Origin of the sequence: uncultured Tessaracoccus sp., assembly GCF_947255005.1 — a bacterium.
Classification (GTDB): domain Bacteria; phylum Actinomycetota; class Actinomycetes; order Propionibacteriales; family Propionibacteriaceae; genus Arachnia.
In genome coordinates, this window is sequence record NZ_CAMYFI010000019.1 from 1 (window position 1) to 42,717 (window position 42,717).

Annotated in this window: 40 protein-coding genes, 1 other RNA gene and 2 riboswitches; of the genes, 13 read left to right on the forward strand and 28 right to left on the reverse strand. The window is 66.3% G+C overall.

What is annotated here, in order from left to right; all coding sequences use genetic code 11:
* From Q0X61_RS05910 to Q0X61_RS05930, 5 genes are all read right to left on the reverse strand, one after another.
* Nucleotides 1-1,181 (reverse strand): galactokinase family protein (locus Q0X61_RS05910; RefSeq protein WP_297741281.1); only part of this gene is annotated, 1,181 nt, incomplete at its 3' end.
* A complete protein-coding gene (locus Q0X61_RS05915; protein WP_297741283.1) occupies nt 1,178-1,969 on the reverse strand; it encodes a sugar phosphate nucleotidyltransferase in 792 nt (263 codons plus the stop codon). The genes Q0X61_RS05915 and Q0X61_RS05910, both read right to left, overlap by 4 nt.
* Complete coding sequence (locus tag Q0X61_RS05920) at nt 1,966-3,381, reverse strand: phosphoglucomutase/phosphomannomutase family protein (RefSeq protein ID WP_297741285.1); 1,416 nt, start codon at nt 3,379-3,381, stop codon at nt 1,966-1,968. The genes Q0X61_RS05915 and Q0X61_RS05920 overlap by 4 nt, the downstream gene beginning before the upstream one ends.
* Nucleotides 3,382-3,501: 120 nt before the next feature.
* Nucleotides 3,502-4,740, reverse strand: a complete 1,239-nt coding sequence (locus tag Q0X61_RS05925) for an ROK family transcriptional regulator (RefSeq protein WP_297741287.1) — start codon at nt 4,738-4,740, stop codon at nt 3,502-3,504.
* A 94-nt stretch (nt 4,741-4,834) separates the two neighbouring features.
* Nucleotides 4,835-6,337, reverse strand: coding sequence for an acetyl-CoA hydrolase/transferase family protein (locus tag Q0X61_RS05930; RefSeq protein WP_297741288.1), 1,503 nt, complete (start codon nt 6,335-6,337; stop codon nt 4,835-4,837).
* Between the two features lie 227 nt (nt 6,338-6,564).
* Here Q0X61_RS05930 and Q0X61_RS05935 point away from each other — a divergent pair, with 227 nt between their 5' ends.
* Together Q0X61_RS05935 and Q0X61_RS05940 are read left to right on the forward strand one after the other, a co-directional pair.
* Nucleotides 6,565-7,536 (forward strand): acryloyl-CoA reductase, encoded by a 972-nt coding sequence (locus Q0X61_RS05935; protein WP_297741289.1) that lies wholly within the window; start codon nt 6,565-6,567, stop codon nt 7,534-7,536.
* A gap of 84 nt (nt 7,537-7,620) precedes the next feature.
* Nucleotides 7,621-8,034, forward strand: coding sequence for a hypothetical protein (locus tag Q0X61_RS05940; protein WP_297741290.1), 414 nt, complete (start codon nt 7,621-7,623; stop codon nt 8,032-8,034).
* Here Q0X61_RS05940 and Q0X61_RS05945 read toward each other — a convergent pair.
* The 3 genes from Q0X61_RS05945 to Q0X61_RS05955 form a co-directional block, all read right to left on the reverse strand.
* Nucleotides 8,027-8,938, reverse strand: coding sequence for an ABC transporter substrate-binding protein (locus tag Q0X61_RS05945; RefSeq protein ID WP_297741292.1), 912 nt, complete (start codon nt 8,936-8,938; stop codon nt 8,027-8,029). The genes Q0X61_RS05940 and Q0X61_RS05945 overlap by 8 nt on opposite strands.
* Nucleotides 8,935-9,744, reverse strand: coding sequence for an ABC transporter permease (locus Q0X61_RS05950; protein ID WP_297741294.1), 810 nt, complete (start codon nt 9,742-9,744; stop codon nt 8,935-8,937). Before Q0X61_RS05950 ends, Q0X61_RS05945 begins: the two co-directional genes overlap by 4 nt.
* A gap of 62 nt (nt 9,745-9,806) precedes the next feature.
* Nucleotides 9,807-9,940: riboswitch (FMN riboswitch) on the reverse strand.
* A gap of 33 nt (nt 9,941-9,973) precedes the next feature.
* Complete coding sequence (locus Q0X61_RS05955) at nt 9,974-12,871, reverse strand: bifunctional [glutamine synthetase] adenylyltransferase/[glutamine synthetase]-adenylyl-L-tyrosine phosphorylase (RefSeq protein ID WP_297741296.1); 2,898 nt, start codon at nt 12,869-12,871, stop codon at nt 9,974-9,976.
* A gap of 59 nt (nt 12,872-12,930) precedes the next feature.
* Here Q0X61_RS05955 and Q0X61_RS05960 point away from each other — a divergent pair, with 59 nt between their 5' ends.
* Complete coding sequence (locus tag Q0X61_RS05960) at nt 12,931-13,350, forward strand: sterol carrier family protein (RefSeq protein ID WP_297741298.1); 420 nt, start codon at nt 12,931-12,933, stop codon at nt 13,348-13,350.
* On the opposite strand, the gene Q0X61_RS05965 is transcribed toward Q0X61_RS05960, so the two are convergent.
* On the reverse strand, nt 13,343-14,638 hold the full coding sequence (locus tag Q0X61_RS05965; RefSeq protein WP_297741348.1) for a glutamine synthetase family protein: 1,296 nt from the start codon (nt 14,636-14,638) through the stop codon (nt 13,343-13,345). The two genes, Q0X61_RS05960 and Q0X61_RS05965, sit on opposite strands and share 8 nt — an antisense overlap.
* A 107-nt stretch (nt 14,639-14,745) precedes the next feature.
* Here Q0X61_RS05965 and Q0X61_RS05970 point away from each other — a divergent pair, with 107 nt between their 5' ends.
* Nucleotides 14,746-15,573, forward strand: coding sequence for a DUF2510 domain-containing protein (locus tag Q0X61_RS05970; RefSeq protein ID WP_297741300.1), 828 nt, complete (start codon nt 14,746-14,748; stop codon nt 15,571-15,573).
* A 30-nt stretch (nt 15,574-15,603) separates the two neighbouring features.
* Entirely contained in the window at nt 15,604-16,449 is an 846-nt protein-coding gene (map, locus tag Q0X61_RS05975) for a type I methionyl aminopeptidase (protein ID WP_297741302.1), read from the forward strand.
* A 609-nt stretch (nt 16,450-17,058) separates the two neighbouring features.
* Here the strand turns inward: map and rnpB are convergent.
* Nucleotides 17,059-17,422: RNase P RNA component class A (gene rnpB / locus Q0X61_RS05980), an RNA gene on the reverse strand.
* 66 nt (nt 17,423-17,488) lie between these two features.
* Here rnpB and Q0X61_RS05985 point away from each other — a divergent pair.
* Entirely contained in the window at nt 17,489-18,820 is a 1,332-nt protein-coding gene (locus tag Q0X61_RS05985; RefSeq protein ID WP_297741304.1) for a TrkH family potassium uptake protein, read from the forward strand.
* Nucleotides 18,813-19,502: a TrkA family potassium uptake protein gene (locus tag Q0X61_RS05990; RefSeq protein WP_297741306.1), complete on the forward strand. Its 690-nt coding sequence runs from the start codon at nt 18,813-18,815 to the stop codon at nt 19,500-19,502. The genes Q0X61_RS05985 and Q0X61_RS05990 overlap by 8 nt, the downstream gene beginning before the upstream one ends.
* Here Q0X61_RS05990 and Q0X61_RS05995 read toward each other — a convergent pair whose 3' ends face one another.
* The 7 genes from Q0X61_RS05995 to cobC form a co-directional block, all read right to left on the reverse strand.
* Nucleotides 19,503-20,936, reverse strand: a complete 1,434-nt coding sequence (locus Q0X61_RS05995; RefSeq protein ID WP_297741308.1) for an RNB domain-containing ribonuclease — start codon at nt 20,934-20,936, stop codon at nt 19,503-19,505.
* A 7-nt stretch (nt 20,937-20,943) separates the two neighbouring features.
* Nucleotides 20,944-21,678, reverse strand: coding sequence for a zinc ribbon domain-containing protein (locus tag Q0X61_RS06000; protein WP_297741310.1), 735 nt, complete (start codon nt 21,676-21,678; stop codon nt 20,944-20,946).
* Nucleotides 21,679-21,731: 53 nt separating this feature from the next.
* Entirely contained in the window at nt 21,732-23,081 is a 1,350-nt protein-coding gene (gene glmM, locus Q0X61_RS06005) for a phosphoglucosamine mutase (RefSeq protein ID WP_297741350.1), read from the reverse strand.
* Between the two features lie 262 nt (nt 23,082-23,343).
* Entirely contained in the window at nt 23,344-23,868 is a 525-nt protein-coding gene (gene rpsI, locus Q0X61_RS06010) for a 30S ribosomal protein S9 (protein WP_297741312.1), read from the reverse strand.
* A 19-nt stretch (nt 23,869-23,887) separates the two neighbouring features.
* Nucleotides 23,888-24,331, reverse strand: coding sequence for a 50S ribosomal protein L13 (gene rplM / locus Q0X61_RS06015; RefSeq protein WP_297741314.1), 444 nt, complete (start codon nt 24,329-24,331; stop codon nt 23,888-23,890).
* A 188-nt stretch (nt 24,332-24,519) separates the two neighbouring features.
* Complete coding sequence (gene cbiB / locus Q0X61_RS06020) at nt 24,520-25,431, reverse strand: adenosylcobinamide-phosphate synthase CbiB (protein ID WP_297741352.1); 912 nt, start codon at nt 25,429-25,431, stop codon at nt 24,520-24,522.
* 23 nt (nt 25,432-25,454) lie between these two features.
* Nucleotides 25,455-26,609 (reverse strand): Rv2231c family pyridoxal phosphate-dependent protein CobC, encoded by a 1,155-nt coding sequence (gene cobC / locus Q0X61_RS06025; protein WP_297741316.1) that lies wholly within the window; start codon nt 26,607-26,609, stop codon nt 25,455-25,457.
* Between cobC and cbiT the strand changes: the two genes are divergently transcribed.
* Complete coding sequence (cbiT, locus tag Q0X61_RS06030) at nt 26,508-27,080, forward strand: precorrin-6Y C5,15-methyltransferase (decarboxylating) subunit CbiT (protein WP_297741318.1); 573 nt, start codon at nt 26,508-26,510, stop codon at nt 27,078-27,080. The genes cobC and cbiT overlap by 102 nt on opposite strands.
* A gap of 1 nt (nt 27,081) precedes the next feature.
* Here the strand turns inward: cbiT and Q0X61_RS06035 are convergent, their stop codons facing one another.
* The 4 genes from Q0X61_RS06035 to Q0X61_RS06050 are packed head-to-tail and all read right to left on the reverse strand — an operon-like array spanning nt 27,082 to nt 29,660.
* Nucleotides 27,082-27,876 carry an energy-coupling factor ABC transporter ATP-binding protein gene (locus tag Q0X61_RS06035; protein ID WP_297741354.1) on the reverse strand — a complete coding sequence of 265 codons (795 nt, stop codon included), beginning with the start codon at nt 27,874-27,876 and terminating at the stop codon, nt 27,082-27,084.
* The gene (gene cbiQ / locus Q0X61_RS06040; RefSeq protein ID WP_297741320.1) at nt 27,873-28,631 is read right to left on the reverse strand and encodes a cobalt ECF transporter T component CbiQ; all 759 of its coding nucleotides are present in this window, start codon (nt 28,629-28,631) and stop codon (nt 27,873-27,875) included. The genes Q0X61_RS06035 and cbiQ overlap by 4 nt, the downstream gene beginning before the upstream one ends.
* Before the next feature lie 2 nt (nt 28,632-28,633).
* Nucleotides 28,634-28,981, reverse strand: a complete 348-nt coding sequence (locus Q0X61_RS06045; RefSeq protein ID WP_297741322.1) for an energy-coupling factor ABC transporter substrate-binding protein — start codon at nt 28,979-28,981, stop codon at nt 28,634-28,636.
* The gene (locus Q0X61_RS06050) at nt 28,974-29,660 is read right to left on the reverse strand and encodes an energy-coupling factor ABC transporter permease (protein WP_297741324.1); all 687 of its coding nucleotides are present in this window, start codon (nt 29,658-29,660) and stop codon (nt 28,974-28,976) included. The genes Q0X61_RS06045 and Q0X61_RS06050 overlap by 8 nt, the downstream gene beginning before the upstream one ends.
* Before the next feature lie 221 nt (nt 29,661-29,881).
* Between Q0X61_RS06050 and Q0X61_RS06055 the strand changes: the two genes are divergently transcribed.
* Both Q0X61_RS06055 and Q0X61_RS06060 read left to right on the forward strand, forming a co-directional pair.
* A complete protein-coding gene (locus Q0X61_RS06055; RefSeq protein WP_297741326.1) occupies nt 29,882-30,532 on the forward strand; it encodes a precorrin-8X methylmutase in 651 nt (216 codons plus the stop codon).
* On the forward strand, nt 30,522-31,667 hold the full coding sequence (locus Q0X61_RS06060; protein WP_297741329.1) for a cobalt-precorrin-5B (C(1))-methyltransferase: 1,146 nt from the start codon (nt 30,522-30,524) through the stop codon (nt 31,665-31,667). Before Q0X61_RS06055 ends, Q0X61_RS06060 begins: the two co-directional genes overlap by 11 nt.
* Before the next feature lie 8 nt (nt 31,668-31,675).
* Here the strand turns inward: Q0X61_RS06060 and Q0X61_RS06065 are convergent, their stop codons facing one another.
* From Q0X61_RS06065 to Q0X61_RS06085, 5 genes are all read right to left on the reverse strand, one after another.
* The gene (locus Q0X61_RS06065; protein WP_297741331.1) at nt 31,676-32,908 is read right to left on the reverse strand and encodes a CbiX/SirB N-terminal domain-containing protein; all 1,233 of its coding nucleotides are present in this window, start codon (nt 32,906-32,908) and stop codon (nt 31,676-31,678) included.
* Nucleotides 32,908-35,340, reverse strand: coding sequence for a precorrin-3B C(17)-methyltransferase (gene cobJ, locus Q0X61_RS06070; protein WP_297741333.1), 2,433 nt, complete (start codon nt 35,338-35,340; stop codon nt 32,908-32,910). The genes Q0X61_RS06065 and cobJ overlap by 1 nt, the downstream gene beginning before the upstream one ends.
* A complete protein-coding gene (gene cobM / locus Q0X61_RS06075; protein ID WP_297741335.1) occupies nt 35,337-36,197 on the reverse strand; it encodes a precorrin-4 C(11)-methyltransferase in 861 nt (286 codons plus the stop codon). The genes cobJ and cobM overlap by 4 nt, the downstream gene beginning before the upstream one ends.
* Nucleotides 36,194-36,934 carry a precorrin-2 C(20)-methyltransferase gene (gene cobI / locus Q0X61_RS06080; protein ID WP_297741356.1) on the reverse strand — a complete coding sequence of 247 codons (741 nt, stop codon included), beginning with the start codon at nt 36,932-36,934 and terminating at the stop codon, nt 36,194-36,196. The genes cobM and cobI overlap by 4 nt, the downstream gene beginning before the upstream one ends.
* Before the next feature lie 38 nt (nt 36,935-36,972).
* Nucleotides 36,973-37,101: riboswitch (cobalamin riboswitch) on the reverse strand.
* Complete coding sequence (locus tag Q0X61_RS06085) at nt 37,081-38,532, reverse strand: cobyric acid synthase (RefSeq protein ID WP_297741337.1); 1,452 nt, start codon at nt 38,530-38,532, stop codon at nt 37,081-37,083. Its footprint overlaps the riboswitch before it by 21 nt.
* A gap of 43 nt (nt 38,533-38,575) precedes the next feature.
* Between Q0X61_RS06085 and cobO the strand changes: the two genes are divergently transcribed.
* From cobO to cobA, 3 genes are read left to right on the forward strand one after another with little or no spacing between them, the layout of a single operon-like run.
* Nucleotides 38,576-39,154, forward strand: coding sequence for a cob(I)yrinic acid a,c-diamide adenosyltransferase (cobO, locus tag Q0X61_RS06090; protein ID WP_297741339.1), 579 nt, complete (start codon nt 38,576-38,578; stop codon nt 39,152-39,154).
* Nucleotides 39,148-40,503: a cobyrinate a,c-diamide synthase gene (locus tag Q0X61_RS06095; protein ID WP_297741341.1), complete on the forward strand. Its 1,356-nt coding sequence runs from the start codon at nt 39,148-39,150 to the stop codon at nt 40,501-40,503. Before cobO ends, Q0X61_RS06095 begins: the two co-directional genes overlap by 7 nt.
* Nucleotides 40,503-41,252 (forward strand): uroporphyrinogen-III C-methyltransferase, encoded by a 750-nt coding sequence (gene cobA, locus Q0X61_RS06100; RefSeq protein ID WP_297741343.1) that lies wholly within the window; start codon nt 40,503-40,505, stop codon nt 41,250-41,252. Before Q0X61_RS06095 ends, cobA begins: the two co-directional genes overlap by 1 nt.
* Here the strand turns inward: cobA and Q0X61_RS06105 are convergent.
* A complete protein-coding gene (locus tag Q0X61_RS06105) occupies nt 41,233-41,973 on the reverse strand; it encodes a cobalt-precorrin-6A reductase (protein WP_297741344.1) in 741 nt (246 codons plus the stop codon). The two genes, cobA and Q0X61_RS06105, sit on opposite strands and share 20 nt — an antisense overlap.
* Nucleotides 41,974-42,064: 91 nt before the next feature.
* Nucleotides 42,065-42,717 (reverse strand): endonuclease domain-containing protein (locus Q0X61_RS06110; protein WP_297741346.1); only part of this gene is annotated, 653 nt, incomplete at its 5' end.

Genomic DNA, 42,717 nt, shown 5'->3' on the forward strand with positions numbered 1-42,717 from the left:
CCGATGCGGTGGCCGGGGGCGCCCGCGCCGGTGATCAGCGTCGAGCCTTGGCACGCGCCAATTGCAGCGTGATATTGCTCGAGCCACGCATCGGCGAACGCCTCGGCGTCGGCGGCGCGCACGAGCGCCCAGACGCTGCCACCGAAGCCCGCACCAAACGACGAGACCGCCGCTGCCCCGCCGCGCAGAGCCGTCTCGACGAGCGCCTTCGTCTCCGGCACCTCATTCTCCAGCCCGATCACGGCGAGCGCCTGCGATTCGGCGCACAGCGCGCCGAACTCGTCGACGTCGCCTCGCTCCAACGCGTCGAACGCTCGAGGCACGAACTCCCCTGACTCGCGCACGAACTGCGTGAGCCGACGTCGCTCGTAGCCAACCGCTGTATGCGCGAGGATTTCGTCGGGCCCCACTTGCTCCAACACCTGCTGAACACTCGAGGCCTTGGCGCCGGTACGCTCGTTCCACTTCGCGAGCCAGGAGCGCAGCGTGGCCGGGCCGCGGTTGTACAGCTCTCGTGCCGCACCAGTTTTCTCCGCCAGCACGCCGCTCACACCGACGACGAACACCCACCCCTCAGGCAGAGACACCTGCCCCAGCTTCGACGTCGGATCGAACTGCACGTACGACACCTTTCCAGCGGTGCTCGCCAGCATCCCGGTGTGATCGAGCGACCCGCCGCTCGTGCCCACACCTGCCGCGCCAGCAAGGCTGCCGTAGCGGCCACCGTTTTCAATAGCGGCGAGGTATCCGGCGAGGGCCATGCGATCGTCGCAATGGGTGCGCCATAGCTCACTCGTCGTGAAGCCAGCCATGTCGGCGAGCGTGAGCGCCACAGCACTGAGCAGCGCCGAGGAACTGCTCATGCCCGACGCCGGCGGCAGGTCCGCCGTGATCGTGAGCGACGCCGGCGCCACCGACCCGAAGTTCGAGGTCAAACGGTCGATGACCGTCTGTACGTAGTATCCCCAATGCCCCGACGGCAAGTCCGGATGCACACCAGCACGCAGCACCACCACATCGTCGGGGAACACCGACGTCCGGGCGCGCACCCCGTCGCCACCCGGGTCCGCTTCGACGCTCACACCGCGCTCCACCGCGCACACCAGCACTCGTCCGCCGCCGTAATCGGTGTGCTTGCCGAGCACCTCAATGCGGCCGGGAACCCACCACCCTACGCTCATAGGCGCACGTGGAACTCGGCCAACCGACGCTCCACCTCAGCGATGTCGTCGCGGCGCGACAAATCCAGCACGCCGCCCGCGAACGGAACGACGGCCACGTCGTCGAGCAACGCCACGGCATCCACGATCTCGTACTCCCCACGCGCCGACTTCTCAATGCGCCGGCAGGCGTCGAAGATCTCCGGGGTGAACGCGAAACAGTTCATACTCACCAGCGCATGCGGCCCTGCAGCCTCCACGACGGCGGCATCGGGCTTCTCGACGATAGAACGCAGCATGCCTCCCGACTCGTCGATGAGTGCAAACGCGGCGATCCGCTCCTCCGGAATGTTGCTCTGCTCCACCAGCGCGCTGCGGTCGAAGCCCAGCAGCGCGTTGCCGCCCCGCTCAGCCAGGGCACGCAGACCGTCGGCCGGGTACAGGTTGTCGCCGTTGACGACGATGCAGCCCTCGCCCCCTACGGCGTCGGCAGCGGCGGCGACGGCATCGGCGGTGCCCAGGGGCTCCTCCTGCACCGCGAACGCCACGTCGAGGCGCTGTGGCCGTACCTGCTCGATGTGGGCACGGAACTCGTCGTGATCGGGCGCAACGACGAGCACCACGCGGCGAATCCCGGCGTCGGCCAAGGCGGACAGTGAGTAGTCGATGAGACGGTGCTGACCGATCGGCATGAGCGCCTTGTAGCCAGCGGATGCGGCCGCGCGCTGCGCGTCGCTCAGCTCACCGCTGCCCTCGGCGCGCATGCGGGTGCCAAGGCCTCGGGCCAAAACAACTGCGTTGGTAATCATGCAAGCTCCAAGTGTTGGGCGACAGCGTTCGCGATGGCGTCTGCTTCGTCGCGGGTTGGCATTTCAGCAAACACTCGCAACACGGGTTCGGTGCCGGAGAACCTGATCGTAGTCCAGCCGCCGTTGGTGAAGTACACTTTGCAGCCATCCTCCCAGCTAATGTGGTCAACCTCGTGATCAAAGGCGGGGAGGTCGTGGTTGGTGAAGACGCATTCCCGCAGCGCTTCCTTCCGGCCCGGGGTGAACTCGTAGGCCGCCTCCACCATGACCAGCTCCCCGTAGCGCTCCACCAAGTCGGCGTACATCTGCGACAGCTTTTTGCCGGAGGCGGCCACCGCCTCGACGAGCAGGCTGCCCGCGTGGATGCCGTCCTTGCCGGGGATGTGCCCACGCACGGTCAGGCCGCCCGACGACTCGCCGCCGATCACTGCGTCGGTCTCCGCCATCTTCGCGCTGATCCACTTGAACCCGACGGGTACCTCGTAGCACCGCTGTCCGTGTGCCTCCGCCACCCTGTCGAGGAGGTGAGTGGTGGACATGTTGCGCACCGCAGGGCCTTCCCAGCCCTTCTGCGTCACCAGGTATTCATACAGCAGCACAAGCACTTGGTTGGGCGTGAGGTAGTTGCCCTCGTCGTCGATGATGCCCAGCCGGTCGGCGTCACCGTCGGTGGCGATACCCATGGCGGCTCCGGAATCGACGACGGCGCGCCGCAGCGAATCCAGACTCCCGGCGGCCGGCGACGGCATACGCCCGCCAAACAACGGATCGTGGCGGTCGTTGATGACGTCCACCTCGCAGCGGGCCGTGAGCAGCACGGTCTGTAGCGCGGTCTGTGCGACGCCGAACATCGGGTCCAGAACGATGTGGAGGTGCGCGTGGCGGATCACGTCGAGATCGAGGCTGTCCATGATGGCGTCGAGGTACCAGTTGATCGACGTCTGCACGGTCACCAGCTCGGAAGCCTTCGCCTCGTGCGCTTCGACGCTGCGCACGTCGTCTTCTGTGAGGGCATTGCATTCGCTGGCCAATTCGTCGGTGATGGCGAGCTCGGCGTCGCGCCCGCCTTCGGTGAAGAGCTTGAACCCGTTGTAGAGGGCCGGGTTGTGGGAAGCCGTAACCGCCAACCCGTACGCGCAGCCCTTGTTGCGCACCGTCCACATGCCCATGGGCGTGGGCACTGGCCGCCCGATCACCGTCACAGGAATACCGTTGGCAACAAACACCTCGATGGCCCACCACGCGGCGACATCAGAGAGGAAGCGACGGTCGTAGCTGATCACCAGACCTCGATCCACCACCCCCTCGCGGTGCATACGATTACTGAGCCCCTGTGCCAGGAGCCGAATGTTGGCCCGGTTGAACTCATCGCCAATGATGGCCCGCCAGCCACCAGTGCCAAACTTGATCATGCCCAGTCAATCCTTCCGGGCTCAGCCATCGAAGCCTCTACCCACCATTAGGTTTAGATCTTGAACCAAATGTAGCGCACCGCGGTTCATCATGTCTGGATTCGAGGCAAAATCTCGCGATTACGTTGCTCGCGCCACCGTCGGGTCCAAGAACACCCGTTCGAGCGCCATCATTGCACCACCCCTTGCGGCAGCTTGCAGGCCGTGCCCACACGTCGTGACGTCCACGTGGGTGCCTGGGTCGATGCTCGCCTGATCGAATCGTCGCTGCAACACAGGCACCAGCAACTCACCGAAGTAACCGAAGTATCCGCCCAGCACGAGCACCTTCGGGTTGAACAAATCGATGACGGGCTGCAGCCCACGCGCCAAATCCTCGGCCGTCTCCACCGCTGCCGACGCGATAGCTTCCTCACCCGTCTGCATTCGCGTCCGCAACGCGTCGAGCTGCTCCCGAAGCGGGCCATCGGGGCTCACATCGATGCCAGCTTCAGCCAACCTGCGGCAAAAGGCGGGCCAGCCGACGGCGAGCTCTAAACAGCCCCGGCGTCCGCACGGGCAACGCGGCCCGTCGGCATCCAGCGTGGTGTGTCCCAGCTCGCCGGAGTATCCAGCACCTCCGCGCAGGAGGCGGCCGCCTGCAATCACGCCGAGGCCGATACCCACGCCGCCGGTGACGTGCACCAGGTCACGCACCTTCGCTTCACGATGATCGACGAACGAGCTCAGCGCGGCGAGCTTCGCATCGTTCTCGATGTAGACGGGCAGCGCCCCATCGAGGTGGGATGCAAACGACGGGGCCACTGGCACGTCAGTCCATCCCAAGGCCGGCGCCAGTCGGACCGTGCCGCGCTGATAGTCGATCAGCCCAGGAGCCGCTAGCGTGCACGCCGCCACGGGGGCGTCGAGCTCGTCGAGGACGCGGCGCACCAACCATGCGGCCTCACGCACGACGGCGTCCGCGTCGCCCGCGTCGGCGGACAGCGCCACAGTGTGCTCTACGACGGGTTCCCCAACGAAATTCACCACTGACAGGGCCAGATGGTGCTGCGCCAGTTCGATGCCAAGGCCGCGAGCGCCGTCGGGGCGGAGCCGAATCTCGATGCCGGGGCGACCAACACGTCGGTGATACTCGACGTCCCCCTCCTCGATGAGACCCACTCCTGCGAGCCCGGCGATGACGTTGGTGATCGTAGCTTTCGAAAGCCCCGTCTCGGCGGCGAGCTCGGCCCTCGAGCGTGCACCGTGATCGCGAAGATACCTCAGCACCAAGCCGAGATTGGCGGCGCGCATCTGCGCGTGCCCGATCGCTCGCTGATGACCCGCGTGCGGGATGCCAAAACCGTGATGTTCGTCCATGAGTTGTTGCAACGTGCCTCGTGCCTGCAATGGCCGTGGGGCCGCACCCCAGAAACGTGAAGGGTGCAGCCCCACTAGGGCTCTCGCGGCTATCTTATTTCTGCATCGTGTCGGTCTCGAGGAACCGCGTGTGGAAGTCGAAGGCGTGCGCCAGATCATGCGGGGTTTGCATGGTTCCGGCCTTCTGGTTCGCCATATCAACGTATTCCTGCAGGAGCGGACGGAAGTTCGGGTGAGCGATAGCGATCATCTTCTCGACACGCTGCTTGGGCGCGAGGCCACGCAGGTCGGCGTACCCGTATTCCGTGATGACAACCATCACGTCGTGCTCGGTGTGGTCGATGTGCGACGCGAACGGCACGATCGCGGAGATGGCACCGTTCTTGGCCTCCGATGGCGAGATGAACGACGAGATGAAGGCGTTGCGGGTGAAGTCGCCCGAGCCGCCGATGCCGTTCATCATGCGAGATCCTGCCACGTTGGTGGAGTTCACGTTGCCGTAGATGTCGGCTTCGATGAGGCCGTTGGTGGCGATGAGGCCGAGGCGACGGATCACCTCGGGGTGGTTCGACACCTGCTGCGGGCGCATGACGATATGCTCGCGGTAGAAACCAGCGTTCTCGTTCATCCGCTCGGCGTACTCAGGCGAGAGCGAGAACGACGTCGCAGAAGCCACGGACATCTTGCCGGAGTCGATCAAATCGATCATGCCGTCCTGAATGACCTCGGTGTAGGCCTGAATGTTCTCGAACTTCGAGTCGAGGAGGCCTGCCATCACGGCGTTCGGCACGTTGCCCACGCCCGACTGCATGACGTACTGATCGTACTTGAGGCGACCCGCGGCGACTTCGCCTTCGAGGAAGTCGAGGAAGTGGCCCGCGATCTGCTTCGACGTCTCGTCGAGCGGCTTGAACGGCGCGTTGCGGTCGGGGGCGTTCGTTTCCACGACGGCGACCACCTTCGACGTGTCGATGTCGATGTAGGGGGTGCCGATGCGCTGCCCGGATTCGGTGATCGGAATGGGCTTACGGCCAGGGGTGTTGCCGATACGGTAAATGTCGGCCATGCCCTCGAGGTTCTCGGACTGCCAGGAGTTGACCTCGATGATGATCTTCTCGGCGGAGTCAAGGTATTCGACGTTGTTGCCCACGCCGGACGAGGGGATGATGTTGCCGTCCTGGTCAATGCGCGTGGCCTCGACGATGGCGACGTTCATCTTCCCGAAGAACCCGTAGCGCACCTGCCAGCCTGCGTGCGAGAGGTGCACGTCGTCGTAGAGGATCTTGCCTGCGTTGATGCCTCGGCGCATGGCGGGATCCGACTGGTAGGGGGAACGGAACCGTACCGCGTCTGCTTCGGCGAGCACGCCGTCGCAGTCGGGCGCGGTGGAAGCGCCGGTGAAGACATCGATCTGGAATTCGCGTCCTGCCTCGTGCTCGGCCTTGGCGCGGTTCGCAATGGCGGTGGGCAGGGCCTTAGGGTAGGCGGCGCCGGTGAATCCGGACAGGCCGACGCGATCACCATGATTGATGAATTGGGCGGCCTCGTCGGCCGACATGACCTTGCCGCGCAGGTCGGCGTTGTCGATACGGGACATGTGCTCAATCTCCTTGTTCTGTCCTAATTGAAGAGACTCGCTCCACTGCGAGGTCGGACGTTGGACCGGACAGGTTTCGTCTAGTTTGGCACGAAAACAGGTGCAAGAGAACCGTCGCGGGGCGATGCGTTCCATGCCGGTCGCGTTGCTCGAGCTCGCAACTATGAATATATCGGCTGCATTTCGGGCGACGACGGCGGCCCTCCCCCGTCGCGTACCATGATGCCATGCGCGCAATCGTCGTTCGTGAAGAATCCGTGTCGGTCGAGGAGCTCGAGGAAGCGATACTGCCCGACGCGCCCGTCACCGTCGACGTGCGCTGGTCCGACCTGAACTATAAGGACGCGCTCGCCGTGACTGGCCGAAAGGGCGTCGTACGCACCACCCCACTCATTGCGGGCATCGATCTGGTTGGTGTGGTGCGCACCTCACGCGACGAGCGCTTCGCACCTGGCGAATGGTTGATCCTGAACGGCGCCGGGCTGTCGGAGACACTGCACGGCGGCTACGCCACCGTCGCTAAAATCGATCCAACGCTCGCCGTACCGCTACCCGAAGCGTTCTCCCCCGAGCGTGCTGCCGCGCTCGGCACCGCCGGTTTCACGGCAGCGCTCAGCGTCCTGCGCCTGGTGATGGAGGGCGTGTCGCCCGAGCAGGGGCCAGTGCTAGTGACGGGGGCAACGGGCGGTGTCGGCTCGATTGCGACGATGCTCCTCGCCGCCGCGGGGTTCGAGGTGGCGGCGGTGACAGGACGCCCCGACGAGTTCGGCGACCTGCTCACCCGGCTCGGCGCCGACGACGTACTCCACCGCGACGCGTTCACGGGTCGCGGCAAACCACTCCAGCGTGCCACCTACGCCGGTGTGGTCGACTCTGTGGGAGGCGAAGTGCTCGCCAATGCCATCGCGCGGACTGTTCCCGACGGCACCGTCACCGCCTGCGGCAACGCAGCTGGGCACGAGTTACCGTCGAGCGTAATGCCCTTCATCTTGCGAGGCGTCACCCTCGCGGGCATCAACTCGGTGACAGCCGACGCTGCCGACCGCGCCGACGCATGGCGTGTGCTGGCCCAGGGCGTCGATCAGCAGTTGCTCGACGAGATGACCACCTGTATCGGGTTGGACGAAACAATCGCCGCGGGCGAGGAGCTGCTCGCCGGCAAGCGGCACGGTCGCACCCTCATTCAGGTAGGCGATTGATTGGCGCACGGGGTGGACCAGCGTGGTGTAATACCGCCAGTCGCGCGCCTCAGCCACACCGTCGTTGTGCAATAGGATGAGCGCGTGGCGAAAAACGAAACCTGGCGTGATCCGATAGCCGTCGCCATGTGGGTGATGGTAGCGGTGGTGTTGTGGCTCATCATCATGGCGAGTCCGCAGCTGGGCCGACTGGTGTGGGAACGAACGCACGGCGGCGCCTCCACCGTCGCGGATCCGCTCGCCGCTCCCCCGTGGCTGATGTACGGTCTCGCAGCCGCGGGTATCGCGCTCGTTGCGGTGATCGTGCTGTGCGTATGGCTGCGGCTGGGGCTGTGGTGGCTGCTGCTCACTGTGTTGGTGTCCAGCCTCACCTACGCGCTGCGCGGCGCGCTGCCCGAGCCGCTCGGCACGGTGACGTTCCTCGTCGTGCCTCCCATCGTGGCGGCGCTGGTATTTAAACCGAAGTCGCACGCGCCGCGCGACCAAACGGCTACTTGATGCCCGCGTTGTGCAGGAACTCCTCCATCCGCTGCATCGCCGCCGGGTCGACGTCGACGTGCGGAGCGTCCGCGTCGCCCTTCCAGAGTTCTGCAGTAGCTGCGAGCACCCGCTCGGCGCTCGCACGCTGTTCTGCGTCCTGCAGCGCGGGCACTTCCTTCGCGGTGGCGTCGATCGCCGCCTTGGGGTTGTCGACGATGCGCCGCTCGGCTTCGAGCATCCCGTCGACGATTGCCTGCACCCACGGCTCCTTCGCGCGCTTCTTGGTGGTGATGAGGCTCGGCCCCACGAGCACGGGCTTGGGCGCGATGGGCAACGAGGTCACGTCCATGCCCTGCTGCTCGAACTGCACGAGTTCGTTGTTCCTGAACCCGACGATGGCGTCCACCTTGCCCGTCGTGAGTGCCGCCACCGATGTGAACCCGATTTCCACCAGTTTCACGTCCTGCTCGGTAAGCCCTGCGGTACCCAGCGCGGCCAGTGCAGCGTAGTAGCTGGAACCGAATCGCCCGGGAATGCCCAGTGATTTTCCGCGCAGATCCTCCAGCGACGACGCCTCTCCAGCGATCATGATCTCGGCCGGGTAGCGCTGGTAGGCGGTAGCGACCACCTCGAGGTCGCCGGCGACGACGGCCTCATCGGCTGAGGCGAACACGATGTCCTCGCGCCCCAACTTCACCGCCTCGAACAGTCCTTCTTGTTCACCGTGGTGACGCAACGTCACATCCACGTTGCCGAACAGGCGTTCCTGCACGCCCAGGTAGAACGGGCAGAACTGCACATTCGGGATGAACGTCAGGCCGACGGTGATGGCCTCGCGCTCAGCTGGCTGCTGCGACGGGCTACACGCGGCGAGCGTTGCCAAGCTCGTGCAGGCGATGAAGGTGCGGCGGTTGATGGTCATGTGTCCTCTCCTTGGACGCGGTTGGTGGCGGCTCGCTCGCACAGCGCGACGAGCCCGTAGAGCACCATGGCCACCGCTGAAATCCACACGATCACGGTGAATACTCCGACGGTGTCGGAGGCCTGTCGCGACAGCGTGAGCAGGGTGCCGAGCCCGGTGCCGCCCATGACGAATTCGCCGACGACGGCGCCCGTCATGCCCAGCACAGATCCGGCTCGGATGCCCGCCAGCACGGCGGGCGCGGCCATGGGGATCTCGACGGCGACGAGGCGCTGCCAGGGCGAGGCGCCGTCGAGCACGGCCTGTTCGAGGACGCGCATGTCGAGATGTCGGAACCCGACGACGGTGGTGGTCACCATCGGGAAGAACGCGACGATCGCACACAAACATGCGATCGGCACGGTGCCGTATCCGAGCCAGAGGACGAGGAGCGGGGCGATTGCGACGAGGGGCACGGTCTGCGACAGCGCCACCCACGGCTCAAACACCGACGCCAACCGGCGCGAGTGCGTGACGAGGATGCCGATCGTCACGGATGCGACGACCGCGATACCCACCCCCAGGAGGGCCGGACCCACCGTCGGCCACAAATATTGGGAGGCGACGCCGTTCACGGCCTGCTGCCCGACGCGGGTGGCCACGTCGATGGGGCTCGGCAGGAGCAGCGTCGGGACGAAGAGGCTCACTACCCACCAGCAGGCGACGATGACCACGCCCGAGATTGCGGGCACGACGATGCGCTCGGTATTGCTTCGGGGGCGCGAACGCGCGGGAAAGGCAGTCCAAAACCGCGATCTCGCTGCCATCCGGCGTCCCTTCTTCCAATACCGGGGCAGCAAGCAAACACGCGCCCTCAGGGCGCGAGCCGTTCGCATTCCTCCCATCCAGACTCTGACTGTCGGCCTCGGAGTTTCACCGAGTCAACCTGTTGCTGCGATACGCAGCGCGAGGGTCGCGGGCTGTCACCGCCGGTTCGGACTTTCACCGACCCCGGAATACGTGTCGCTCACTGTACCCCACCGCACCTCGGCGGCGTCACTCGCCCCAGAAGTAGCGCTCGACGACGCCCACCGCCCGGCGCGCATGTCGTCGGGTGATCTCGACGAGCTCACTCGCGGGCCCGTCGATGCCCAGCAGCGTGTTGATGGCCGCGAGGTCTCTGGGGTCGGCGGGGAGCGCGTCGGCGGCGCGGCCACGCACGAGCATCACCGCGTTGCGAACCCTGCTGGCGTGGCGCCAGGCCTGCTCCAGCGCGTCCGCGTCGGCGGCTTCCAGGAACCCGAGCGAGCGGGCTGCGTCGAGGGCCGTGAGCGTCGACGTGGTTTGTAGCTCGGGGTGCGCATGGCCGTGCTGGAGCTGCAGCAATTGCACGGTCCATTCGATGTCAGCCAACCCGCCCGGGCCGAGTTTGAGATGCCGGTCGCGGTCGATGCCGCGCGGGATGCGTTCGCATTCCATGCGCGATTTCAGCCGCCGGATCTCCATCACCTCCGACGGCGTGAGCCCTTGGTGTGGGTACCGATACGGGCCGGCGTCGTCGAGCAGCTGCGCAACGAGCGCAGTACTGCCTGCGCCGTGCCGGGCGCGTAGGAGCATCTGCCGCTCCCACGTCTCGGCCCATCGCTCGTAGTAGGCACGATATGAGGCCACAGTGCGCACCTGCGGGCCGCTCTTCCCGCCGGGGCGGAGGTCGGAGTCCAGGGTCAACCCGTGGTCTGGGCCGGGACGCCCCAGGATCTCAGCGACGCGGCGCACGATCTTCGTCGCAGCCTCCAAGCCGGCGGCGTCAGTGTCGTCGGGCACCACGAACATCGCGTCCAGGTCTGACGAGTAGCTCATCTCCGTGCCGCCCCAGCGCCCGAGCGCGACGACGCCCAGATCCGGCGCGGTGTGTTCGCCTCGGGCGATGTCCAGCGCCGCCTCGAGCGTCGCGTCCGCCAGCGATGAGAGCGCCTCGCCGCATTGGACGATGTCGACTCCGCCCAGCACGTCGCTGATGGCGATGCGGGCGAGCTCCGAGCGCCGCAGCGCGCGCATGGATGCGACGGCGCGCTCAGCGTCATCGTGGCGGGCGGCAACGTTCTTGAACGCGGCGACGAGCTCGTCGCGGGAACGGGGCTGAAGGTCGTCGTCAGAGGCGAGCAGCCGCACGGTTTGCGGCACTCGCTGCAGCAGGGCGACGGCAAAGCGGCTGGTAGAGGCAACCGTCGCGAACCGTCTAGCCATGTAGCCCTCGTCGCGCAGGGCGCGCAGGTACCAGCTCTCCTCCCCTAGCGCTTCTGAGAGCTGCCGAAATGAGAGCAACCCGAAGTCAGGGTTCGGCCCGTCGGCGATCCATTCGAGTATGGCCGGCATGAGGTGCCGACGGATTTCCGCCGCCCGCGAGTTGCCCGTCGTGAGGGCCTCGATGTGGGTGAGCGCAGCGCGGGGGTCGAGGAACCCAAGTGCCTTTGCTCGTGCTCGGGCAGCGTCTTGGCTGAGCAGCGCACCCGACGGTGAATGTGCCACCACGTCGAGCAACGGTGAGAAGAAGATGCGCTGCCGCAAGCGCCGCACCTCACGTCGGGTGGTCTTCCACAGCTCCCACACGTCCGGCACCCGTGCGGTGCGCGAGAGCTCCGCGCACGGGCTGGCGTCGTCGGGCAGGAGGTGGGTGCGTCGCAGTCGGGCGAGCTGGATGCGGTGCTCAATCACGCGCTGGATGCGGTAGTCCTGCGCGAGCTTGGCGCCGTCGTCGCGCCCGATATAGCCGTGAGCGACGAGCGCCTCGAGTCCTTCGAGCGTGCCGCTGCAGCGGAGGCATTCGTCGGAAGTGCCGTGCACGAGCTGCAGGAGCTGCACGGAGAACTCGGTGTCGCGTAGGCCGCCGCTGGAGAGTTTGATGTCGCGGTCGGCTTGCGATTTCGGGATGAGCGAGATGACGCGCTCGCGCATTGCGCGTATCTCAGGGAGGAAGCCGTCGGTGTGGGCGACCTGCCAGACCTTGGGCGCGAGCATGTCGACAAACGCCTGCCCGAGTTGCAGGTCGCCTGCGGCGGGGCGGGCCTTTAGCATGGCCTGGAACTCCCAGGGCTTGGCCCAGCGTTCGTAGTAGTGGCGGCATGATTCGAGCGTGCGCACCAGCGGCCCGGCTTTGCCTTCCGGGCGCAGCGCGGCGTCGATGGTCCAGATGGTGCCGAAGCTGGTGTGGGCGGAACAGATGCGCGCTTGGGCCGCCGCGATGCGCGTGGCAACGGCGAGGGCGTGGTCGGTGGACACGTCATCGCGGGCCGGTTCTGCAACGTAGAGTACGTCCACGTCCGAGAGATAGTTGAGCTCTTGGGCACCCGTTTTGCCGAGCGCGATCACCGCGAGTTTCGCGTCAGCCCACTGCGGCACCTCGGCGCGCGCGAGGGCGAGCGACGTGTCGAGCACGGCGTCGGCCACGTGCGTCAGCTCGCGCGTGATGTCGGCGAGGAGCGCCGTCGGGTCTTGTGCTTCGAGGTCTCGCGCGGCGATGAGCGTGAGCGCGGCCCTGTTAGCCCGGCGCAGTTCGTCCGCGGTGCCGGCGCAAGCACCATCGACGATGGGTAGGCGCTCAGCGAAAAAGTGGCGCCAGTCGTCGGAGGTGCGCGGTTGCGGGGGGTCGCGTAGAAGCTCGAGCAGATCTTCTTCGCGTCCGAGCGCCGTGGCTAACACCGACGATGCGCCGGCAACGAGGAGCATCCGTCGCACCCAATCCACGTCGCCCAGCAGCTCGCCCTGCCATCCGGTCTGCACGATGGCGTCGAGGGTGCGGAGGGCACTGAGGCGATCACCTACCGGGGAGAACCAGTCGAGATCCACTTTGGCTCGGATGTCGTCCGGCCAGGACTGCCAGATGCGCGCGGCAGAAGTAGGTTGGGAGAATCCTCGCCGCGCAAACTCAGCCTGGGGTGAGTGGAGCCGCGCCATGTAAGGAGTCTACGTCCCTCGACGCGTCGGCTACAGTCGTGGCCGGCTAGGCTCGATGCATGTTTCGCCCCACCGATACCGTCACGCAAGCGCTCCGCCCCCTCGTGGATGAACGCGATCTTGATGCGGAACTGTCGGCGAAACGCCCCGACCTGACGCAGCTGCTGCTGGGGGCGGCGTCGGAACACGAAGAGCTGCCGCGCACACTCGTCGCAGCCGCCACGCGCGCGGCGTGTGGACTGCTGGGTGAGCGGTTCGGCGGCCACGCCATCGAGTTGCGCGTGCCGCCATTTGCGGCAGTGCAGTTGAGCTTCGGCTCCGGCCCGCGGCACACGCGCGGCACTCCGCCCAACGTCGTCGAGATTGAGCCGACGGTATTTCTCGCCCTCCTCACGGGTCGAGTGGCCTATGCCGACGCCCCGGTTCGGGCGTCAGGGGCCCACGCACACGAGGTGGCGCAAGCCTTTCCGCTCACATGACGGCGATGTTTTGGTCGATCTCCCATTGCGAGGTTTGGCGGCGGTAGTCCTCGAATTCCTCGTGCTTGTTGCGCAGGAAGTGCTCGAAGACGTGCTCACCGAGGGTGTCCGCGACGAGTTCCGAGCTCTCCATCGCCCGCAGCGCGCCGTCGAGATTGCGGGGTAGCTCGTCGATGCCCAGCGCCTGGCGTTCGCGACGAGACAGCGTCCACACCGCTTCTTCCGCCTCCGCAGGCAGGGGGTATTCGCCCTCGATACCCTGCAGCCCTGCACGAAGCAGGAGGGCGTACGCGAGGTAGGGATTCGCGGCGGAGTCGATCGCCCGGTACTCCACGCGAGCGCTCGACGCCTTGCCCGGAGTCCACTGCGGAACGCGCACGAGGGCGGAGCGGTTGGCCCTGCCCCAGCACACGTAGCCCGGCGCCTCGTCGCCTGCAGCTAGGCGCTTGTAGGAGTTCACCCACTGGTTCGTCGCTGCCGTGATCTCGGGGGAATGGCGCAGCAACCCCGCGATGAAATGCCGCCCCACCTTCGACAGCTGGTACTCGTCGGCGGCGTCGAAAAATGCGTTCGTGTCACCCTCGAACAGCGATAGGTGCGAGTGCATGCCGGAACCCGGATACTGCGTGAATGGCTTCGGCATGAACGTGGCGTGGAGCCCTCGCGAGGCTGCGGCCTCGCGCACCGCCACGCGAAACGACATGATGTTGTCGGCCATGGTGAGTGCGTCGGCATGCCGCAGGTCGATCTCGTGCTGCCCGGGCGCACCTTCGTGGTGGCTGAATTCCACAGAAATACCCATGTTCTCGAGCCCAAGAATGGCCTCGCGGCGCACGTCGTTGGCTCTGCTGAGGGTGGTGTGGTCGAAGTATCCACCGTTGTCGAAAGGTACTGGCGGGTTGAGCTGGCTCAGCACGAAGAACTCGATCTCGGGGTGTACCTGCAGGCTGAACCCGGCCTCGGCGGCTTTGTCGACGGCACGTTTCAGCACGTAGCGTGGGTCGGCGAAGCTCGGGGACCCGTCGCGGAGCCGAACATCGCAAAACATGCGTGCCGTGACGAGGCCGGATTCGGTCATCCACGGCAGCACTTGGAAGGTGGAGGGGTCTGGGTGGGCCACCATGTCGGCCTCGTACACGCGGGCAAAACCTTCGATGGCCGAGCCGTCGAAACCGACGCCCTCCGCGAGCGCCACCTCAACCTCGCCCGGACCGATAGCCACCGATTTCAGGTTGCCCACCACGTCGGTGAACCACAGCAGGATGAATCGGACCTGACGCTCCTCAATGAGTCGGAATACGGTTTCGGCCTGAATGTCCATGGGCTCAAGTGTGCCGTACGGCGCACCGTCGCCATGCCCGAACCACGGTTTGTTGGACAACTACACTGCGGGGTATGAGCAAGCCCGGATGGTACCCAAACCCGGAAGGCCGCGGTAAGCCGCGGTACTGGGATGGTGCCCAATGGCACGACGAGAAGCCCCAGAAGTCGTCGCCGGCGGGTTGGGTCGTCGGTGGGTTGCTGCTGATCGCGACAGTGATCGTCGTACTGGTGCTGCAGCCTTCGAGCATCATGAAGCCTCTCGCTGCGCCGCCCGAAGATACCCGCTCCGACCGCCCGAGCGTGAAACCCTGGGACGAGCGCACTCGAGAGCCCGACGAGCCGGCCCCCACCGATGACGGCGGCGCCAGACCTGAAGACTGCCCCACCGTCGGTTACCCGACGAGCGAGGTGGACGCGAGCGGACTGTTGCACGGCGGCGGGCTCACCGTCGTGGCTCCGACGACCAATGGTTGGCGCAATGAGCCCACCTACATGCCGTGGATGGCGGAGCAAAACTCGGTGACGAGGCAGATCGTGCCGGGCTGGGTGGCGTCAATGGACATCGGTACGGTGCGCGCCGAGGACGGGTTCCGCAACCCGAAGCAGGCTGCGGCAGCGATGGTGTCATGCATGGCGTCGTCGTGGATGTACAGCGGCTTCACCGGACGCGAAGACCTGGTCAATGAGCAGGCCGAGGTTGGAGGCGTGACAGGTTGGCACATTCAGACGAATATCTACGTCGACAGGGAGGATGGCATCGAGGGCGACCTGCTGGATGTGTACGTCTTCGACCTGGGGCGTGAGGGCGAGCTCAGCGTGGTGGCTGGCTGCGCGACCATCGACGACGCCGCCTCCATCGAGGAGGTTCGCCAGTCGCTCGACAGCATCGCCGTCGAGTGAGTCGCCCGGGTCAAGCGCTAGGGTGAATCTGTGAGCATTATTACCCCGCATACCGTCTCCCCCGTCCGCCCAGTTCCCGCGTCGATCACCCGCCCGGAGTACGTCGGCAAGGAAGGGCCAACCCCATACACCGGTTCGCATGTGCAGTCCGACGACGTAATCGAACGCATGCGGGTGGCGGGCAAGATTGCTCACGACGCGATGCACGAAGCTGGGAAGGCCGTCGCGCCCGGGGTTACCACCGATGAGCTCGACCGCATCGCGCACGAGTACATGCTCGACCACCACGCCTACCCCTCTTCGTTGGGCTACCGCGGTTTTCCGAAGTCGATCTGCACGTCGGTGAACGAAGTTATTTGCCACGGTATTCCGGATAGCCGCCCGCTCGAGGACGGCGACATCGTGAAGATCGATTGCACCGCGTTCTACGACGGTGTCCACGGTGACAACTGCTACACCTTCCTGTGTGGCGACGTGTCTGAGGAGCACAAGCTGCTCGTCGAACGCACGCAGGAGGCGCTCAACCGTGGCATTAAGGCCGTGAAGCCCGGGCGGCCGATGTCCGTGATTGGGCGAGTGATCGAAAGCTACGCCAAGCGCTTCGGGTATGGCGTGGTGCGCGACTACACCGGCCACGGCGTGCACACGCAGTTCCACTCCGGGCTCGTGGTGCTGCACTACGACGAGCCACGTCTGGCCACGCGCATGGAGCCGGGCATGACCTTCACCATCGAGCCGATGCTCACGCTCGGCAACTACGAGTCGGAGGTGTGGGACGACGACTGGACCGTCACCACCCTCGACAAGTCGTGGTGCGCCCAGTTCGAGCAGACCCTGGTCGTCACCGACGATGGAGCCGAAATCCTCACCGCCTGAGCCGCTCCCGACGCTCGCCTCCGCCTCCCGGTCATCGAGTAGCGGCGAAGCCGTGTATCGAGATGCACCAAACAAAACTGCAAAACTCGCCAACAGACGGAACTGTCCCCGCTCAGCTGAGCGTGAGGCATCCAGCTGTTGGCGAGTTTTGCAGTTTCTTCCTCTGATGATTGAGCCGCGGGCGCAGCCCGCGAGTCGAAATCATCTGCCAGATGTGGCTTCGATACGCGAGCTACGCCCGCTACTCAACCACCGGTGCTGATGCGACTGCCCCCGACCGTCGAGTAGGGCCGCAGGCCCGTATCGAGATGCGGCAACGGGTTTCGGCGCGCCACACCCGATGATTGAGCTGCTGCCGAAGGCAGCGAGTCGAAATCATTCCCCGACGAGCTTCGGTGGCAGAAATGCGCCCAAACATGGACGGTAATCTGCCACCTAAGCGGGTGTGGTTTCGATACGCGAGCTTCGCTCGCTACTCAACCACCGGGAAACAGCCGGTTTCGGCACGCAGCGACGGGGTTTCGACACGCGCCTACGGCGCTACTCAACCAGCGGATGCGGGCTACTCAACCAGCGGAAGGAGCAGCGCCCAACCGCCACGACAAGGAAGGGACGAGCCGGCCTATAAGCCGGGTCCTGTGGTCGGTGATCATCTATCTAAGGCGGCGCGTTGCCGCGGCGCTCATGCAACCTACCCGGGCACCTCGCGCGAGCAGCGCTCTGGCGGTGTCCGCAGCCGGTAGAACCGGCCTTCTTGGTCTTGCTCCAGGTGGGGTTTACCAAGCCGTCCCAGTCACCTGTGACGCTGGGGGTCTCTTACACCTCCGTTTCACCCTTACCCGTTGCCGGGCGGTCTGTTTTCTGTGGCACTGTCCCGCGGGTCACCCCGGGTGGGCGTTACCCACCACCTTGCTCTACGGAGCCCGGACTTTCCTCAGCCCCTCCTCGGGGCCGCGATCACCCGGCCGACTCGTCCGTCGAACAATTCTACCCGCACCCTCTAGAAGCATCACTCCCGAACGGCGTAGACTGCCCAGTTGTGGCTCTTCCCTTCAGGGGCTCGCGTCCGACGCGCACCATCCTGTTCGGTTTCTTACTGGCGCTCATCCTTGGCACCGGGCTGTTGATGCTCCCCCTCTCCACGCAGTCCCCCGGCGGCATCCCGCTCCTGCCAGCGCTTTTCACGGCAACATCGGCGTTGTGCGTCACAGGACTGTCCGATGTCGATGTGCCCACGTTCTGGACCCCATTCGGGCATGTCGTCATCATGATTTTGATCCAAATCGGTGGTTTCGGAGTCATGAGTTTTGCGACGCTGCTGGGGCTGCGCGTGATGAGGAAAATCTCGCTGGGCAGCCGAATCACCGCAGCGACGGAAGCACACGGATCCGTCGGCGGGCTGCGCCCACTCCTGCAACGCGTCCTCGTCACCGGCCTCGTGATCGAAGGCATCGTCATGGCGCTACTCACCGTCAGGCTGCTCGCGCTGGGGTACTCCGTCGGAGATTCTCTCTGGTATGGGATGTTCCACGCGGTGTCGTCGTTCAACAATGCCGGATTCTCGCTGTTCCCCGGCAACATGACGCCCTTTGTCGGCGACTGGGGCATTTGCCTTCCCATCATGGGCGCCATCATCGTCGGTGGGCTCGGCTTCCCCGTGCTGCACCAACTCACCAGAGCGTACCGTCACACACACCGATGGACCATGCACACCCGCATGGTGTTATTCGGCACTGCAGTACTGCTCGTGCTCTCATCGCTCTACGTCACCGTGCTCGAATGGAACAATCCGAACACGCTCGGCGAGCTGCCCTGGCGCTCCCGCATCCTCGCAGGGGCGTTCCAAGCCGTCCAGACTCGCACCGCCGGCTTCAACTCCGTCGACATCGGCTCCCTCCACGATTCGACGCTATTCGGCATGGACATGTTGATGTTCATCGGCGGTGGTCCCGCGGGCACCGCCGGCGGCATCAAGATCACGACGTTCTTCGTCCTGCTGTTCATCGCTTGGGCAGAAATCCGGGGCGACAGTGCCGTCAACATCTTCGGCCGTCGCCTTTCGCGCTCGCTCCACCGACAGGCGATCACCGTCGCGCTGCTCGCCTCCGCCGTCGTCGGATTGGCGACGCTCGCACTCCTCGTGCTCTCGCCGTTCTCGCTCGACCAAGCACTCTTCGAAGCCATCTCCGCGTTCGGCACTGTCGGGCTCTCGACGGGGATCACGGCGCAGCTCAACCCCGCGTGCCAGCTGATCCTCGTCGGGCTTATGATCGTGGGGCGACTCGGCCCCATCACCGTCGCCACGGCACTCGCAACACCCACCACGAAGAGGCACTATCAACTTCCCAAGGAAAGGCCGATCATTGGTTAACAGACTCTCCAGGCGTTCTGTCCACGACAAGCGCGCGGACTCCGTCGCCATCATCGGGCTCGGCCGTTTCGGCGCGTCGGTCGCTCTTGAACTCATGAACATCGGCGCGGAGGTGTTCGGCATCGATGCCGACGAAGAAGTTGTCCAGCGCTTCAACGGCCAGCTCACTAACGTCGTACAGGCAGACACCACCGACGAGGTCGCCCTCCAGGAACTCTCTCTTGCCGAGTTCGATAAGGTCGTGGTCTCTATCGGGTCGAAGCTCGAGGCCAGCATCCTCACCTGCTCGCTGCTGCTCGACATGGGCGTACCCGACGTGTGGGCGAAGGCGACGAGCATCCCCCACGGCCGCATCCTCAGCCAGCTGGGCGCCCACCACGTCGTCTACCCCGAGACGGAGATGGGCAAGCGTATCGCCCACCGCGTCCGCGGCGCGTTGCTCGACTTCATCGAGATCGGCACCGACTTCGCCCTCGTGCGCACCGTGGTACCGGCAGCACTTGCGGGGGGCACCGTGGACGAAGCGCTCATCTGGCGGAAATACCACGTGAAACCTGTGGCCGTGAAGTCGCCGTCGCTTGGCTGGATGCCCATCGTGAGCGACACCATCGTCAACGAGGGCGACCTCATTCAGGTCGTCGGCAAGATCAAGCAGGTCGAGGAGTTCGCCCGAGTCAAGTGATTAGTTCACCCGGGTGAGTTTCACGTTCCCCCGCTCCACGTCGACACGGTCGATGCGCACGCGAATCACCTCGCCGACATCGCTCGGCTTTGCCGTCACGGCAAGCTCGACCGCAGACTCAAAGATCTGCACGACGCCCCGCTTATTCTTGGGATTCACGTCGACGAGAACGCCCTCCATCGTCTGTCCCTCGCAGCCCGCGAGCACCAGCGCTTCCGCAATATCCATCACACCGCGCTCGTACGCCCGCGCGAGCCTTCCCGAATCTCGCATCACCTCGGGAAGATCATCAAACCCGTCCAGCGCCCACTGCGGAATATCCTCGCCTTGCGAATGAGCCAAGCAGATTTCCAGCACATAGCGGTCAACCAGCCTGCGCAGGGGCGCCGTCGTGTGCGTGTAAGGTGCGCCGAGTGCGGCTTGGGCGAGGTCCCCGTCGGGCGCACCACCTGTGAAGGTGCGGTAGTCGGCGCCGCGGAACAACACGGTGCACTTCATCAGCACCGCCAGTTGCTGAGGATCGTTCGGATCGAGACGTCGCACAAAGTCAGGGTAGGTTTCCGCGTCGTCCCACGGAACGCCGATGGTTGCCGCCGCGCGCTTGAGCCGTCGGACGGATTCTGGTTCGGCTGCAGGGAGCGTTCGCAGCACCCCAGCACCGCCGTCGATTTGCATCTGAGCCGCCACGAACCCCGTCAACAGCGAGATCTGTGCGTTCCAATCCTCGACAGGGTGCAGCGCGCGAAACGCGAGGCTCCAGCCTTCGTCAGACTCTAGAATCTCTTGCTCCGGCAGGTTCAGGGAGATGCCGCCCCGCTCCTGCTCCAACTGTTGGCGCAGCCTACCCACCTCAGGCAGCAGCGCGATGCTCGGATGCGCGCGGCCAGCGTCGATATCGGCCTGCACCTGGTCATAGTTGAGCTTGGCACGGTTGCGCACTACCGCACGCTCGACGGTGGCTTCTCGCACCCGGCCCTCACCGTCGAGATGGTGGCTCCACAGCACAGCCGGGCGGGACTTGCCGTCGGCCAGCAGCGACGCTGCGTCCTCCGACAGCGCCGGCGGATGCAGCGCAATGCGGGCCCCCGGAGCGTACAAGGTCTGCCCTCGGCGGTGTGCCTCGACGTCGATTGGCGACCCAGGCTGCACCCAGTGTCCCACGTCAGCGATGGCGTAGTGCACGACGAAACCGTCGTCCTCCCGTGCAATGTGCAGGGCCTGGTCGAGGTCCATCGACGACGCCGGATCAATCGTGACGAACTCGACGTCCGTCCTATCGACGTGCGCCTCACAGGCGGGTGGGTGCTGACGCAGTTGCTCCGCCTGGGCGAGCACGGTCTTCGGGAACTCTAGTGGCAACTCCAGCTCGTGCTGCAGTTTCGCTATCGCGGAGCGCGCCTTCGTCGGCACTTCGTTGAGGCGATGGTGGCGCATGACAAGCTCATTGCTCCTTGGTGCGTACCAGGATGCGATCGCACTCCGGGCAGCGCAATACCGCGTTGGCGGGAGCCTGCTGGATGTCGTTCAAATCCGACACGTTGAGCTGCAGCCGGCAGCCTCCGCACCGCCCACCGGTGAGTGCGCCCGCGCCCGAACCTGACGTCGCCCGGATCTTCTCGTAGAGGTCGAGCAGTGAGCCCTGCAGTTTCGCCGCGAGCTCCTTACGAGATTGAGCGATGCCGATGGCCTCCGCTTTGAGCTCTGCCACGGCCGCATCCCTGGCAGTGACCTCGTCGCGCAACTGCTGCTCGACGGCTTCCTTCTTCTGGGCAAGCTGATCGCGGTGCGCTGCCGCTTCCTCGGCTCTGCTCATCGCCTCCAGTTGCTCATTTTCCAACGTGGCAATGCGCCCGGTGAGATGGTCAATCTCGGCGACGAGCCCCTGCAGTGCCTTCGCGTCAGTGACGCTGCCGTCGTGGAGGCGCTGCTGATCGCGCTCGAGCCTGGCGCGCACCGGCACCAGATCCGCTTCCGCACGGCGCGCAGCCACGTCCAGATCGTCGGCATTGGTGGTGGCTGCGGTGAGCGTGTCCGCGAGTTCCCGACGCTGTTCCATCAGCGAAGCGATGGCCTGATGCTGCGGCAGCGATTTCGCGAGGTGCGTCACACGAGCAAGGGCGGAGTCGAATTCGGCCAGCCGCAGAAGTTCGCGCTGTATCGCTGGTTCGGCGTGCATCGGTTGATTCCTTTTCCCTGTTGGATTGTGGTTGTTCTACGGCGCTGGAGGTGTTAGAGCGTGAGGCGTTCGCGCACGACATCGGCCAGCGACTCCGCGATGGAGTCTGCCTCGTCCTGCGTGGGAGCTTCCACCATCACGCGCACCACCGGCTCCGTGCCCGACGGACGTAGCAGGACGCGCCCCTTGTCACCCAAGCGAATGGAGGCGTCTGCGACTGCGCGGTTGACGTCGTTATCGACGCCCGCGCGCAGCTTGTCGACGCCCCGAACGTTGATGAGCGCCTGCGGAAGCACCGTCATAACCTTCGCGAGTTCCGCGAGCGGCTTGCCCGTCTTCACCATCCGAGCCGCCAGATGCAGGCCCGTGAGGGTACCGTCGCCGGTGTTGGCGAACTCGTTGATGATGACGTGCCCGGATTGCTCACCGCCGAGCGCGAAACCGTTGGCGTTCATAGACTCGAGCACGTAGCGGTCGCCCACCTTGGTTTGGTCGACGCGGATGCCGTGCTCGCGCATGGCGTTCACCAAGCCGAGGTTGCTCATCACGGTGGCAACGAGCGTGTCCGAGATGAGCCGGTGCTCTTCCTTCATGGCGACCGCGAGGATCGCCATGATCTGGTCGCCGTTGACGAGATTGCCGTCCGCATCAACTGCGAGGCAGCGGTCCGCGTCTCCGTCGAGGGCGATGCCGAGGTCGGCACCCACCTCCTTCACCCGCGCCATGAGCGACTCCATGTGGGTGGATCCGCAATTGTCGTTGATATTGATTCCGTCTGGATGGTTGTGCATCGGGATGACCTGCGCGCCCTTGGCTTGAAAGGCCTCGACCGCGGTGATGGAGGCCGCCCCGTTGGCCGTGTCAATCACGACGGTGAGCCCCTCAAGCGAGGTGTCGCCGAGGGAGTTGGTGAGGTGATCGACGTACTTTTGGTGGAGGTCGAGGTCGGAGCGAACCCGGCCGACCGCCGCGCCCGTGGGGCGCTTCCAGTCCTCGCCCAGGTGCGATTCGATGGCGTCTTCGAGATCGTCGGCGAGCTTCACGCCACCGCGCGAGAAGAATTTGATGCCGTTGTCAGGCATGGCGTTATGTGATGCGGAGATCATCACGCCCAAGTCGGCGTTAATCTCGTCGACAAGGAACGCGACGCCTGGCGTCGGAAGCACGTCGACGAGCACCACGTCGATGCCTGCGGACGCCAGCCCCGCGACGACAGCGGCCTCCAGGAATTCGCCGCTGGCGCGCGGGTCGCGCCCCACCACGGCGAAGGGTTTCGTGCTGCGAAGCGCTCCGGCCTCACCCAAGATGTGTGCAGCGGCGACGGAGAGATCGAGCGCCAGTTCTGCTGTGAGTTCGACGTTGGCGGTGCCGCGTACGCCGTCGGTTCCAAAAAGACGTGCCATAGAACCCAACAGTACTCGCGATACCGCGTCCTTGGCGAGGAGGCCACCCGGCACCCACAGCGCAAACGCAGCGGTATCGACGGTCAAAACTGCAAAACTCGCCATCAGTGGATGCCGTCACGCGGGAGCTGAGCGCGAGCGCTGCAACTGATGGCGAGTTTTGCAGTTTCCTCGTGGAAGACAACACCCGGAGACGCAAACTCAGAAACACCACTGTGGGGCAGGCCCTTGCCGGACCTGCCCCACAGTGAATGAGCGTTGATCAGCGCTTGCTGTACTGAGGTGCCTTGCGGGCCTTCTTGAGGCCAGCCTTCTTGCGCTCGGGCACGCGGGCGTCGCGGGTGAGCAGTCCGGCTTTCTTCAGCGCGGGGCGTGAAGCCTCAGCGTCGACGGCATTCAGAGCGCGGGCGATAGCCAGGCGCAGAGCGCCTGCCTGTCCCGACGGGCCGCCGCCAACGATGCGGGCCACGACATCGTAGGAACCAACGAGGCCTGCAACGACGAAGGGCTCGTTGATGGCCTGCTGGTGCAGCTTGTTGGGGAAGTAGTCTTCCAGAGTGCGGCCGTTGATGGACCACGAGCCGGAACCGGGGATGATCCGGACGCGGGCAATAGCCTGCTTCCGGCGGCCGACGGCCTGACCGGGGGCCACGACGGCGGGCCGAGACTGGGCGCCTTCAGCGGCGGCCGGGTTGGAATCGGAGCGGTAGGCGATCTCGCGATTCTCTTCATCGGTGAACGGCGTGATCTCGCTGCTCACGGTCTCCTCGACAACTTCAGTGCTCATATATGTCTCTGCGCTCTCGTTACTGGGCGATCTGGGTGATCTCGTACGGCTGCGGCTTCTGCGCAGCGTGGGGGTGCTCAGGGCCGGCGTACACCTTGAGCTTGCCGATGAGCTGACGCGACAGCTTGTTCTTCGGCAGCATGCCCCACACCGCGCGCTCGACGGCCTTGCGCGGGTTCTTCTCAAGCAGCTCGCCGATGGAGGTCTGCTTCAGCCCGCCCGGACGACCGGAGTGAGAGTAGCGCATCGACTTCTGAGCCTTGTCGCCGGTGACGGCGATCTTCGACGCGTTGACGACAATGACGAAATCGCCGCCGTCGACGTGCGGGGCGAAAGTGGCCTTGTGCTTGCCACGCAGCAACGTCGCGGCGGTTACCGCGAGACGTCCGAGGACGACATCCTCGGCATCAATCACATACCAGTTCCTGGCGATATCGCCTGGCTTGGGGGTGTACGTAGTCACGGACGCAGACCAACTTCCAGTTTGTGTACTTCTTGCCTTGGGATTGCGTCCCAGGGCACGTGAGCCAGCCCGCAGGATGCGCAACAGCTACCTACCCTAGATCAGGGAGGCCGATCGGTCAAAATCCGTGCAACGTCGCGCGAAGGAGTCTTCACGGGAGGCGTGGTTGCTGGGGGGGGCACGAGGCCTTAACGAGTGCGCTTACAACCCAGCAGCGCACAGGCGACACCTCCTGCTGCAACCGTAGCGAGTGAGACTAGCCTCGTCGACCGACGCACTGCCCTCGCATCGGGACGGGGACCGTCACCAAGCTGCCCTCGCTCCTCAACTCTCCCCCCGTAATAAATGTTGCGCCCGCCAAGCTGCACGCCAAGCGCGCCCGCCATCGCTGATTCACACCAGCCCCCGTTCGGGCTCGGATGCTTGGCGTGGTCACGTCGCAAGATTCGCCACGCTCGACGCGCCTTGCCACCGACGGCAGGCGCGAGCGCCGCGAACAGCAAGCCGGTAGCTCGGGCGGGCAGCAGATCGAGCACATCGTCGAGGCGCGCAGCCACTTTCCCGAACCGTTCGTAGCGGGCGTTGCGATGCCCGATCATGGCGTCGAGGGTATTGACCGCGCGATGCACCAACAGGCCTGGCACGCCCAGCGTCGCGCCCCAGAAGATTGATGCGACGGCCGCATCGGCCGTGTTCTCTGCCATCGATTCGATGGTGGCCCGGGCAAGTTCTGACGCATCGAGCACGTCGGCATCTCTGCCACACAAGTGCCCCAGCCGCTCGCGAGCACGAGGCAGGTCGTCGGCGTCGAGGGCGTCGGCCATGATGCGGCCTTCCCTGGCCAGGCTGGTGGCGCCGACCACGGCCCAGGTCGTGCAGGCGGTGGCGACCACCCGCACCCACGGCCACCGCCCCCCGGCGCACTCCACGACGGCGCCACCCACCGCGAGTGGGGCGAGCAGTGCCGCGACGTGCATTCCGCCGGCGCCCACGTCGTCGGCGTAGGTGTGCTCCTCGACACGGCTGGCCACAGTGCCGAACCACGCGACGGGGTGGTGCCGCGCGGGGTCGCCGAACATACGGTCCGCCACGAGCCCCATCGCCAAGCCAAGAGCACGCCACTTCATAACTGATCTCCATCCGCCTGCACGGCAGCAAAGGCGGCGGCGAGGCGCTCGTGCGTCCGCGGGGTGCGCACGGCCAGTCGAAGCCAACTAGGCCCAAGCCCCGGAAACGTTTCGCATCGACGCACCGCAAATCCTCGTGCGGCCAGCGGCTCGCGCAGCGATCCAGCCCCCATCGACGAGGTGTCCACCAGCACAAATGGGCTCTGCGACGGCGCCACCCACAGCCCGAGGGCTTTGAGACGCTGCACCAGGTCGTCCCGCGCCGCGGGAATCGTTGCGGCCTCGGCACACACGAAGGCGAGCGCTTCATCAGACGTGCACGCCTGCATCAGCGTGATGGCGGGCGAGGACACCGACCACGGCGTTTGCTCACCGCGAAGCCTCGCGATCAGATCCGGGCTTCCCACTGCGTAGCCCGCCCGCACCCCAGCGATCGAGAAGGCCTTCGTGAGGGAACGTGTCACCAGGAGCCCGGGCATCGCTGGCGCGATGAGGGAATGGTCGTCGCCCACTTCGTCGAGGAAGGCTTCGTCCACGAGCACCACCCGCCCGGGGCGAGTCAACCGTCGAAGTACGTCGACCGGATGCAATACCCCGGTGGGATTGGTGGGGTTGCCCACGACGACGAGATCAGCGTCATCGGGCACGTCGCTCGCGTTGAGCTCGAAGGGGCGCTCCAGCAGCACGCGCGACACGTGGTGCCCGGCCCGCCGCAAGGCCGCTTCCGGCTCCGTGAACTGCGGGTGCACCACCACTGCCTTGCGGGGCCGCAACGCGCGCGCCACGAGGGTGAACGCCTCCGCCGCTCCGCTGGTGGGCAGCACCATCTCCTCCGGCAGGCCCCATCTGCCCGCAATGGCAGAGATTGCAGGGGCGGGGTTGGGGTACGCCGCCCACGTCGCGACCGCGCGCACGAGCGCCTCCTGCACAAACGTCGGCGGCGTGGCCGCCCGCACGTTCACGGAGAAGTCTTCCAGCCCGTCTCCCAAGTCGGCGTCGCCATGGTGAAGTAGATCCGGCCTATCCGAATCCGTGGCACAATACCCGCGATGACTCACGCTTTCTCTCCCGTTCCCGGTCTGCCCGACGACGCGTTCGCCCACGATGGCCTCATCACCAAGCGCGTGGCTAGGGCCGCCGCGCTCGCGCACTTGCGCCCGTGCGGCGAGCAGCGCCTGTGGGATGTCGGCGTCGGCGCGGGCAGCGTGCTCGTCGAATGGCTTCGGGCCTGCCCTGACACCACAGGTATCGGCATCGAACGTCGCCCCGAACGTCTGGCGAACGCGCGCGAAAACCTGCGCCGTTTCAAGGTGGCTGATAGAGGCGAACTGGTGGCCGCAGACGCAAAGGACGCACTGGCAGCACTCCCCCCGCCCGATGCTGTGTTCATCGGCGGCGGATTGAGCGACGGTGTGCTCACCCAGTGCGTGGATCGGCTGAAGGCGGGGGGCAGGCTTGTGGCGCATGGGGTCACCGTCGAGGCAGAACTCCTGCTAGCTGAGGCGCAGGCCACCCACGGCGGGGAGCTCATGCGCATCGCGGTGGAGGTGGGCGATGCCATCGGCTCGTTCCGTGGCTGGAAGCCGCTGCGCACCATCACGCAGTGGGCCTGGCAGCGCTGACTCACCTCAGGCACCGCACCATTTCGTCGAGGCTTCGCGGCCGCGCATCGAGCCCCAGCTGACTCGCGAGTTCGAGCGGCCACGGCCTCGTGAGCCGCGCGGAAGCAAGCAGCTCAACGTCGTTCAGCACCTCGACGGGCTCCCCCACCGTGAGTTTTCCGCCGGCCACCACGGCAACCTGCGTAGCGATCCGCAGGGCCAGGTTGAGGTCATGGGTGGACATGACAAGCGTCGTGCCCAACTCCTGTAGGCGCTCCAAGATGCCCAGCATCTCTTCCACGCCCGCCGGGTCGAGGCCTGCGGTGGGCTCGTCGAGCAGCAGCACATCGGGCCGCATGGCCACGGCGCCGGCGAGCGCGACGCGTTTGCGCTCACCGTAGCTGAGCTGGTGGCAGGGCCGATCCGCGAGATGGGTGATGGACAGCAGCGCGAGCGTCTCGTCGACGCGCCGCAACACGTCATCGGGCTCCATGTTCAAGTTGGTTGGCCCAAACGAAACGTCTTGGCGCACATCGGCGCTGAACAGTTGCTCGTCGGGGTCTTGCAGCACGAGCTGGACGCGCTGGCGGTGCCGTCGAAGTGCAGCACGATTGTATTGCAACGGTTCACCATCGACGACGACGTCCCCCGCCGTGGGGCGCAGGCTGCCGCACAACGCGCGTAGCAAGGTGGTCTTGCCCGAGCCGTTGGCGCCGATGAGCAGCATCCGGCTTCCTGCCTCGACGCCGAGATCAACCGCGGAGAGCACCGTCGGGCCGCCATGATCCAGCGTGAGCCCGCGTGCCTCGAGTTTCATCGCCACGGCAACCACACTCCCAGTATCCAGATACCGGCGACCGTCAGCGCGCATCCACCGAGCATCGCCCAACTACGTTGCCTTGGCAGCGCCGTGGTGCGCAGCCCTTCCTCCATGCCGCGCGCCGTGAGTCCCTGCTCCAGCCGTTGAGCACGATCCCACGCACGCAACAACAAGGTGCCGGTCACTGCCCCAGCGCTGTGCAACGTCACGCGTCCGCAGCGTCGATGTTGGGCGTCCAGCAACGACGTGGCGGTGTCGAGCAGGATGAACAGCATTCGGTACGTGAGCGAGGCGATGTCCACCAGGGGGCCTGGAACCCGGTGGCGCCCCATCCAGTTGAGCAGGTCGGACATCGGCGTGGTGAGCGCCAGCAGCATCACCGCAAGGGTGCCGCATATGGCGTGTAGGAACAGTCGCCACGCCATGCTGACTGATTCGGGGCCGATGGAGAGCAGTCCTAGCCTCCAGTAGGCGTCGACGGGGTCTCGTCCCACCGAGCACAGCACGGAGATGGCTCCCACGCAGATGAAGCCGAAGGGCACCGCCATCGCGGTCACCACCATCGATGCGGGGATTCGCGCCGGCCCCAGGATGAGCGCGAGCGCCACTACTCCAGCCGCGACGGTGGCCCAGATGGACGGCACCGCCAGCGCGGTCACGACGAGCGCGCCGCTCCACAACACCTTCTCACCTACGCGATGACGCCGCCAGGGGCTTGCCCAAGCCGCGTCATCGAGCGCCAGTGTGGCCACGGTCAGTCGGCGTCTACCGTGCGTGGCTCGTCGACAGCGCCGTCTTCGTCGCGAGCCGCTTTGCGTCCGCGCAGGTTACCGAACGCAAACCCGACGATGCCCGCACCCACAGCTGCCTGAAGCGCGAACAACCCCGACTCCAACTCCCCGGAGCCAGGCTCGAAGATGGGCTGGAACCAGGGCTTAGCACCCTGTTCGTCCATGATGTCCACGACGACGGAGTCCGTGCCGGCGAAGCCTTCCTCGCCCTCCTCCACGGTCTTGCCGCCGAGGCTGAACGACACCACGAAGAGCACGACGATGCCCAACGCGCAGATCACACTCACCCAGGGGAAACGACGCTCAGACATGGACGGGCTCCTTCGGTTCGGCACGCAGCACGTGGAGACGGACGAGGTCAGATTTGGCGACGCGCGCCAGGAAACGCAACACGATCACGCCCAGGAGACCCTCCATGATGGCGAGCGGGATCTGCGTGATGGCGAACACGCTGAGGAACTTCGCGGCAGCCCCACCGAGCCCGCTCGTCGGGTCGGGGTAGGCGAGCGCCAGCTGCAGCGACGTCACGCAGTAGGTGCTGAGGTCTGCGAGGGCCATGGCGAAGAAGATGCCAACGTCTTTCGACCCGCCCAGCTTCCGCACGAGCACCCACGCCCCGTAGCCCACCCAGGGGCCGACGACGGCCATCGAGAAGACGTTCGCGCCGAGCGTCGTGAGGCCGCCATGGGCCAGCAGCAGAGCCTGGAAGAGTAAGACGATGGTGCCGAGGAAGGCCATCACGGGCGGCTTAAACAGCACCGCACCTAGACCTGTGCCTGTCGGGTGCGACGAGCTACCCGACACACTGGGCAGTTTGATGGCCGATAGTACGAAGGTAAACCCTGCGGCGGCGGCCAAAAGCAGTTTGTTTTCGGGGTTCTTGCGGGTTTCTTTGATGACTGCCGTGGCGCCATGAATGATGAAAGGCGCCGCTGCCACACTCCACCCGACGGCGTGGGCCACCGGCAGGTAGCCCTCTGCGATGTGCATCGTGCACGATCCTTTCCTCGGGATTACGCGTCCCGAATTAGGTCTGGTGGCGAGTTCCTGACTAACGCCCCAATGGGGCGATCACAGTGGCGCGACCGTGCTGGCTTGCCCAGCTTCCTCGCAGATTCACCAGAGATTCAGTGGTAATGCTGAGCTTACACCACGGCCTTTTGCAAAGATCAGGTGTCCCGCCGTAACGGTTCACGCGCTACGGTTACGGTGTGCAGTACGACTATCTGAAGCTCGGTTCCGACATCTACCGTCGATCATTTGAGATCATCCGCGAAGAGGCGAACCTTGAGCGTTTCCCCGCCGACGTGGAGCCCGCCGTCGTGCGAATGGTGCACGCCGCGGCAGATCCCGCCATCGCCGACATGGTGGCGTTCACCCCCGACGTTGCCTCGCGCACGCTGGCTGCGCTGGAAGCCGGCGCTACCATCCTGTGCGACTCGTCGATGGTAGCCACCGGCATCATCCGCTCACGGCTGCCTGAGGGCGCACAGGTGGTGTGCCACATCAAAGATCCGCGCCTGGTGCAGCTCGCGGAGGAACAGGGCACGACGAAAACCGCGGCCGCGGTGGATTTATGGCAGCGCGATGGGCTGCTCGACGGCGGCATCGTCGTAATCGGCAACGCCCCCACCGCTCTCTTTCGCACCTTGGAGGTGTGCCACGCCACCGGCGCACGTCCAGCCGCGATCGTCGGCATCCCCGTCGGGTTTGTGGGTGCGGCGGAATCGAAGCAGGCGCTGGTTGACGACACGCTCGGCCTGGAGTACCTCACGGTGTTGGGCCGCCGCGGCGGCTCGGCGATGGCTGTGGCTGCCGTGAATGCCATGGCCAGCGCAGCCGAAACCACGAATGACCGCTGACGAACAAGCTCGCTTGGCCGCAGAGGGGCGCGACGCGCTGCGTCCCCGCGGGCGTGCCGCCCAGCTGGAGCATTCCGAGCTCCGTCCTGGCTGGACGACGGGCGCGTGTGCCTGCGCGGCAGCCACGGCGGCCTTCGAGGCCCTACTGACCGGCGACTTTCCCGACCCCGTCGAGATCACCTTGCCCGGTGGGCGCACACCCGCGTTTGCGCTCACCCAAAGCCGCCTGAACGACGGCGAGGCGATGGCGGCCATCACGAAGGATGCCGGCGACGACCCCGACGTCACCCACGGCGTGGTGGTGCGCGCCACGGTGCGGCGCACGTCGGAAGGTGCAGGTGTGAGCTTCGTGGGTGGCCCGGGCGTCGGCACTGTCACGTTGCCGGGGCTGCCACTGGAGGTGGGCGAGCCGGCCATCAATCCCATGCCTCGGCAATACATCACCGACAACCTCGCAGCCGTGGCCCATCGCCATGGCGTTGACGCCGACGTCGAGGTGACCATCAGCATCGACGACGGCGAACGCGTCGCTCAGCGCACCTGGAATGCCCGCATCGGGGTGCTGGGTGGGCTCAGCGTGCTCGGCACGACGGGCGTGGTAGTGCCCTATTCCTGTTCGGCATGGATCGCCTCCATCCACCGCGGCATTGACGTCGCCTGCGCCAGGGGCGCTAGGCACGCGGCGGCCTGCACAGGCTCCACGTCGGAGCGAGTGGCCGAGGAACTGTACCCCGGCATCGAGCTGCTCGACATGGGAGATTTCGCGGGTGCCGTGTTGAAGTATCTGCGCAAGCATCCCCTCCCGCGCCTCACCATCGTCGGAGGTGTGGCGAAACTATCGAAGCTCGCAGCTGGTTATCTGGATCTGCACTCTCACCGCACGCAGATCCAGCCCGTCCACTTGGTGCAACTGGTTGCCAGCGCGCACGCCAGTGAGGCGCTGCAGGCTCAGATCGCGGAGGTGCGCACCGTCGCGCACGCCGTGCAGCTCGCCGACGAGGAGGGCATCAACCTACCGCACCTCATCGCAGTATCTGCCCGTAAAGAAGCCCTCGACGTACTCAAGGGCTCCCCCGTCGAGGTAGAAATTGTGGTGGTGAACCGAGCGGGCGACATCCTCGCCCGCGTCGGTTGACCTCTGCGTTAGCCCTGCAGCGCTTTGAGCAGCGCGTCACGCACGCTGACAGAGCGCCGGGGGTTACGGTCGCCTACGACTGCGACGGTGAGCCCGCCCGCGGACGCGGTCGCCGGGGTGGCGGCGGATCCTTCCAGAGATTTATCCGCCCGCACGCAGAACGTGTGCCGGCGCTCGGCTTCCTCCGCCACCATCTGGTTGACCGCAGGGTCGTTGCTGGCGGCTAGAACATACCAGGCCTCGGCCACATCGTCGGTACGAACAGCGCGCTGCTCCCAGGCGATCGCGTTGCTCGCCGCGAGCCGGCCAACCTTGATGCCCACGTTGGGTGCCACCACTCGCACCTTGGCGCCGACGGCGAGCAGCGCGGGAATACGCCTTGCGGCCACGGCTCCGCCGCCGACGACGAGCACGTCGCGGCCCGCGAGGGAGAGGCTCGATAGGTAGCCGGGCGCCCCGTCGTCCACACCTTCGGCGTCGAGCTGCTCCGCGTAACGATCCACCACGAGCTGGGCGAGCTCGTCGCAGTCTCCAATAACTTCGGCGACGCGCACCTCCACCTCCGGGTGTTGCTCGGCCCAGGCCTGCACTTGGTCGAAGGTCCACGTGCGCAGCTTGCCGGGGAACAGGAAATGCTGTGCGACGACGATCTGGGTGGCTCCTGCTGCCAGCGCCTTGTGCAGCGCCTCGGGAATAGACGGGCGCGACACCTGCACGAAGGCTGGCTCCACGTCGGCGAGTTCGCTTTCCTCCATGACGGTGCGGGTGAGGCGATAGTGCTCGGCGTTGGCTTCGGTCACCAAGTTGCCTCGCCCGACGAGCACCCCCACCGTGTCCTTGGCACGCCAGGTGCTCATCGCTTCGCGCATGCGTTGCAGCAACGCGTCGAGCAGCAGCGGGCTGGGCAGCAGCGGCTGCGCGTAGCGCACGTCAGCGTCGCCGCGCCCCTCGTCGAAGGCCTCCGGGATGTCTTGCCTCACGTGCCCGCCGGTGGCGAGCATGAGGGGTACGACGACGGCGTCGGTGTCGCCGGTGATCTCGCGCCCGTCGAGTGCTTCGCGCACCGCCTCAGCGATGGTGGGCTCCGCAAGTTCTACGAACCCGAGGGTCACGCGTCGCCCCGGCAGCATGGACCGCACCCGATCCACCAGGGCGCGGCAGGCCTCAACGCCGTCGGCGTCACGGCTGCCATGGGCGGCGATAATGAGCGGCACGTCGCCGGTCACGTCAGCGATCTTCATCAGCAGTTACCTCCTTGTATTCTGCCCATCCACTGATAGTCGCGCGGCGTCACGATGGCTTCGTCACCATCGCCTGTGGGCACCACCTTCGTGCTGGATGAGCCGACGATCACGATGGTGTGCATGTCCACCCACTCCGGGTCGAACGTCTCGAACGTGCCCCACCGGATGCGCTGCTTCTTACGGAAGGCCTCGTAGACCGCCATCACGGGCGTTGTCGCCGGGCGTTTCGCGCCCAAAATCTCCAGGGCGCGAGGCAGGTGCCGTGTGCGTTTGCGCGACCTCGGGTTGTACAGCGTCACCACGAAATCGCCCTCCGCGGCGGCCTCTAGCCGTCGCTCGATGTCTTCCCACGAGGTGTGCAGGTCGGACAGCGAGATGGTGACGTGGTCGTGCCCGAGGGGTGCGCCCAGCAGCGCCGACGCGGCAAGCTCCGCTGTGACGCCGGGGATGACGCGCACGTCGACACCCTCGGTGCCCGACTCCAGGGTAGGCGAGGCCATGGCGTAGATCGACGGGTCACCCGACGACACAAAGGCCACTGCGTGCCCGGCCCTGGCGCGCTCGATGGCCAGCGCGGTGCGGTGAGCCTCGGTGCCCATCTTCGTGGCCGCTACCTCGGCGTGCGGCGAGATGAGGTCCTTAATCTGGCGCACGTAGGGGATGTACCCCACCACTACGGATGCGGTCTCGATGGCGCGCCGCGCCATGGGTGTGAGGAGGTCGCGTGAGCCGGGCCCGAGGCCGACGACGCGCAACTCGCCGCGCGCGGGCAGACGCCCGATCGCGCAGGTGGCTTCCGTGTTCTTCTGCTTCGGCACGACGATCGACGCGCCACGCGCCATCACGGACGCCTCGCTGACGCTGGGAGTGCCCACCTCGTCGGCGACCACCGTCGACGGCGTTGGCACGTCGCGGTCGCGAAGTTCAGCGGCCTCGTAGGTGACGAACGGCACGCCCAGTTTCTTCGCCAGCCGGACGAGGGCACCTTCGTGGGCTTTCACGTCGATGCTGGTGAGTGCGGTGACGCTGTGCGGCGAGAGGCCGGCCTCGGCGAGGGTCTGCTCGAACAGGCCATGCACCTCCGCATCTGGTGCGCCACGGTTGCAGCCCATACCCACCACGAGCGACGCTGGGTGCAGTACCACGCGCGGCACGCTCGGTGCATCCAGGGCCTGCTCGTCGCGATCCGTCACGACGATCTCGCCTGCCGGCTGCGTGCCTTCCTGCAGCTCCTCCGACACGTTCGGGGGCAGCGGGGGCAGGGGCCAGAGCGCGTCGCGCACCAACCGGATGGGTTGCCCGTCGAGCATGGCTCCGGTGACGGCAGCCACGTCGCCGCTGTGCGCCCAGCCGAGCGTGTCGAGTGCGGGGATGCCCAACGAATCCGTGGCGGTGGTCACCACCGCCTGGCCACCGAGGGCCGTCGCCACCTCTTCTGCTAGACGGTTTGCGCCTCCCACGTGGCCGCCCACCAGCGGCACCGCGAAGTGGCCGCCCTGGTCAACCACGACGACGCCCGGATCGGTCTTCTTCGACGCCAGCATGGGCGCAAGGATGCGGGTGGTGGCGCCGAGCGCCAAGTGGGAGATGACCATGTCACAGGAGTTGAACGCCTCGACGAGCCCCTGAGTGGCGGAGCCATCAAAGCGCACGGTCTCCACGCCGAGCGCCTGTTCGATACGATCCGCGTTGCGACGGGCAGCGTCGGAGCCCGTCACCTGGCCGATGCGCACGCCCTCCCAGCCGTCGTCACCCACGCGCTCGTGCGCGACGTCAGGAGCTGCAGCGGGGCGGGGCTGGGTGCTCACCACGGCGTCGTCGTCCCAATCCGCCTCGGGATGGTGCTCCAACACCAGCACAACGTTCGGGTGACGGACATCGTCGAGACTTCCCAGGGTGGGGCCGTCGAGCACGCGAACGCGCTCGTCGCTCTCCCCCAGGCGCTCGGCGAGCACGTAGCTGCGGTCGAGATCTGCGAGGGGTTCGGTGAGCGCGGAGAGCGGCTCGCGCGGGTCGGTCATCACCGCCACCTTCGCGAAGCGGCGAGCTGCGGTAATGGCCGCGTCGACGGGCCGGCCGTGCGCAGACACGGTAATGGCGTCATCCCAGGGCAGCCCGACGCGCGCAAACGCCTCTGCTACGGACGAGGCTGCCGTCACCACGCGAGGGCGAAGCCCGAAGGAGCGAAGCTTACGCACCACACCGAACCACAGCGGGTCACCAGAAGCGATCACCACCACGTCGGTGTCCTCCGGCAGCTCGCGGATGCGTTCTACCGCCGGAGTGAGCGCGCCGAGCACGATACGTTTGGGCTCTGGCACGTCGAGCTCATCGAGATGCCTGGTGCCGCCCACTACGACATCGGCGCGGGCGGTGGCGCGACGAAGCTCGTCGCTGGGCGTGCCGAGGTGTCCATACACAGTAATCATCGACGGTCTTCCTCCAGGTTGTAGGTGGTTGCGCCCTCGGCGCGAAGGGACTGTTTCGCCTCGCTATCGGCCGGGCGATACTCATGCCGAAAGCCTGGGTGATACAGGTGGGAACGTTTCGCGGCGCGCGTGGTCGACAGCGCCGGCCCCACGAGCACGACGGTGTGTTTCCACAGCTTGTTGGCCTTCATCGTCGCTGACAATTCGTTCAGCTCACAGCGCCACATCTGCTCGTCGGGCCAGGTGACACGGTAGCCGATGATGCAGGGGGTGTCCGGGGGGTAGCCGCCGGCGAGCAGCTCTTCTTGCAACTGTTTGTTGCGCGCGGCGGAGAGGTAGAGCGCCATCGTCGTGCCGTGAGCGGCGAAGGAGCGAACGGTTTCGCCATCTGGCATAGGAGTTCTGCCGCCCTCCAACCGAGTGAGGATGAGCGACTGCGCCACCTCGGGGAGGGTAATTTCCGCGTCCATGCGCGCAGCCGCGGCGCTGAAGGCGGAGATGCCGGGCACGGTTTCGGTGGCGATGCCGATCTGCGCGCAGAGGTCGCGCTGTTCTTGGGTGGCTCCGTAGATGTCCGGGTCGCCGGTGTGGACCCGCGCGACGAGCAACCCCTCGTCACGGGCTCGGGTGTAGAGCGGCACGAGGTCTTCCAACGGAATCGACGCGGAGTCGATCACTTCCGCGCCTTCCTTGTGGCCGGCGACGATACCGGGATGCACGAGGGAAGAGGCCCAGATGATGATGTCCGCTTCCGCGATGACGCGGGCGCCGCGCAGGGTGATGAGGTCGTCGGCACCCGGCCCCGCGCCCACAAACACCACGAGCCCCTCGGATGGGTCAAGGCGTAGTCCGCTCACAGTCGTCCTCCTGTCTTCGTGCGCGATGCCGGCGCGAGCACCGTCGAGAAATAGGGGGCCTTGCTCTCGTCGAGCTCGGCCAGGCGGGTGATGCGCTCATCGGGGAGGCCGACGTCGGTGCCGATGAGGGTGCTATCCAGTCGGCCCTGCTCAGCGAGCGCATCCTTCAACGCGGCGAGTTGGCGTCCGCCCTTGTAGATAGTGACGGTGTCTGCCACCTCGCACACTTGGCGCAGCGCCTCCTCGCCCACGGTGGCGGGCACCAGCGCGAGAATTTCCTGCCCCTCCACCAGCGGAGTGCGGCTGCGGGCGGCGATGGCCTGCATGGCGGTGATGCCCGGCACCACTTCTACGCTCACCTCGCGCTGGCGGCGTACCACGTCGCACAGGTACGAGAACGTCGAAAACACCGACGGGTCCCCCACCGTGGCGAGTGCGACGAGCTGGGCGCCACCTGCGAACGCGTCGAGCGCGACGGCCGCGGAGGCTTCCCACGCGTTGGTTCTGCGCTCGTCCACGCCGCGGCGCTGTGCCATCGAAAACGGCACGCGGTGAATCTGTTCGGCCTTGTGGGGAAGGTGTTCGACGACGATGCTCTCGGCCCTGCCCACGGTCCCTTCGCGCGCCTCCGTGGCGGGAACGAGAATGGCGTCGGCGGCGTCGAGCACCTGCAATGCGCGCAGCGTGATGAGCGCCGGATCTCCCGGCCCTACTCCTACTCCAGCGAGCGTAGGCATGTCTACAGATTCCACGTGGCCTCCTCGGGTGCTTCGCCCGTTCGACCCAGCCGATCCGAAGTTCCTGGCTTCCACATGGCGTGGTTACAGTGGCGGCACCGCTCCCGGATTTGCACCGGATTCCTTCAGCGTCGATCGGCTGACGATCAGTTGTCGTCGACGAGTCTACCCACTCGCAGCAAGGTGTCGATGTCGAGGTGTGCTTCGCAGGCGTCGGCGAGCGTGTCGATCATGTGCTCGCGTCGCCCGGCCATGCCGGGGGCAGTGGGGTCGGGCTGCCAGGGCGACCCCGTGCGGGCGGCCACCTCGCCAAGGAATGCGCGGCGGAACTCGTCGGATTCGAGCGAGCCGTGCATCATCGTGCCCCAGCACGCGCCCTCGTGCACGCCGTCGAGGAAGGGCTCCGCCCCCGGACGTGGAGCGCAGATGCCGTGGTGAATCTCGTAGCCGTTAACCTGGTGTCCCCGCCATGCCGACGAAGTGCGGGCGAGCACTTTCTCGTCGTGGAACTGTGTGTCCACCGGCAGCAGACCGAGGCCATCGCCCGTCTCACTGGCCTCCACGCCGTCGCGGATGGCGTGGCCGAGCATCTGGAACCCGCCGCAGATGCCCAGCACCGGCAGGCCCTGCATAGCGCGTTGCTGGATGGCGTCGGCGATGCCTGTGGAGCGGAGCCAAGCCAGGTCAGAGAGAGTGGAGCGCGAGCCGGGCAGCACCGCGAGGTCGGCAGCCAACACCACGCGGGGGTCGGTGGTGACGAGCACCTCCACTCCAGGTTCCTGAGCGAGCGCATCGACATCGGTGGCATTCGAGATGCGCGGCAGGCGCACGACGGCAACGCGCAGGCTGCCGTCGCGGGACGCTTCAGCGCGCCACCGGCCGACTGCGAGCGTATCCTCCCCGTCCAGCCACACCCCCGGCAGCCATGGCAGCGTGCCCAGGTGGGGCAGCCCGGTGCGCAAGGTGAGCTCGGCAAGACCGGGCGCGAGGATCGTGTCGTCGCCGCGGAACTTGTTGATGATGTATCCAGCGAGCAGGCTGCGATCTTCGTCGTCGAGGAGACCCCAGGTGCCGAAGATCGACGCGAGCACGCCACCGCGATCGATGTCCCCCACCAGCACCACGGGCAGACCGAAACGCCTCGCCAACCCCATGTTCACGTAGTCTCCGGCACGGAGGTTGATCTCGGCGGGGCTCCCCGCACCCTCGCACACCACAAACTCATGCCGGGCGGCGAGCTCGTCGTAAGCCTCCCACGCGGCGTCCGCGAGCGCCCGCCTACCGGTGGCGTACTGCCCGGAGTCGAGCACACCGCCCGGCTGGCCTCGCACCACGATAAAACTGCGACGGTCGGTGCCCGGCTTCAGCAGCACCGGATTCATCGCCGACGAAGGCTCCACTTCCGCGGCCAGCGCCTGCAGGTACTGGGCCCGACCGATCTCCGCGCCGTCGGCACAGACCATCGAATTGTTGCTCATGTTCTGGGCTTTGTACGGGGCGACGTCGATGCCGCGGCGCCTAAGCGCACGGCATAATCCCGTCACGACGAGCGACTTACCAGCATCCGATGAGGTGCCTGCCACCAAAATCCCAGCCATGTCCGTGAGCCTAGCGAAGGTGAAGTTGTGCAAGGATTGCTAGGTGCCAACGAGTAAAGAGCCCACCACTGCCGAGCTGCGACGCCGCCCCGTCGTGCTGGTGCACACGGGCGAGGGCAAGGGCAAGACGACGGCGGCCATGGGCGTCGCGCTACGCACCTGGGCACAGGGCGATTCGGTGGGTGTGTTCCAGTTCGTGAAGTCCGGCAAGTGGCGCACCGGCGAACACCTCGCGCTCACGACGTTGGCGGAGGCGGGCGGAGGCACCATCGAGTGGGAAACCCTGGGCCAGGGCTGGTCGTGGATTCGCACCCCATACTCCGAGGAGCAGCGCGCGGAGGCCGCAGCCGAGGGCTGGCGGTACGTCGCGGAGGGCATCAGCAACGAGCGTCACCGACTGTGGGTGCTCGACGAGTTCACCTACCCGATGACCTGGGGCTGGGTGGATCCGGCTGAGGTGGCCGACGTGCTGCGCTCGCGCCCTGGCCGCCAGCACGTCATCATCACCGGGCGCAACTGCCCCGACGAGATCGTCGAGGTAGCAGACCTCGTCACGGAGATGGTGAAGGTCAAACACCCCTTTGATAAGGGGCAACGCGGGCAGGCGGGTATCGAATGGTAACGCTTCCTAGAGTGCTGGTGGCCGCCCCGGCATCCGGGCATGGCAAGACGATGGTGAGTGTCGGCCTCATGGGTGCCCTGCATCGTCGCGGACTGGTGGTGGCGCCGGCGAAGGTGGGCCCGGACTACATCGACCCCGGCTACCACGCGCTGGCCACGAAGCGCCCATCGCGCAATCTCGACCCAGTGCTGTGTTCTCCTGAACTCGTCCCCCAACTGCTGCTGCGCGGCGCCACCGTTCCCACACCCGCGGATGTGACCATCATCGAGGGCGTGATGGGGCTGTTCGATGGCCGGGTTGGGCGTCACGGCGAGGGCTCTGCCGCGCACGTCGCCGCCCTCACGAACACCCCAGTCGTACTGTGTGCAGATGCGTCGCGCACGTCGCGCACCATCGCCGCGACGGTGGCGGGCCTGGCTGCGTTTGATACACGGATACGCGTGGCGGGAGTGATCTTCAACAAGGTGTCTTCGCCGCGGCAACGCTCCGAGATCTGCGACGCCATGGGCAGCGTCGACGTGCCGGTGCTGGGTTTCCTACCCAAGGACGAATCTGTCGAGGCCCCATCGCGGCATCTCGGGTTGGTGCCGGCAGCCGAGCGACCCGACGCCGCCGAGCGGCTCGATGGGCTCCTCAATCTCATCGAGGCCCACATCGATCTCGACGCCCTGCTCAACCTCGCCCGCAGCGCCCCACCCCTTCCCCATAAGGCTTGGGACCCCGCCGACGTGGTGCACGCCCCCAGCGCGCGTAGGCCCGTCGTCGCAGTCGCGGGCGGGCGGGCGTTCACGTTCCGGTACGCCGAAACGGTGGAGCTGCTGGAAGCAGGCGGGTGCATCGTCGAGGAGTTCGATCCGACGTCGTCCCAGCACCTGCCCGAGGGCACCGCAGGGCTCTACCTGGGCGGCGGCTTCCCCGAGATGCACGCGGCGGAGCTCGCCTCCAACCAGTCACTGCTCGACGACGTGCGCCGCGCCGTGGCCGACAGGGTGCCCACCGTCGCGGAGTGCGCCGGCATGCTCTACCTCGGCGAATCACTCGACGGTGTGCCCATGGCGGGAGCGCTGCCGCTACGCGCGGCGATGGGTAAGCGCTTGCAGATGGGGTATCGCGACGCGGTGGCCCTCGTCGATTCTCCCCTCGCCGGCGCCGGTGCCCAGGTGGTGGGGCACGAACACCACCGCACCACCGCGCAGATCGAGGCTCCCACCGGGTGGGACCTCGTCGGCCTGCATCGCGACGGCGTCGCCACCAGTTCGGTACACGCCAGCTACCTCCACGTGCATTGGGCAGGGCATCCGGCCTTAGCCCAGCGATTCATCGCAGCCTGCCACGAAAGGAACTTGTAATGGAATTCACACCTGGAACAGTCACGCTCGTGGGCGGCGGCCCCGGAGACCCCGATCTGCTCACCGTCGGCGGGCTACGCGCGTTGCGCGCCGCTGACGTCGTGCTCTACGACCGTCTCGCGCCCCTGGGCGCGCTCGACGAGTGCCGCGACGATTGCGAGCGGATTCCTGTGGGTAAGGTGCCGCGCGGCAAGTTCACTCCGCAGTCGGAGATCAACGAACTGCTCGTCGAGCACGCCCGCGCCGGCAAGGTGGTGGTGCGGTTGAAGGGCGGCGACTCCTTCGTCTTCGGCCGTGGCGGCGAGGAGTGGCAACACTGCGTGGCAGCCGGTGTGCCGGTGCAGGTGATCCCCGGAGTGACTTCGAGCGTTGCTGCACCCGCGCTCGCCGGCATTCCCGTGACGCATCGCGCCTTGTCGCGCGGGTTCAGCGTGGTGTCCGGCCATGTGCCCCCTGGCGATGAACGCTCCGACGTGAACTGGGCGGCGCTCGCACAAACACACACCACCCTCGTCATTCTCATGGGGGTGAAGCACCTGCCGGAGATCACGTCGGAACTGCGCGCCGCGGGCCTCGCGGACGACACCCCTGCCACCGTGATCGAGGACGCCGCCAGCGACGACATGCGTGTCGTGCACGGCACGCTCGCCACCATCGCGGAAGTAGCCGTAGAAGCCGACATCCGCCCACCGGCGATCACCGTCATCGGTGCCGTGGCTGGCGAGATTCTCACGCCCCACGCCGAGTAACCACGCTGAGCCAGCCCGCCGCCTCGTCGACGCTGCTGACCACGTCGCCTTCCACGTCGGGGCGGCGCAGCATCACCACCTGCACGCCCAGCTCGCGGGCGGCGTCGAGTTTGGCTGCGGTGTGGTCGCCGCCCGCGTCCTTCGTGACCAGCACACCGATCCGGTGTTCACGCAGGAGCGCACGTTCCTCTTCGAGGGTGAACGGCCCTCTGGTTTCCAAGACGTGCCACTGCGGCGGCCAAGGGAGGTTTCCGGCGAAGGCCACGCGGCACACCACGTCGTGTTCCGCTAGGGCGTCAGCGTACTCGAGGGAGTGCTGGCGCCCGACGGTGAGGAACACCGCGCCGCCGTTGGCTGCAGCCACGACGGCGGCTTCGGCGTGCGACGACACCCAATCCCAGTCGGCATCGCGCTCCGCCCAGCTCGGTCGGAGTAGCCGTATCAGCGGCACGCCCGTCGCTTCCGAGGCAGCCACGGCGTTGCGCGCCATCTGCGCGGCGAAGGGGTGCGTGGCGTTGACAACCGCGCGAATGTCCTTGTCACGCAGGTACTGCGCGAGCCCCTCCGCACCTCCGAAGCCACCGACGCGCACTGCCCCTGCCGGAACCACCGGCTGCTTCGTACGCCCTGCCAGCGACGACACCACATCAAGCCCAGCGTCCACCGCTGCCGCCGCAATGGCACGGCCTTCCGCGGTGCCGCCGAGTACCAGAATTCGCATACCTGCACGCTACCGGCCTCATCCGCGACTGAGCGCACGCCAGAGGCAGATTATGGTGCTCTCGGGCCCGTTTCTGCCATCTGCTGTGCGTTCAGTCGCGTCGAAGGCGCGCCATCACGGGTTTCGCGATCTCGATCAGCGTGCCCATGCTCGCGGCCGTGAAGCGCAGCACCGTCCATCCCCTATGCACCAGTTCCGCATCCCGCCGGCGGTCTGCCACAAACTGCTCGTAGTCTCGGTGAAACTCCCAACCGTCGAACTCCACGATGAGCTTGAGCCCAGGCCAAGCGACATCCGCGAAGATGATTGCATCCGTCAGGTTGATGAGGTAGTTACTCTTCCATCCTCCGATCCTTGCCTCACGCAGGAGCTGATGCCCCTGCCTTTCTAGATACGACCAGGGCTCGTCTCTGGATTCGATCAGCAGCCGCGCTGCTTCCTTGTTGCCGTCCCGCCCCGGGATGAGGCGCAACGCGCCGATGAGATCCCCAACCCGCACCGCCCTTCGCCTGAACGCTTCATCGATGGCGCTGGCCCCGTCTGTCGGGATCATCTGCAGCACCGCCAGCGGCGGTGCTGCGTAGCGAATCCCTGATCGCTCGATCACGAGCTCCTCTGGGATGTCACGCCGCCGGATCTCGAACTCAGACGGTGCGGATCGCATGTGTCGCCTGGAGCTGGCGTACACGGTGTCGGTGGGATGGTCTGGCCACCACGTTGCTTTCGCCGCAGTCGCACCCGTCA

Bases quoted from the DNA above. Each gene is read 5' to 3' on its own strand.
- Q0X61_RS05915 (WP_297741283.1), bottom strand. From the start codon at position 1,969: ATGATTACCAACGCAGTTGTTTTGGCCCGAGGCCTTGGCACCCGCATG.
- Q0X61_RS05920 (WP_297741285.1), bottom strand. From the start codon at position 3,381: ATGATCAAGTTTGGCACTGGTGGCTGGCGGGCCATCATTGGCGATGAG.
- Q0X61_RS05925 (WP_297741287.1), bottom strand. From the start codon at position 4,740: ATGGACGAACATCACGGTTTTGGCATCCCGCACGCGGGTCATCAGCGA.
- Q0X61_RS05930 (WP_297741288.1), bottom strand. From the start codon at position 6,337: ATGTCCCGTATCGACAACGCCGACCTGCGCGGCAAGGTCATGTCGGCC.
- Q0X61_RS05935 (WP_297741289.1), top strand. From the start codon at position 6,565: ATGCGCGCAATCGTCGTTCGTGAAGAATCCGTGTCGGTCGAGGAGCTC.
- Q0X61_RS05945 (WP_297741292.1), bottom strand. From the start codon at position 8,938: ATGACCATCAACCGCCGCACCTTCATCGCCTGCACGAGCTTGGCAACG.
- Q0X61_RS05950 (WP_297741294.1), bottom strand. From the start codon at position 9,744: ATGGCAGCGAGATCGCGGTTTTGGACTGCCTTTCCCGCGCGTTCGCGC.
- Q0X61_RS05955 (WP_297741296.1), bottom strand. From the start codon at position 12,871: ATGGCGCGGCTCCACTCACCCCAGGCTGAGTTTGCGCGGCGAGGATTC.
- Q0X61_RS05960 (WP_297741298.1), top strand. From the start codon at position 12,931: ATGTTTCGCCCCACCGATACCGTCACGCAAGCGCTCCGCCCCCTCGTG.
- Q0X61_RS05970 (WP_297741300.1), top strand. From the start codon at position 14,746: ATGAGCAAGCCCGGATGGTACCCAAACCCGGAAGGCCGCGGTAAGCCG.
- Q0X61_RS05995 (WP_297741308.1), bottom strand. From the start codon at position 20,936: ATGCGCCACCATCGCCTCAACGAAGTGCCGACGAAGGCGCGCTCCGCG.
- Q0X61_RS06000 (WP_297741310.1), bottom strand. From the start codon at position 21,678: ATGCACGCCGAACCAGCGATACAGCGCGAACTTCTGCGGCTGGCCGAA.
- glmM (WP_297741350.1), bottom strand. From the start codon at position 23,081: ATGGCACGTCTTTTTGGAACCGACGGCGTACGCGGCACCGCCAACGTC.
- rpsI (WP_297741312.1), bottom strand. From the start codon at position 23,868: ATGAGCACTGAAGTTGTCGAGGAGACCGTGAGCAGCGAGATCACGCCG.
- cbiB (WP_297741352.1), bottom strand. From the start codon at position 25,431: ATGGGGCTCGTGGCGGACCGTATGTTCGGCGACCCCGCGCGGCACCAC.
- cbiT (WP_297741318.1), top strand. From the start codon at position 26,508: ATGACTCACGCTTTCTCTCCCGTTCCCGGTCTGCCCGACGACGCGTTC.
- Q0X61_RS06035 (WP_297741354.1), bottom strand. From the start codon at position 27,876: ATGAAACTCGAGGCACGCGGGCTCACGCTGGATCATGGCGGCCCGACG.
- Q0X61_RS06045 (WP_297741322.1), bottom strand. From the start codon at position 28,981: ATGTCTGAGCGTCGTTTCCCCTGGGTGAGTGTGATCTGCGCGTTGGGC.
- Q0X61_RS06050 (WP_297741324.1), bottom strand. From the start codon at position 29,660: ATGCACATCGCAGAGGGCTACCTGCCGGTGGCCCACGCCGTCGGGTGG.
- Q0X61_RS06060 (WP_297741329.1), top strand. From the start codon at position 30,522: ATGACCGCTGACGAACAAGCTCGCTTGGCCGCAGAGGGGCGCGACGCG.
- Q0X61_RS06065 (WP_297741331.1), bottom strand. From the start codon at position 32,908: ATGAAGATCGCTGACGTGACCGGCGACGTGCCGCTCATTATCGCCGCC.
- cobJ (WP_297741333.1), bottom strand. From the start codon at position 35,340: ATGATTACTGTGTATGGACACCTCGGCACGCCCAGCGACGAGCTTCGT.
- cobI (WP_297741356.1), bottom strand. From the start codon at position 36,934: ATGCCTACGCTCGCTGGAGTAGGAGTAGGGCCGGGAGATCCGGCGCTC.
- Q0X61_RS06085 (WP_297741337.1), bottom strand. From the start codon at position 38,532: ATGGCTGGGATTTTGGTGGCAGGCACCTCATCGGATGCTGGTAAGTCG.
- Q0X61_RS06095 (WP_297741341.1), top strand. From the start codon at position 39,148: ATGGTAACGCTTCCTAGAGTGCTGGTGGCCGCCCCGGCATCCGGGCAT.
- cobA (WP_297741343.1), top strand. From the start codon at position 40,503: ATGGAATTCACACCTGGAACAGTCACGCTCGTGGGCGGCGGCCCCGGA.
- Q0X61_RS06105 (WP_297741344.1), bottom strand. From the start codon at position 41,973: ATGCGAATTCTGGTACTCGGCGGCACCGCGGAAGGCCGTGCCATTGCG.